The sequence below is a fragment of the Nocardiopsis sp. CC223A genome, assembly GCF_030766825.1.
Taxonomy (GTDB): Bacteria; Actinomycetota; Actinomycetes; order Streptosporangiales; family Streptosporangiaceae; genus Nocardiopsis.
On the sequence record NZ_JASFDV010000047.1, the window covers coordinates 1 to 51,805 of the forward strand.

Annotated in this window: 45 protein-coding genes and 1 pseudogene; 20 read left to right on the plus strand and 26 right to left on the minus strand. The window is 73.4% G+C overall.

The genetic code is table 11. From position 1 onward, the window contains the following. Positions 1-257 precede the first annotated feature (257 nt). From QJS33_RS18585 to QJS33_RS18595, 3 genes are all read right to left on the minus strand, one after another. Positions 258-887, minus strand: coding sequence for a TetR/AcrR family transcriptional regulator (locus tag QJS33_RS18585; RefSeq protein ID WP_306369279.1), 630 nt, complete (start codon positions 885-887; stop codon positions 258-260). A gap of 221 nt (positions 888-1,108) precedes the next feature. After that, positions 1,109-1,939 carry a dimethylargininase gene (ddaH, locus tag QJS33_RS18590; RefSeq protein WP_306369280.1) on the minus strand — a complete coding sequence of 277 codons (831 nt, stop codon included), beginning with the start codon at positions 1,937-1,939 and terminating at the stop codon, positions 1,109-1,111. A gap of 206 nt (positions 1,940-2,145) precedes the next feature. Then, a complete protein-coding gene (locus QJS33_RS18595) occupies positions 2,146-3,090 on the minus strand; it encodes a Ku protein (protein WP_306369281.1) in 945 nt (314 codons plus the stop codon). A gap of 158 nt (positions 3,091-3,248) precedes the next feature. Here QJS33_RS18595 and QJS33_RS18600 point away from each other — a divergent pair, with 158 nt between their 5' ends. Next, positions 3,249-4,343, plus strand: a complete 1,095-nt coding sequence (locus tag QJS33_RS18600; RefSeq protein WP_306369282.1) for a Zn-dependent alcohol dehydrogenase — start codon at positions 3,249-3,251, stop codon at positions 4,341-4,343. A gap of 34 nt (positions 4,344-4,377) precedes the next feature. Here the strand turns inward: QJS33_RS18600 and QJS33_RS18605 are convergent, their stop codons facing one another. Continuing rightward, positions 4,378-5,193, minus strand: a complete 816-nt coding sequence (locus tag QJS33_RS18605) for a hypothetical protein (protein ID WP_306369283.1) — start codon at positions 5,191-5,193, stop codon at positions 4,378-4,380. Between the two features lies 1 nt (position 5,194). After that, positions 5,195-5,998 (minus strand): hypothetical protein, encoded by an 804-nt coding sequence (locus QJS33_RS18610; RefSeq protein WP_306369284.1) that lies wholly within the window; start codon positions 5,996-5,998, stop codon positions 5,195-5,197. A gap of 237 nt (positions 5,999-6,235) precedes the next feature. On the opposite strand from QJS33_RS18610, the gene QJS33_RS18615 reads away from it, so the two are divergent. Continuing rightward, complete coding sequence (locus QJS33_RS18615) at positions 6,236-7,897, plus strand: FAD-binding dehydrogenase (protein ID WP_306369285.1); 1,662 nt, start codon at positions 6,236-6,238, stop codon at positions 7,895-7,897. A gap of 67 nt (positions 7,898-7,964) precedes the next feature. Here the strand turns inward: QJS33_RS18615 and QJS33_RS18620 are convergent, their stop codons facing one another. Together QJS33_RS18620 and QJS33_RS18625 are read right to left on the minus strand one after the other, a co-directional pair. Continuing rightward, a complete protein-coding gene (locus QJS33_RS18620) occupies positions 7,965-8,189 on the minus strand; it encodes a hypothetical protein (RefSeq protein ID WP_306369286.1) in 225 nt (74 codons plus the stop codon). A gap of 16 nt (positions 8,190-8,205) precedes the next feature. Continuing rightward, positions 8,206-9,132: an SPFH domain-containing protein gene (locus QJS33_RS18625; protein ID WP_306369287.1), complete on the minus strand. Its 927-nt coding sequence runs from the start codon at positions 9,130-9,132 to the stop codon at positions 8,206-8,208. Between the two features lie 108 nt (positions 9,133-9,240). Between QJS33_RS18625 and QJS33_RS18630 the strand changes: the two genes are divergently transcribed. Both QJS33_RS18630 and QJS33_RS18635 read left to right on the plus strand, forming a co-directional pair. After that, positions 9,241-9,738 carry a PH domain-containing protein gene (locus QJS33_RS18630; protein WP_306369288.1) on the plus strand — a complete coding sequence of 166 codons (498 nt, stop codon included), beginning with the start codon at positions 9,241-9,243 and terminating at the stop codon, positions 9,736-9,738. Beyond that, a complete protein-coding gene (locus QJS33_RS18635) occupies positions 9,735-11,438 on the plus strand; it encodes a PH domain-containing protein (protein WP_306369289.1) in 1,704 nt (567 codons plus the stop codon). Before QJS33_RS18630 ends, QJS33_RS18635 begins: the two co-directional genes overlap by 4 nt. A 45-nt stretch (positions 11,439-11,483) precedes the next feature. Here the strand turns inward: QJS33_RS18635 and QJS33_RS18640 are convergent, their stop codons facing one another. Beyond that, positions 11,484-12,485 (minus strand): GlxA family transcriptional regulator, encoded by a 1,002-nt coding sequence (locus tag QJS33_RS18640; RefSeq protein ID WP_306369290.1) that lies wholly within the window; start codon positions 12,483-12,485, stop codon positions 11,484-11,486. 154 nt (positions 12,486-12,639) lie between these two features. Between QJS33_RS18640 and QJS33_RS18645 the strand changes: the two genes are divergently transcribed. Then, positions 12,640-13,095: a nuclear transport factor 2 family protein gene (locus QJS33_RS18645; protein WP_306369291.1), complete on the plus strand. Its 456-nt coding sequence runs from the start codon at positions 12,640-12,642 to the stop codon at positions 13,093-13,095. A 217-nt stretch (positions 13,096-13,312) separates the two neighbouring features. On the opposite strand, the gene QJS33_RS18650 is transcribed toward QJS33_RS18645, so the two are convergent. Further along, positions 13,313-13,606, minus strand: coding sequence for an STAS domain-containing protein (locus QJS33_RS18650; protein ID WP_306369292.1), 294 nt, complete (start codon positions 13,604-13,606; stop codon positions 13,313-13,315). Between the two features lie 406 nt (positions 13,607-14,012). On the opposite strand from QJS33_RS18650, the gene QJS33_RS18655 reads away from it, so the two are divergent. Together QJS33_RS18655 and QJS33_RS18660 are read left to right on the plus strand one after the other, a co-directional pair. Next, on the plus strand, positions 14,013-14,549 hold the full coding sequence (locus QJS33_RS18655; RefSeq protein WP_306369293.1) for an NUDIX hydrolase family protein: 537 nt from the start codon (positions 14,013-14,015) through the stop codon (positions 14,547-14,549). An 83-nt stretch (positions 14,550-14,632) separates the two neighbouring features. Continuing rightward, positions 14,633-15,322 carry a nucleoside/nucleotide kinase family protein gene (locus QJS33_RS18660; protein ID WP_306369294.1) on the plus strand — a complete coding sequence of 230 codons (690 nt, stop codon included), beginning with the start codon at positions 14,633-14,635 and terminating at the stop codon, positions 15,320-15,322. 155 nt (positions 15,323-15,477) lie between these two features. On the opposite strand, the gene QJS33_RS18665 is transcribed toward QJS33_RS18660, so the two are convergent. Continuing rightward, complete coding sequence (locus tag QJS33_RS18665; protein ID WP_306369295.1) at positions 15,478-16,671, minus strand: NAD(P)/FAD-dependent oxidoreductase; 1,194 nt, start codon at positions 16,669-16,671, stop codon at positions 15,478-15,480. A 280-nt stretch (positions 16,672-16,951) separates the two neighbouring features. Here QJS33_RS18665 and QJS33_RS18670 point away from each other — a divergent pair, with 280 nt between their 5' ends. Then, positions 16,952-18,313: an MFS transporter gene (locus QJS33_RS18670; protein ID WP_306369296.1), complete on the plus strand. Its 1,362-nt coding sequence runs from the start codon at positions 16,952-16,954 to the stop codon at positions 18,311-18,313. A gap of 53 nt (positions 18,314-18,366) precedes the next feature. Here QJS33_RS18670 and QJS33_RS18675 read toward each other — a convergent pair whose 3' ends face one another. After that, positions 18,367-18,972: an HAD family phosphatase gene (locus QJS33_RS18675; protein ID WP_306369297.1), complete on the minus strand. Its 606-nt coding sequence runs from the start codon at positions 18,970-18,972 to the stop codon at positions 18,367-18,369. 413 nt (positions 18,973-19,385) lie between these two features. Here QJS33_RS18675 and QJS33_RS18680 point away from each other — a divergent pair, with 413 nt between their 5' ends. Next, positions 19,386-21,164: a GAF domain-containing sensor histidine kinase gene (locus QJS33_RS18680; protein ID WP_306369298.1), complete on the plus strand. Its 1,779-nt coding sequence runs from the start codon at positions 19,386-19,388 to the stop codon at positions 21,162-21,164. Positions 21,165-21,204: 40 nt separating this feature from the next. Here QJS33_RS18680 and QJS33_RS18685 read toward each other — a convergent pair whose 3' ends face one another. Then, the gene (locus QJS33_RS18685) at positions 21,205-21,858 is read right to left on the minus strand and encodes a response regulator transcription factor (RefSeq protein WP_306369299.1); all 654 of its coding nucleotides are present in this window, start codon (positions 21,856-21,858) and stop codon (positions 21,205-21,207) included. 323 nt (positions 21,859-22,181) lie between these two features. On the opposite strand from QJS33_RS18685, the gene QJS33_RS18690 reads away from it, so the two are divergent. The 3 genes from QJS33_RS18690 to QJS33_RS18700 all read left to right on the plus strand — a co-directional run bounded on the left by QJS33_RS18690 (position 22,182) and on the right by QJS33_RS18700 (position 25,177). Next, the gene (locus QJS33_RS18690) at positions 22,182-22,736 is read left to right on the plus strand and encodes a pyridoxamine 5'-phosphate oxidase family protein (protein WP_306369300.1); all 555 of its coding nucleotides are present in this window, start codon (positions 22,182-22,184) and stop codon (positions 22,734-22,736) included. Positions 22,737-22,885: 149 nt separating this feature from the next. After that, a complete protein-coding gene (locus tag QJS33_RS18695; protein ID WP_306369301.1) occupies positions 22,886-24,028 on the plus strand; it encodes an SPFH domain-containing protein in 1,143 nt (380 codons plus the stop codon). Positions 24,029-24,076: 48 nt separating this feature from the next. After that, the gene (locus QJS33_RS18700; protein WP_306369302.1) at positions 24,077-25,177 is read left to right on the plus strand and encodes a hypothetical protein; all 1,101 of its coding nucleotides are present in this window, start codon (positions 24,077-24,079) and stop codon (positions 25,175-25,177) included. Positions 25,178-25,193: 16 nt separating this feature from the next. Here QJS33_RS18700 and QJS33_RS18705 read toward each other — a convergent pair whose 3' ends face one another. Then, the gene (locus QJS33_RS18705; protein WP_306369303.1) at positions 25,194-25,808 is read right to left on the minus strand and encodes a helix-turn-helix domain-containing protein; all 615 of its coding nucleotides are present in this window, start codon (positions 25,806-25,808) and stop codon (positions 25,194-25,196) included. Positions 25,809-25,881: 73 nt separating this feature from the next. On the opposite strand from QJS33_RS18705, the gene QJS33_RS18710 reads away from it, so the two are divergent. Together QJS33_RS18710 and QJS33_RS18715 are read left to right on the plus strand one after the other, a co-directional pair. Next, on the plus strand, positions 25,882-27,120 hold the full coding sequence (locus QJS33_RS18710; RefSeq protein WP_306369304.1) for an MFS transporter: 1,239 nt from the start codon (positions 25,882-25,884) through the stop codon (positions 27,118-27,120). Between the two features lie 44 nt (positions 27,121-27,164). Beyond that, positions 27,165-27,953 (plus strand): phosphotransferase, encoded by a 789-nt coding sequence (locus tag QJS33_RS18715; RefSeq protein WP_306369305.1) that lies wholly within the window; start codon positions 27,165-27,167, stop codon positions 27,951-27,953. Positions 27,954-28,090: 137 nt separating this feature from the next. On the opposite strand, the gene QJS33_RS18720 is transcribed toward QJS33_RS18715, so the two are convergent. Continuing rightward, positions 28,091-28,792, minus strand: a complete 702-nt coding sequence (locus QJS33_RS18720; RefSeq protein WP_306369306.1) for a class I SAM-dependent methyltransferase — start codon at positions 28,790-28,792, stop codon at positions 28,091-28,093. Positions 28,793-29,210: 418 nt separating this feature from the next. Here QJS33_RS18720 and erm point away from each other — a divergent pair, with 418 nt between their 5' ends. Further along, positions 29,211-29,990, plus strand: a complete 780-nt coding sequence (gene erm / locus QJS33_RS18725; protein ID WP_306369307.1) for an ErmE/ErmH/ErmO/ErmR family 23S rRNA (adenine(2058)-N(6))-methyltransferase — start codon at positions 29,211-29,213, stop codon at positions 29,988-29,990. Between the two features lie 182 nt (positions 29,991-30,172). Here erm and QJS33_RS18730 read toward each other — a convergent pair whose 3' ends face one another. From QJS33_RS18730 to QJS33_RS18750, 5 genes and pseudogenes are all read right to left on the minus strand, one after another. Further along, positions 30,173-31,309: a 2Fe-2S iron-sulfur cluster-binding protein gene (locus QJS33_RS18730; protein WP_306369308.1), complete on the minus strand. Its 1,137-nt coding sequence runs from the start codon at positions 31,307-31,309 to the stop codon at positions 30,173-30,175. Positions 31,310-31,329: 20 nt separating this feature from the next. After that, positions 31,330-32,817 (minus strand): NAD(P)/FAD-dependent oxidoreductase, encoded by a 1,488-nt coding sequence (locus QJS33_RS18735; RefSeq protein WP_306369309.1) that lies wholly within the window; start codon positions 32,815-32,817, stop codon positions 31,330-31,332. Beyond that, positions 32,814-33,035 (minus strand): annotated as a pseudogene (locus QJS33_RS18740) (nuclear transport factor 2 family protein); the annotation flags it as partial. The gene QJS33_RS18735 and the pseudogene QJS33_RS18740, both read right to left, overlap by 4 nt. Positions 33,036-33,089: 54 nt before the next feature. After that, the gene (locus QJS33_RS18745) at positions 33,090-33,662 is read right to left on the minus strand and encodes a PadR family transcriptional regulator (protein WP_306369310.1); all 573 of its coding nucleotides are present in this window, start codon (positions 33,660-33,662) and stop codon (positions 33,090-33,092) included. Positions 33,663-34,247: 585 nt separating this feature from the next. Next, the gene (locus tag QJS33_RS18750) at positions 34,248-34,943 is read right to left on the minus strand and encodes a type 1 glutamine amidotransferase domain-containing protein (RefSeq protein WP_306369323.1); all 696 of its coding nucleotides are present in this window, start codon (positions 34,941-34,943) and stop codon (positions 34,248-34,250) included. A 731-nt stretch (positions 34,944-35,674) separates the two neighbouring features. Between QJS33_RS18750 and QJS33_RS18755 the strand changes: the two genes are divergently transcribed. Then, the gene (locus QJS33_RS18755; protein ID WP_306369311.1) at positions 35,675-36,259 is read left to right on the plus strand and encodes a hypothetical protein; all 585 of its coding nucleotides are present in this window, start codon (positions 35,675-35,677) and stop codon (positions 36,257-36,259) included. Positions 36,260-36,265: 6 nt separating this feature from the next. Here QJS33_RS18755 and treZ read toward each other — a convergent pair whose 3' ends face one another. From treZ to treY, 3 genes are all read right to left on the minus strand, one after another. Then, on the minus strand, positions 36,266-38,065 hold the full coding sequence (gene treZ, locus QJS33_RS18760; protein WP_306369312.1) for a malto-oligosyltrehalose trehalohydrolase: 1,800 nt from the start codon (positions 38,063-38,065) through the stop codon (positions 36,266-36,268). Positions 38,066-38,075: 10 nt separating this feature from the next. Then, positions 38,076-38,954 (minus strand): putative RNA methyltransferase, encoded by an 879-nt coding sequence (locus QJS33_RS18765; protein ID WP_372339681.1) that lies wholly within the window; start codon positions 38,952-38,954, stop codon positions 38,076-38,078. Between the two features lie 79 nt (positions 38,955-39,033). Further along, the gene (treY, locus tag QJS33_RS18770; RefSeq protein ID WP_306369314.1) at positions 39,034-41,421 is read right to left on the minus strand and encodes a malto-oligosyltrehalose synthase; all 2,388 of its coding nucleotides are present in this window, start codon (positions 41,419-41,421) and stop codon (positions 39,034-39,036) included. A 211-nt stretch (positions 41,422-41,632) separates the two neighbouring features. On the opposite strand from treY, the gene pstS reads away from it, so the two are divergent. Beyond that, entirely contained in the window at positions 41,633-42,751 is a 1,119-nt protein-coding gene (pstS, locus tag QJS33_RS18775; RefSeq protein ID WP_306369315.1) for a phosphate ABC transporter substrate-binding protein PstS, read from the plus strand. 204 nt (positions 42,752-42,955) lie between these two features. Here pstS and QJS33_RS18780 read toward each other — a convergent pair whose 3' ends face one another. The 4 genes from QJS33_RS18780 to QJS33_RS18795 form a co-directional block, all read right to left on the minus strand. Beyond that, a complete protein-coding gene (locus QJS33_RS18780; RefSeq protein ID WP_306369316.1) occupies positions 42,956-44,608 on the minus strand; it encodes a glycosyltransferase family 2 protein in 1,653 nt (550 codons plus the stop codon). A gap of 361 nt (positions 44,609-44,969) precedes the next feature. Further along, positions 44,970-45,971, minus strand: coding sequence for a C40 family peptidase (locus tag QJS33_RS18785; RefSeq protein WP_306369317.1), 1,002 nt, complete (start codon positions 45,969-45,971; stop codon positions 44,970-44,972). A 474-nt stretch (positions 45,972-46,445) separates the two neighbouring features. Continuing rightward, positions 46,446-48,344, minus strand: coding sequence for a S9 family peptidase (locus QJS33_RS18790; protein ID WP_306369318.1), 1,899 nt, complete (start codon positions 48,342-48,344; stop codon positions 46,446-46,448). A 185-nt stretch (positions 48,345-48,529) separates the two neighbouring features. After that, positions 48,530-49,051, minus strand: a complete 522-nt coding sequence (locus QJS33_RS18795; RefSeq protein WP_306369319.1) for an Rv3235 family protein — start codon at positions 49,049-49,051, stop codon at positions 48,530-48,532. 143 nt (positions 49,052-49,194) lie between these two features. Between QJS33_RS18795 and QJS33_RS18800 the strand changes: the two genes are divergently transcribed. The 3 genes from QJS33_RS18800 to QJS33_RS18810 form a co-directional block, all read left to right on the plus strand. Then, positions 49,195-50,007, plus strand: a complete 813-nt coding sequence (locus QJS33_RS18800) for a glycerophosphodiester phosphodiesterase (RefSeq protein ID WP_306369320.1) — start codon at positions 49,195-49,197, stop codon at positions 50,005-50,007. A 13-nt stretch (positions 50,008-50,020) separates the two neighbouring features. Next, the gene (locus tag QJS33_RS18805) at positions 50,021-51,409 is read left to right on the plus strand and encodes an MFS transporter (RefSeq protein ID WP_306369321.1); all 1,389 of its coding nucleotides are present in this window, start codon (positions 50,021-50,023) and stop codon (positions 51,407-51,409) included. Positions 51,410-51,514: 105 nt separating this feature from the next. Then, on the plus strand, positions 51,515-51,805 hold a 291-nt coding region (locus tag QJS33_RS18810; protein WP_306369322.1), incomplete at its 3' end, for a hypothetical protein.

A 51,805-nucleotide genomic window follows, 5' to 3' on the forward strand; every position in this document is an offset into this window, starting at 1 on the left:
GCGTCGTCGGTGTGGGCCGCGAACCGCGCTCGGGCGCCGCGGGTGGGCGGTGGACCGGACTTCGGCGCGGTGTGGATCGACGCCCGCGGTGCGCCGGTGTCGGAGATGCCGCACGGCGGGTTCGGGCACTCGGGCGCACGGCAGGGACCCGTCGGCGTACAGCCTCGCGGAACCGCACGCGGGTCGGGCACGTGATGAGTGCGATCGGCTGAGCCGGAGCGGCGGGGCGCTCCGGCACACGCGGGGTGCCCCCGCCGCTACGCCCCGGCCCCCGCCGGGGCGCTGTGCGCGTCCAGGTGCGCCCAGGTCAGGGCGGTGACGTGGTCGGCCATCACCTCGGGACTCTCCTCGGGGTGGTCCAGCAGCCAGTCGGCGAACGCGTCGGCGGTGCCCACCGCGATCCGGGCCAGCAGCGCGGCCTCGCGCTCGCGGGCGCCGGAGGGCAGGCCGCCACAGGTGGTGATGAGGTCGGTGACCTCGGCCAGGACGCGTTCGCGGGCCCGGGTCACCTCGGTGGCGAAGGGGCCGCCGCTGGCGGCGGCGCGCCGGTACAGGACCGTCCAGCTCTCGCGGTTGTCGACCACGAATCCGAAGAAGGCACGGATTCCGCGGCGCAGAGGGTCTTCCCCGCGTGCGGCGCGGGGGTCGTGGACGGCGGTGCGCAGGGCGATCATGAGGCGTTCGGATTCGCGGCGCACACAGGCGTTGAATATGCCTTCTTTGGAGCCCAGATATTGGTACATCGTCGGTTTGGAGGTACCCGCGGCCGCGGCGATCTGCTCGACGCGCACCGTGTGGTAGTCGCTTCGAGAGAACGCCGTGACGGCGGCGTCGATCATCAGTTGTTCACGGATTCGACGCGGCAGTCTGCGCTGTTTGCTCTTCACTCTGCTGAACTTTATTGATTCACGCGGTTTTGACCAGGGTCTCTCGGCACTCGATTCCGGGCGCCGGCGGCCTTCGGATTCCGTGGCGGACGCATGACCTGTGACTACGGGTGAGTCCACCCTCACCCGGGGTGGCGTATCCCACATTCCCGGAGGTTTGGACGGCCGGATACCGCACAGGGGTGCGCGGGATCCGGCCGTTTCTTGTCAGTTCGGCACGGTCAGGTGCGCGTCGTGCGCAGCTCCAGCGTGCAGCACTTGGCGCCGCCGCCGGCCTTGCGCAGCTCGTCCATCTCCACCGGGTGGACGGTCAGGCCCTCGGCGCGCAACCGGTCGGCCAGGGCCCCCGCCTCGGCGGCGATGACCACGTTGCGGCCGTCGCAGACGGCGTTCAGGCCCAGGACGCGGGCATCGTCCTCGGTGGCGATGAGGGCGTCCGGGAACAGTGCCTCCAGAACCCTGCGGCTGCCCGCGGAGAACGCGCCCGGGTAGTAGGCGACGCGCTCGCCCGACAGCGCGAACAGGGCCGTGTCCAGGTGGTAGAAGCGCGGGTCCACCAGTTGCAGGGTCACCACCGGGCGTCCCAGGAAGCGCTCGGCCTCTTGGTGCGCGGCCGCCTCGGTGCGGAATCCGGTGCCCGCCAGGACCACGTCGTCGAGGGTGATGAAGTCGCCCTCCCCCTCGTTGACGTGCTTGGGCTCGCGGGTCTCGGTGTATCCCGCGGCCCGGAACCACTCCAGGTAGGCGGGCCCCTCGGGGGTGCGCTCGGCGCTGGCGAAACGGGCGCCGTAGACCCGGCCGTCCACCACCAGGGCGCCGTTGGCGGCGAACACCATGTCCGGCAGCCCCTCGATGGGCGTGATCTCGTGGACCTCGTGGCCCAGCTCCAGGTAGAGGTCGCGCAGCGCCTCCCATTGGCGGATCGCCCGATCCCTGTCCACCCGGACCGCCGGGTCCATCCAGGGATTGATCGCGTATTCGACCGCGAAGTAGGTGGGGCGGCACATCAGGTAGTGCCGTCGAACCGCCACCGGACCGGTCGGGTTCTTCATCGAACCTCCCAGTGAGACCATTGGAATTCACGGACCCCCGCGGTGGTACAGGTTTTTACCACCGTGTGCCACCTCGGAGTTCGTCCGTTCGATGAGGGGATACCCGCACCGGGGCCGGGCCAAGGGGCACGGTTCGGTGAACACGGCTCCCGACACGGACGAGGCCCCCGCGCCCGGGAGGGCACGGGGGCGGATACGGGGCGCGGTCAGCGGCCGCCCGCACGGGCCACCGCCTCCTCCAGTTCCTCGCGGTTCATCTTCGAGCGGCCCGGCACGTCCAGCTCCGAGGCGCGCCGGAGCAGTTCGCGCTTGGTGCGCCGGCCCTCGCCGCGGGCGGGCGGGCGCGGGCCGGGTGCGCGCCCGTGCGGGAGACTGCGGCGCAGCGCCTCCTGGAGCGCGTCGTCCCTGGACCCCTCGGTCCGGCGCGGCCGGTCGTCCCCGCCGGGCCGGTGGGTGATGGTGCCCCCCTTGGCCTTGGCGCGCACCAGTTCGGTGAGGCGGTGGCCGTGGCTGTCGTCGTAGCGGGCCGGGTCCCAGTCGATCGACAGCGAGTCGACCAGTTCGGCGGCCAGCGCGAGTTCCTCCTTGCCCAGCGCCGGATAGGGCACCGGCGGCATGACGTCGTCGGGGGTGCGCACCTCGTCGGGCCACCACAGGGTGGAGGCCGACAGCACGCCCCGGGTCGGCTCGATGAGCACGGGCGACTCGCGGTCGCGCAGGACGACCGTGGCGGTGCCCGCCCGGCGGGTGCGGTCCAGGGCCGAGTAGAGCAGTTGGTAGGGCTGGGCGTCGGCGGGGTCGCGCGGGGCCATGTAGTAGGTGTTGGCGTACCACAGGGGCCCGACCGAGCCCTCGGGGACGAACCCGTCCAGGCACATGGTGCGCGACCCGTGCGGGAGGATCTCCTCCAGTTCCTCCGGTTCCAGGACGACGTACTCGTCCTCGACGGCGGTGCGCGCGCCGCGCACGATGTTCTCGGCGGGGACCTCCTCGCCGGTGCGCTCGTTGACACGGATGTAGCGGATGCGGTCGGCGGTGCCGCGTTCGAACTGGTGCAGGACCGGTCCGCGGCGCTCGCGGGCGCTGTAGAGGCGCACCCCGATCGGCACTTCGCCGAACATGAGGGTGCCCACCCAGACAGGATTGACCATGGTGCCTCCCTGCCCCCATGATCACCGGGGGCGGGCAAAATACCGGTCGAGAAGAACAAAGAACCGGTCAGGGGACATTTCCGACAACCGAACCCCGTTCTTCTACCGACCGGTCGGTATCGCTAGGATCGCGGCAGTCCGCGATTGGAGTTCCTCCCATGAGTACGACCGTCAAGGCCGCCGTCTTCGCCTCCCGGGGAGCGCCCCCGGAGATCCTGGATCTGGTACTGCCCGACCCCGGACCCGGCCAGGTGCGGGTGCGCATCGCCGCCGCCGGGGTCTGCCATTCCGACCTGTCCCTGTCCAACGGGACCCTGGCCCAGAAGTGGCCCGCCGTCCTGGGGCACGAGGGCACCGGGACCATCGAGGCGGTCGGTGAGGGCGTCACCTCGGTCAGCCCCGGCCAACACGTCATCCTCAACTGGGCCCCGGCCTGCCGTGCCTGCTGGTTCTGCCGCAACGGCGAACCCCACCTGTGCGAACACGCCCTGGACCGGGCCGCCGTCCCCTACGCCCACCTCACCGACGGCACCCCCGTCCACCCCGGCCTGGGCTGCGGGGCGTTCGCCGAGGCGACCGTGGTGGGGGCCGACGCCGTCGTGCCGCTGCCCGACGGCCTGGACCCGGCCGCCGGCGCCGTCCTGGGCTGCGCGGTGCTCACCGGATGGGGCGCCGTCAACAACTCCGCCGCCGTGCGCCCGGGCCAGTCGGCCGTGGTCATGGGCCTGGGCGGGGTGGGCCTGTCCGTGCTCCAGGCGGCCCGCATGGCCGGGGCCGACCCGGTGATCGCGGTGGACGTCTCCCCCGCCAAGGAGGAGCTGGCCCGGTCGCTGGGCGCCACCGAGTTCCTGCTCGCCGACGAGCACCTGTCCAAGGCGGTGCGGGCGCTCACCGACGGGCGCGGCGCCGACCACGTGTTCGAGGTGGTGGGCTCGGCCAAGGTGGTGCGCACCGCCTGGAGCATCAGCCGCCGCGGCGGCACCGTCACCGTGGTGGGGGTCGGCTCGGTGAAGGACGAGGTGTCGTTCAACGCCCTGGAGCTGTTCCACCAGGCCCGCACGCTGCGCGGGTGCGTGTTCGGGTCCAGCGACCCCGACCGCGACATCCCCGTCATCGCCGAGAGCGTGCGCTCGGGCGAACTGCGGCTGGAGGCGATGGTGACCGACGAGATCCCGCTGTCGGGCGTGCCCGACGCGTTCGAGCGGATGCGCCAGGGCAAGGGCGGCCGGTCGCTGATCCGCTTCGGGGCTTGAACGCGGTGGGGGCGCCGCGGCGCCCCCACCGCGTTCACCGCCGCCCGGGGTCCTCCGCCGTGACCTCCAGCACCTCCAGGGGCGCCTCTTCCTCGGCCCGGTCGGCGAGGGCCTCGTAAACCCTGAAATGGAGGATCGCCCGATGCCCGCCCATCCCGACCATGATCAGCAGCACCGGTAGCAGGAAGCCGGGGAACCCCAGGGCGTAGAGCAGGACGGAGAGGAACCCGAAGGTGGTGCTCGCGCCGACGCCGTTGCTCATCGGGCACCTCCAGGAGCGCCAGCCCCACATCCAGCCCGCCGCCAGGACCGCCGCCCAGGGGCTGACGAGCACCGCCACGGTCGGGTACAGCACCAGGGCGAACACGATCACCCCGGACACCGCGTCGAGCACCGGGACGAACGAGAACAGCAGCCAGCCGCCGGCGGTGCGCGGCACCATCCGCTCGATCGGCGGCACGGGCTCCGCCCGCGCGCTCCGGCGGTCCCACCACACGAGCGCGGCGAGAAGCGCGAACCCGCACAGCGCGACGGCGGAGGCCGGGCCGAACCAGTGCCCGACCCCCTCCGGCTGCCACAGGTGCTCCGGCCCGACCGACACCGGGGCCAGGCCCAGGGCGGCCGGGGTGGCCGCATGCAGGGTGTAGAGGACGACCACGGCCAGGACCGCCTCCGCGAGGACGAACCCCAGGTGGACGACGGCCAGCTGGGTCAGGGCGGCGGGCGCCCCGGGGGCGTCCGAGTACGTCCGCATGGAGAACAGCGGACGCAGCAGCATCACCAGCAGCAGGACGGCGGCGACCGCCAGTGCGGTCGGGCCGGGATCGAAGCCCGGCGGGACGAAGTACACGTCAGCCCTCCCGCCGCGGCACCGGAGCGCCGTCCGCGTCCAGCACCGTGACCTCCAGGGCCGGCGCCCCGATCTCCCGGGCGCGCTGCTCCGCCGTCCTCCGGCCGATCAGGAGCGCGAACCCCACCGACCAGAGCAGCGGCAGGATCAGACCGCCCGGCGCCACAAAGACATAGAACCCGAGGATGGACCCCTCGGACAGGCAGACCGCGAGCATCGTCGCGGCCCCCGACGCCCGGTACTGCCATCCCGCCAGCATGGCGACGGCGAGCACTCCGGTCAGCGGCCCGAAGTACACGGCCAGCAGCGGGTACAGGACCAGGTAGTACACGGCCACGCTGCTCAGCATGCCCAGGAGCAGGTTCGCCCGGTACCGCCGCATGTCCCGGTCCGACCACTGCGCCAGCTGGACCTGCGGCGCCTCGGGGACCCGGGAGCGGTTGCGCGACGCCCACACCACGAAGGTCGCGAACAGGACGGCGACCGCGCCGGTCACGAGCCACAGCGGAGGCACGTCCCCCACCAGGACCCGCCACTCGGGCCCGTGCAGCTGGATATCACCGGGTGCCAGGTCCCGGAGCGTGAGCCCGCGTACCGCCGTGGTGTGGAAGGCGACGACCGCCGCCAGCTCGACGGCGGACAGGGCCAAGGTCAGGCCCGCGAGCCCGGACGGCCGCGTGAGCACGGCCCGGGCCCGGTGCAGGCCGGACACCAGATAAGGGGTCAAGAACAAGAAGAGCAGGGTCGCGAAGCCGATGACGGTGGCGGTGGGGCCGGGCTCGAAGGTCGCAGGGGGAAAGTACACGGGGGATCCTCGGTCGACGGTCGGGGCGGGGACCTGCGCGGACGCGGTCGAACGGGGGTACGGCACACGCGGGCCGGATGATCATGCCGGATACCGTCCGGTTTGTCACCACCTGACAAAAGCTGTGGCGTACGGCACACATGACCCTTGCCCCGCGCCCGGCGAAGGAGCACAGTCGTCACCATCGCGCACACCGTGCCGCGGGCACGGCCGACCGAGTCGAGGAGACGCACCCCCATGAGCAGCGCAGCGGATCAGGCCGACGTCATCGTCGTCGGCGCGGGACTGGCGGGCCTGACGGCGGCGGCCGAGCTGGCCGACGCGGGCAAGCAGGTGATCCTGCTCGACCAGGAGCCCGAGCAGTCCCTGGGCGGGCAGGCGTTCTGGTCCTTCGGCGGCCTGTTCTTCGTGGACTCCCCCGAACAGCGCCGGATGGGCATCCGCGACTCCAGGGAACTGGCCCTCCAGGACTGGATGGGCACCGCCGGCTTCGACCGCCCCGAGGACGCGTGGCCGCGCAGGTGGGCCGAGGCGTACGTGGACTTCGCCGCCGGGGAGAAGTACTCCTGGCTGCGGCAGATGGGCCTGCGGCTCTTCCCCATCGTGGGCTGGGCCGAGCGCGGCGGCTACCTGGCCGACGGGCACGGCAACTCCGTCCCCCGCTTCCACATCACCTGGGGCACCGGCCCGGGCGTGGTCGCCCCGTTCGAGCGCCGGGTGCGCGCCGCCGCCGAGCGCGGACTGGTCTCCCTGAGGTTCCGCCACCGCGTCGACGAACTGGTGGTGACCGGCGGGGCCGTGACGGGCGTGCGCGGCACCGTGCTGGCGCCCAGCGACATCGAGCGCGGGCAGGCCAGCAACCGCGACGCCGCCGGGGAATTCGAGCTGTCCGCGCAGGCGGTCATCGTCACCTCCGGCGGCATCGGCGCCGACCACGACCTGGTGCGCAAGAACTGGCCCGAGCGGCTGGGCACCCCGCCCGCGCACATGCTGTCGGGCGTCCCCGAGCACGTGGACGGGCGCATGCTCGGCATCACCGAGCAGGCGGGCGCGCAGATCATCAACCCCGACCGGATGTGGCACTACACCGAGGGCATCCAGAACTGGGACCCGATCTGGTCCCGCCACGGCATCCGCATCCTGCCCGGGCCCTCGTCGCTGTGGCTGGACGCCACCGGCAAGAGGCTGCCCGCCCCGTACTTCCCCGGGTTCGACACCCTGGGCACGCTGGAGCACATCATGAAGAGCGGCCACGACTACACGTGGTTCGTGCTCTCCCAGAAGATCATCGAGAAGGAGTTCGCGCTGTCGGGCTCGGAGCAGAACCCCGACCTGACCGGCAAGGACGTCAGGCTCCTGCTCAAGCGGGCGCTGCCGGGGGCGCCGGGCCCGGTGGAGGCGTTCAAGGAGCACGGGGTGGACTTCGCGGTCGCCGACCGGCTGCCCGCGCTCATCGCGAAGATGAGGGAGATCGCCGGGGACGGGGTGCTGGACGCCGACACCGTCACCCGCGAGGTGGTGGCCCGCGACCGGGAGATGGTCAACACGTTCACCAAGGACCTCCAGGTGACGGCGATCCGCGGGGCCCGCAACTACCGGGGCGACAAGCTGATCCGGGTGGCGTCCCCGCACCAGATCCTCGACCCCAAGGCGGGTCCGCTGATCGCGGTGCGCCTGCGCATCCTCACCCGCAAGACGCTGGGCGGACTGCACACCGACCTGGACGCGCGTGTGCTGCGCGCCGACGGCACCCCGCTGCCGGGCGTGTACGCGGCGGGCGAGGTCGCCGGGTTCGGCGGTGGCGGCGTGCACGGCTACCGCGCCCTGGAGGGCACCTTCCTGGGCGGCTGCCTGTTCTCCGGCCGGACCGCCGGCCGGGCCGCCGCGGCCGCGCTCTGAGGGCTCTGACGGCCGCGGGGGCCGGGCACCCGTCACGGGTGCCCGGCCCCCGCGTGTACGGGGGGCGTCAGCCTTTCGAGTCCTGCGGGGGGTCGGGCTCCCCCTTGCGGGGCCGGCCGCGGCGGGGGATGTCCCCGGCCTCCTTCGGCATCCGCCCCGCGTCGTCGAGGGCGCGGCGCAGCAGGAACTCGATCTGGGCGTTGGTGCTGCGCAGCTCCTGCCCCGCCCACCGCGCCAGGGCGTCGTGGACGGCGGGGTCGAGCCTCAGCAGTACCTTCTTGCGCTCCGGCACGGCCACCTCTATCCCGTCACTGGTACAGCGTCCCCGTGTTGACGACCGGGCTGGCCGGGCGGTCCGAGCACAGCACGACCAGCAGGTTGCTGACCATGGTGGCCTTGCGCTCCTCGTCGAGCTCGACCACGTGCTCCTCGGACAGCCGGGCCAGGGCACGGTCGACCATGCCCACGGCGCCCTCGACGATCTCGGCGCGGGCGGCGATCAGGGCGCCCGCCTGCTGGCGCTGGAGCATGGCCTGGGCGATCTCGGGAGCGTACGCCAGGTGTGTGAAGCGGGACTCCACGATGCGCACGCCCGCGGCCTCGACCCGCTGGCCGACCTCCTCCGACAGGCGCTCGGTGATGGTGTCGGCGTTGTCGCGCAGCGACAGGGCGCCCTGGGCGTCGTAGGAATCGTACGGGTAGTGGCCGGCGATGTGGCGCACGGCCGCCTCGGTCTGGATGGACACGAACTCGACGAAGTCGTCGACCTCGAAGGTGGCGCGGGCGGTGTCCTCCACCTGCCACACGACGACGGCGGCGATCTCGATGGGGCTGCCGGAGGCGTCGTTGACCTTCATGACGGAGGTCTCGTGGTTGCGGATGCGCGTGGAGACGGCGTTGCGTTCGGTCAGCGGGTTGACCCAGCGCAGGCCGTCGGTGCGCACGCTGCCGACGTAGCGGCCGAAGAGCTGCACGACGCGGGCCTCGTTGGGGGCGACCATGGTCAGCCCCAGCATGAGGAACAGGCCGACGACGGCGACGAGGGCGCCGATGACGATCGCCACGAGGAACGGCACGGCCTCGACCAGGAAGGGCGATCCCGCGATGGCGGCCCCGACGAGGACGATCAGCGCCGCCAGCAGGAACACACCGATGCCGTCACGGCTCTTGGCGGTGGTCTCCCGGTACTGCGGGGCCTCCCGGTAGCGGGGGGCGGGGGCGGTGGGTTCGTTCATGTGCGTTCCTTCCCTCTCAAGTGATGACGCGAGCATAGCATTGTGATATCACTTTTTATAGGAGCCGGGCCGAAGGGGCCCACGAGACCGAGAGGAGACGTGGACGCGATGACCACCGACACACCGCGCCTGCGCCCACCGCACCACCGCGTGGACCCCCGCGCCGTCCGCTGGTGGACCACCCGTTCGCTGATCACGACGGTCGCCCTCGCCGTGGTCCCCGTCGTCCCCGCCCTGATCTGGGAGCCGGTCCGCCCCTGGTTCCTCGTCGCGGCCGCCGTCATCGCGGTCGCCGGGCTGCTGGTCACCTTCGTGATGCCGCAGTGGCGGTACCGGGTCCACCGCTGGGAGGTCACCGACACCGCCGTCTACGCCTCCAGCGGCTGGTTCTGGCAGGAGTGGCGGGTGGCCCCCATGTCGCGCATCCAGACCGTGGACACCGCGCGCGGCCCGCTCCAGCGCGCGTTCGGGCTGTCCAGCGTGACCGTCACGACCGCCTCGGCCGCCGGACCGATCGAGATCGCGGGCCTGGACCACGTCCTGGCGACCCGGGTCGCCGACCAGCTCACCGAGACCACCCAGGCCGTTCCCGGAGACGCCACATGACCACCGCACAGCGACCGCCGACCGACCACCCGCTGGGCGACTGGCAGGGCCTGAGCCCGCTCAGCGTGTGGGCCGACACCGCCGTCGGCGCCCTGTTCATCGTCCCGGCCGCCATCGTCGGCACCGTCGTCCTGATCGTCCTGGACCTGCCCTGGTGGGCGCTGGCCCCGCTGCCCGGGGCCCTGGCCCTCATCGGCGGGCTCACCGCCCTGGACATGACGGTCCTGAAGGCGGTCTCCTACCGCGTCACCGACGAGCGCATGGAGATGCGCTCGGGCGTGCTCGCCAAGACCTACCGCTCGGTGCCGCGCGAGCGGGTGCGCAGTGTGGACGTGGCCGCACCGGTCTACGCCCGCCCCTTCGGCCTGTGCATCGTCACCGTCGGCACCGGAGAACAGGTCGGGTCCGAGTCCGACCAGGTCAAGCTCCAGTTCGTCACCGCCGCCCAGGGCGAGCGGCTGCGCCGCGAGCTGCTGTACCGCGACCCGCCGACCGCCGTGGGCGCCGAAGGGGCCGACGGTGCGGAGGGCGCCGCGGACGCCGACGGCCTGGAGCTGGCCCGGCTGGACCGGCGCTGGTTCGCCTACGCCCCCGCCACCACCGCCACCCTGGGCATCGGCATCGGTGCCGTAGCGGCCCTGATCGGCGCCAACGCCCAGTCCGAGGGCTGGATCCACCGGTGGATCTCCGAGCGGACCGGGCTGCCCGGCAGTGCGGAGATCGGCGCGTTCGTCATGGCCCGGCTGCTGTTCGTCGTCCCGGCGGCCCTGTTCGGGCTGCTGCTGTCGGGCACGGTCGTCCTGGTGGCCGTCGCGGTGGAGACCTGGTGGGACTACCGGCTGACCCGGGAGTCCAACGGGACGGTGGTCATGCGCCGGGGCCTGCTCAACAGCCAGTCGCTGACGATCGAGGGGCGGCGTCTCAACGGCGTCACTCTGCACGAGCCCCTGGTGCTGCGCGCCGTCGGCGGCGCGGACGTGCGCGCGGTCGCCACCGGTCTGGGGGCCGCGGACGCGGAGAAGACCCAGGCCAAGAGCCGCCTCTGTCCGCCGATGCCCCGAGCCCGTGCCCGGGAGCTGGCCGCCGACCTGATGCGGACCCCCGAATCGCCGCTGGACCTGCCGCTGACCGCGCACCCGCGGGCGGCACTGCGCCGCCGGCTGGTGCGCGCCGGGTGGGCCTCGCTGGCGGGCTTCGCCGTCGCCGCGGGGCTGGCGTGGCTGCACACGCTGGCCGCGGCCGCGTGGTGGGACGCCGCCCACGAGATCGAGGAACGGCTCAACCCGCTGCCGGTCGCCACCCACCTGGTGGAGGCCGCCCCGCCCTGGGGCTGGTGGCTGCTGGGGGCCGCGTTCGCGGCGGTGGCGTTCTGGTACGCGGTCGGCTCCCACCGGGCGCTGGGGCACGGCCTGCACCCGCGCTACCTGGTGGTGCGCCAGGGCATGGCGGTGCGCGACACCGTGACCCTGGAGCGGTCGGCGGTGATCGGCTGGCGGATCACCCGCACACCGTTCCAGCGCCGGGCCGGGCTGGCGCACGTGTCGGCCACCACCGCCTCGGGCAAGGGCATGTACACCGCCGCCGACGTGGGGCTGGGCCAGGGGCTGGCCTGGGCCGGGCTGGCCGTCCCGGACCTGCTGTCCCAGTTCCTGGAACGGGACGGCGGCGAACGGCCCGAGGACCCCCGGGCCCGCGGCTGAGACCCTCCCCGGTGCCCGCACGGGGGCGGACACCGGGGCCGCACCCTACCGGGGGGCGCGTTCCCGGGCCGGGGGCTCCGCGGGCCGGGGCCCGCGCCGGGCGGTGCGGAAGCGGTCCCGGTAGGCCGACGGGGTCAGACCCAGGTGCCGCCAGAACACACGGCGCAGCGACTCGCCGCTGCCCAGTCCCGAGCGTTCGGCCGCCCCCGCGACGCTCTCCCCGGCCTCCAGCAGTGCGCGCGCCGCCTCCAGCCGAACCGACTCCACGTGGGCGGCCGGTGTGCTGTCCAGGCGCTCGCGGAAGAGCCTGCTCAGGTGGCGGGTGCTCATACCCGCCCGGGCGGCCATGGCCGGCGCCGAATGGTCACCCGCAGGATCGGCCGCGACCGCGTCCAGGACCGGGCGCAGGACGTCGTGGGGCGGTCGGGGGGTGCGGGCGGCCACCGAGAACTGCGACTGCCCGCCCGGCCGCTGGAGGAAGACCACCAGGTCGCGGGCGACCTCCCGGGCCAGATCGGAGCCCTCGTCCTCCTCCACCAGCGCCAGTGACAGGTCCAGGCCCGCGCTGACCCCCGCCGAGGTCAGCACCCGGCCGTCGCGGACGTAGATGGCGTCCGGTTCGACCCGGGTCCCGGGGAAGGCGCGCGCGAGCAGCGCGGCGTGACGCCAGTGCGTGGTCGCCCGGCGGCCCTCCAACAGCCCCGCACCGGCCAGCACGAAGGCGCCCGTGCACACCGAGGCCACGCGCTCGCTGCGCCCCGCCAGCGCGTCGACCGCCTCCAGCAGCCCCTCGGGCCACGGGCGGCGGGGCAGGTCCGGGGAGCCGGGCACGACCAGGGTGTGCGCCCCCCGCACCTCGTGCGCGGCGGCGTCCACGCGCAGTCGGGTGCCCGCGGAGGTCCGCACGTCCAGGCCGGCGGGCGAGCACAGGGTCACCGTGTACGCCCCGCCCTGGCCGGCGGCCGTGGTGAACACCTCCAGGGGGGCGGTCACGTCCAGCAGCCGGACACCGTCATAGGCCATCACCACGATGGCGCGTCCGCTCATGGTGCGAGCCTAGCGGCCGGGCGTGTCCGAATGTGTGGGAAGCCTGTCCGTGTGGACATCGCCACGGGGCCGCCCCCGACGGCAGTCTCGATCCCGGAGCCCGCGGGCTCCGGGGCCGTCCCGGAGCCCGGCCACCGCTGCCGAGGAGACCGCGATGACCCGCCCGCCCCTGCCGCCCTTCACCGAGGCCGACGCCCGCGCCAAGGTGCAGGCCGCCGAAGACGCCTGGAACACCCGCGACCCCCACAGGGTGTCCCTGGCCTACACGCCCGACTCCGTCTGGCGCAACCGCGACCGCTTCCTCACCGGGCGCGAGCAGATCCGGGCCTTCCTCGCCGACAAGTGGGAGCGCGAACTCGACTACGCCCTGCGCAAGGAGCTGTGGGCCTTCGGGGAGGACCGCATCGCCGTCCGCTTCCAGTACGAGTGGCACGACGCCCGGGGGAACTGGTGGCGCAGCTACGGCAACGAGCTGTGGGAGTTCGACCCCCAGGGGCTGATGCGGCGCCGAGAGGCCTCCATCAACGACGTGGCCATCACCACCGGGGAACGCCGCATCACGGGACCGCGCCCCCCGCAGGAGCACGGGGTCCCCTTCCCCCTGGCCTGAACCCCGGCCCCGGTGCGGATCCAGGCGCCCGCACCGGGGCCGGGGCGCGCTCAGCGCGCGGCCGGGGCGGGCACGATCTCGAAGACCCGGTCCATACCCAGGATCTCCAGAACCCGGGAGACGGCCGGACGCGGCCGGGCCAACACGAGACGACCGCCCCGAGCTCTCGCCGTCCGATGCGCCGCCACCAGGCGCCCGCACCGGGGCCGGGGCGCGCTCAGCGCGCGGCCGGGGCGGGCACGATCTCGAAGACCCGGTCCATACCCAGGATCTCCAGAACCCGGGAGACGGCCGGACGCGGCCGGGCCAACACGAGACGGCCACCCCGGGCCCTCATCGTCCGGTGCGCCGCCACCAGGGCGCCCACCCCGCTCGCGTCCAGGAAGCCCACGCCCGCCAGGTCCACGACCAGGCACTCGCAGCCCTCCTCGCGGGCCGCCGCCGCCAACCGGGCGCGCAGGCCCGGGACGGTGGCCAGGTCGATCTCGCCCTCCACCGGCACCACCGTCACACCGGTGTGCGGGAGACATGCCTGAAACCGGACATCCCGTGCCACTAGAGGCCACCTCTCACCGGATGTAATCTTTTCACTACGCAACCGCGTACGAGATCGTAACCTCTCCAGAGAGGTTCCGGCAGGCTTTTGCGAAGAAAACCCCCGAAAACTCGACGATGTGGCTGCGGGGACAGCTCCACCTGACCCCCCGGGCCGGCGCGCCTGGCCCCTGGGACAGTCATGCGCTTCTCTCTCGGACACACCCGGATGGACCCCCGCGACGCGCACCGCGGCCCCGGGTGCGGTAAAAGCGGTAGGGACACATGGTGTCCTTGAGGCCCCGGGCCGACGCACAGCGCACAGAAGGGAGGGAGCGGCGCACCCCTTCCGCCCTCCCGGGCGGGACCGCGCCGCGCACCCCATGACCGAAACCGCCGAGACCCGACCCGGCTGGTTCTCAGCCCAGGAGTTGGAGGGCATCCGCGGCCGTATGCCCCTGGTGTACGTGCAGGCCGTCCCGGTCCGGGTCGACGAGGTCGGCCAGGTCACCCACGTCGGCCTGCTGATGCGGGCCACCCCCGACGGCCGGTTCCACCGGTCGGTGGTCTCGGGCCGGGTCCTGTACCACGAGCGGGTCCGCGACGCGCTGCTGCGCCACCTGGAGAAGGACCTGGGCCCGGTGGCCCTGCCCCGCATCCCCGCCTCCCCGCAGCCGTTCACGGTCGCCGAGTACTTCCCCACCCCCGGGGTGACCCCGTTCCACGACCCGCGCCAGCACGCGGTGGCGCTGGCCTACATCGTGCCGGTGTCGGGCGACTGCCAGCCCCGCCAGGACGCCCTGGACCTGGTGTGGCTCACCCCGGACGAAGCCGCCGACCCGGTGGTCCACGCGGAGATGAACGACGGCCAGGACGTGCTGCTGCGCCAGGCGCTGGCCAACGTGGGGCACGCGCCCTGACCGGCACGGCCCCGCGGCGCCGCCGCGGGGCCCGCCCGGTGCCCGCGGGCGCGGGGGCACCGCGAGGGCATACGCTCTGACCCATGTCCGAAGCCCCGGCATCCCTCACCGACGACGCCCTGGCCCTGCTCCCCGCCCGGGGCCGCGCCCTGCTCGGCCTGACCGGCGCCCCCGGAGCGGGCAAGTCCACCCTGGCCCGGCACCTGGTCGCCGAGGTCGACGCCCGGACCGGCCCGGGCACCGCCGGCTACCTGCCCATGGACGGCTTCCACCTGTCCAACGCCCAACTGGAGCGGCTGGGGCGGCTGGACCGCAAGGGCGCCCCCGACACCTTCGACGCGCACGGGTACGCGGCGCTGGTGCGGCGGCTCCTCACCGAGACCGACCACCCCGTCTACGTGCCCGACTACGACCGGCGGCTGCACGAGCCCGTCGCCGCCCGCCACGTGATCGAACCCGGCACCCGGCTCATCGTCACCGAGGGGAACTACCTGGCCTGGGACGCCGAGCCCTGGGGGTCCCTGCGCCCGCTGTTCGCCGAGCTCTGGTACGTGGAGGCCGATGACGCGCTGCGCGAGGAGCGCCTGCTGCGCCGCCAGCTGGCGGGCGGCCGCGACGAGGCCGCCGCTCGCGAGTGGGTGCGGCGCAGCGACCGCGCCAACGGGGAGCTGGTCAAACGGTCCAGGGGCAACAGCACCCGCGTCGTCCCCACCGGTGCGGTGCCCCGGCGCCCCGGGGGCGCCGGGGGGACGGCCGGGGCCGCGGGCGGCTGAGCGACTGTCGGGCATGCGCCCGGTCGCGTGAGGTGACCGCCCGGGGGCGCCGGTGGGGAAACAGAACGTCCCCGCCGGAATTGCGCTGTGCGTGCGACCGCAGACCCGGCGGGGACGCCCGCCCGTGCCACCCTCCGGCCTCCGCGCCCCGCCGTTCAGGCGGCGCGGCGCAGGAACCGGCGGGCCACCGCGCGCGCCAGCCACACGTACCCCGCCGCCTGGGCCTGCCCGGACCCCGTGAGCCCGCCGTAGGCGGACGCCACGATCATCTCCTTGTACCGGGCGGCCGGGCGCCCGGTCAGGACGACCCGGCCCGGGGAGTCGTCGGCGCGCACGAACTGGATGAGCCCGTCGCGCCGCCCCAGGCTGACGCACTGGTTCATGTAACCGAACGGGGTGGCGTCCGGTTCGCGCCCGGCCAGCCGGGCCGCGACGGCGTCGGCGGCGGCGGTCCCCATGGGCAGGCCCATCGCGCAGGACATGCGCAGCTCCCGGCCGTCCACCGCGTCGGCGTGGGCGGCGTCGCCCACCGCGTACACGTCCGGGTGGGAGACCGACCGCAGGGTCCCGTCGACCAGGACCCGCCCGGAGCCGTCCACGGTCAGTCCGGCGTCGGCGGCCAGCGGGGGGACGCCGAACCCGGCGTTCCACACGGTGAGGTCGCTCTCCAGCAGGTCCCCGTCCTCCAGCTTGACGTGGTCCGCCTCCACCGCGGCGACCCGTGTGTGCTCGTGGACGGACACGTTCAGGCGCTCCAGCACCTTCAGGACGTGGGCGCGGCCCCCGGCGCCGACGCCGGCCGCCACCGGGCCCGAGGTCACCAGCCGCACGTCCATGCCCGCGTGGGCCTCGGCGATCTCGGTGACGGCCTCCAGCCCGGTGAGCCCGCCGCCGACGACGGTGAGGGTGCGGGGGCGCTCCTGCGCGATGCGGCGGGCCGCCTCGCGGGCGCCCTCCAGCCCGGCCAGGGTGGCCGCGTGCTCGGCGGCCCCGGGCACCGCGTCGGCCGCGGCGGTGCTGCCCAGGGCGTACACGAGGGTGTCGTAGCGCAGGGTGCGGACCCGGTCCCCGACGCGGACCTCGGCGGTGCGCGCCTCGGCGTCGAAGGCCTCCACCCACCCGACGACGAGGTCGACGGCGGGGTCCAGGGAGTCGGACAGGGGGTGGACGACGCCGTCCGCGCGCCCGGCCGCCACCTCGTGCAGGCGGACCCGTTCGACGAACGTGTCGGTGGCGTTGACGAGGGTGACGCGCAGCCCCGCCCCGCTCTTGCGGGCGTGGTGGGCGGCGCGGCGGGCGGCGGAGAGTCCGGCGTAGCCGGCGCCGAGGACGAGGAGTTCGTGGGCCATGGGTGCCTCCCTGTGGAGTGTTCCGTTCACCCCATGGACGAGACGGCCCCTCCCGCGCGTGACATGTCCGCGCACGCGGCCCCCGGATATGGCCGATGCCACAGGCCGCCCGGAAGCCCTGGCACGCAGGGCATTGTGCGAGCCCCGGGCACCGGACAGCGGACACGAAACCTCCCCGATGTCCACATATTAAGACAAATGTCCCACATAGTGCCCATCGGGTCTACGATCCGCTCATCCTCCCTCCGCAGACCATTGCTCTGACCTGGAAAGAAGTCCCATGACGGACGTCGCCGAACAGCACCCGGCACCGGAGCGCGGCCATCCCGCGCCGGTGGACCCGCCGACCAACCCGCGACGCAAGGTGCTCACCGCCAGCCTCGTGGGCACGTCCGTCGAGTTCTATGACTTCTATATCTACGCGACCGCGGCCGTCCTGGTCTTCCCGGCGCTGTTCTTCCCTGAGGGCGACATGATGGCCGCCCGCCTACAGTCGCTGGCCACCTTCGCCATCGCGTTCGTGGCCCGCCCCATCGGCTCCTGGGTGTTCGGCCACTTCGGCGACCGCGTCGGCCGCAAGGCCACCCTGGTGGCGTCCCTGCTCACCATGGGCGTCGCCACCGTCGGCATCGGCGTACTGCCCACCTACGCCCAGGTCGGTGTCATCGCCCCGCTGCTGCTGGCGCTGTGCCGGTTCGGCCAGGGCCTGGGGCTGGGTGGGGAGTGGGGCGGGGCCGCCCTGCTGGCCACCGAGAACGCCCCCGCGGGCAAACGCGGCTTCTACGGGACGTTCCCGCAGTTGGGAGCGCCCATCGGGTTCTTCCTGGCCAACGGCGTGTTCCTCATCCTGAGCCAGGCCATGAGCGAGGAGACGTTCCTGGCGTGGGGCTGGCGGGTGCCGTTCCTGATGTCGACGGTCCTCATCGTGGTCGGCCTGTGGGTGCGCCTGAGCCTGCACGAGACCCCCACGTTCGCCAAGGTCCTGGCCGCGGGCGAGCAGGTGCGCACGCCCATCGTCGAGGTGTTCCGCTGCAACTGGGCCGCCCTGATCCTGGGGACCCTGGTCATGGTCGCCACCTACGTGCTCTTCTACCTCATGACGGTCTTCTCGCTGGGCTTCGGCACCGACCCGGAGACCGGCCTGGGCTACGACCGATCCCAGTTCCTGGTGTTCCTGCTGGTCGGCGTGGTGTTCTTCGGGATCTTCACACCGATCTCCGGGCTGCTGTCGGACCGGTTCGGCCGCAAGCCCGTCCTGGTGACGGTGACCGCCGTGATCATCGCCTTCGGATTCGCCATGGGCCCGCTGCTGGGCTCGGGGACCGTCGGAGTGCTGGCCTTCCTGATCATCGGCCTGTCGCTGATGGGCCTGACCTTCGGTCCGATGGCGGCGGTGCTGCCGGAGCTGTTCCCGACCAACGTGCGCTACACCGGCGCCTCGGCCGCCTACAACCTGGCCGGGCTGCTGGGCGCGTCCTTCGCCCCCTACATCGCGACCTGGCTGGCGAGCACCTTCGGGATCGCCTGGGTGGGCGGGTACCTGATGCTGGCCGGCGTGATCACGCTGGTCGCGCTGCTGCTGACGCGTGAGACCCGGAACGACTCGCTGGACGACACCCCGGTCAGGGCGACCTCGCGCTGACGTCTGGCGTCGGGCCCGGGGAGCGGAGTGCTCCCCGGGCCCGTCGTGCGTTCTTACAGACGTGCCTCCAGGGCGGCGCGGTCGGTGAACACGTGCCCGGCCATGCCCAGCGCTTCTGCGGCCGCGACGTTCTCGCCGCGGTCGTCCACGAACAGGGTGTCCCCCGGGGCGACCGCCATCCGCTCCAGGCACCACAGGTAGACCTCGGGCTCGGGCTTGGCCACCCCCAGGCGGCCGGAGAAGGCGCGCACCGAGAACGCCGCCAGCCACGGGTTGTCCTTCTCGAAGCGGTCGGCCAGCTCGGCCGGGACGTTGGACAGCAGGCCGACGGTCCGGCCCTCCGCGGCCAGCCGCTCCACCAGGGACACCATGTCGGGGTCCACCGCGCGCCAGCTGTCGATGTCGGCCTCGATGAGCGCGGCGGCCAGCCGCGGGTCCACCTCGCGGCCCAGCCGCTCCCCCACCGCCCGCCAGTAGGCGGGGCCGTCCAGATCGCCGCGGTCGTAGGGCAGGCGCAGGTCCCAGTAGGCGGCCCAGAACGCGGCGGGGTCGGCCGCGCCCATGGCGGCGGCCAGGCGCTCCTTGCCGTCGGCGGACTGGTGGCGGGCGATCACGCCGAACAGGTCGAACAGGACGGCTCCGGATTCGATCTCGGGCAAGGAGGTCTCCTCGGGGTCGGTGGGGCGGCTCACCCAAGCCGTACCCGATCGCGGCTCCCCGCGCACCCGGAACCGGACGGACGGGTCCCGGAACGAGCCTTCCCGGGTTCGCGCGGTCGCGGCCGGGCCGGTCGACGGCCGGGCACCGACCGCATCACCCGGCCGGGTCGCACCTTCTCCCAGCGCGTTCCGCGGCCTTTCCGGGCGGGCGCCGGAAGGACGAGGGGAGGGACCCGCGTTCCCTCCCCGAAAAGGGTCCGGCCTTTCGGCCCCCGAAGGTCCGGACATCGCGGAAGCCCTGTGGCCCGGGGGATGTGACCGCGGGCACCGAAGGTTCGGCACTCCGGACACGGGTGGCGGAAAGGCGCCCCTAGACTCGGGTCAGACCCTCGGAGGAACGGTGGAGAGCGCCCATGAGCAACGGTGAGAACCCCGCCCCCGGCCAGGAGCGGCTGTCCCTCCCCGAGGTGAGACTGGACGACCTGCTCCACGAGGTGCGCTCCCGGCTCAGCGATATCTCCACGACCCAGGAGCGCATCCGCACCCTGCTGGAGGCGGTCGTCTCCATCGGGGAGGGCCTCGAACTCGACCCCCTGCTGCTGCGCATCACCGAGACCGCGAGCAGTCTGGTCAACGCCCGCTACGGGGCGCTGGGCGTGATCGGGCCCGACGGGGAGATGAGCCGGTTCATCCCGGTGGGGCTGCGCCCGGACGAGATCTCCTCCATCGAGCACTGGCCCCGCGGCGAGGGCATCCTGGGGCTGCTCATCAAGGAGCCCGAACCCCTGCGGCTGGGCGACGTCTCCGACCACCCCGAGTCGGTGGGCTTCCCCAGGGGGCACCCCGTGATGCGCACCTTCCTGGGAGTGCCCATCCGCATCCGCGACCGGGTGTTCGGCAATCTGTACATGACCGACAAGCGCGACGGCGGGCAGTTCACCGGGGACGACGAGCTGCTGCTGCGCGCCCTGGCCACGGCGGCGGGCACCGCCATCGAGAACGCCCAGCTGTTCTCCCAGACCCAGAGCCGGGAGACCTGGCTGGACGCCTCGGGCCAGATCACCACCCGGCTGCTGTCGGGCGCCCCGCCCGAGGAGGTGCTGCGGCTGGTGGCCCGGCGGGCGCGGCTGATGGCGCACGCCGACGTCTGCGTCCTGGCCATGCCGGGCGAGGAGGCGGACACCCTCACCGTGCGGGTGTGGGACGCCCCCGGGGACGGCGACGCCCCGGAGGGGGCGGTGCCCGGCGGCCGCGCCGTCCCGCCGGCGGCAGGGATGCAGGGCGCCACGGTCACCTGCGCCCCGGGCACCCTGTTGGGCCGGGTGTACCTCAGCGGCCACCCCGTCCGTACCGACGTCTCCGAGCACTGCGACCCGAGCGTCGAGTTCCTGGCCGAACCGGGGCTGGGGCCGATCCTGGTGCTGCCGTTCGGGCCGCCGGGCGGCGCCAGGGGCGTGCTGCTGCTGGCGGGCGCCGCGGGCCGGGAGGAGTTCCCGGACGCGTGGATGGGCATGCTGGCCTCCTTCGCCGACCAGGCGGCGGTGGCCCTGGAGCTGGCCGAGGCCCGGCTGGACTCCGAGCGGCTCAGCGTCCTGGAGGACCGTGACCGCATCGCCCGCGACCTGCACGACACCGTCATCCAGCGGCTGTACGCCACCGCGATCACCCTGATGGGCACGGTGCGGCGGATCGACGACGACACCTCGTCCCAGCGGGTGCAGAAGGCGGTGACCGACCTGGACGACACCATCCGGCAGATCCGTTCGACGATCTTCGCCCTACAGAGTTCGGGCGAGGACTCCGCCCGGCTGCGCTCCCGGGTGCTGGACCTGGTCAACGGGGCCACCGAGTCGTTGGGGTTCGCACCCCGGCTGCTCACCCAGGGGCCGGTGGACACCGCCGTGGACGAGACCACCGGCGGGCACCTGGTGGCGGTGCTGCGCGAGCTGCTGTCCAACGCCGCCCGGCACGCTCACGCCACGGCGGTGGACGTGGAGGTGTCGGTGGCCGACGGCCGGGTGGTGCTGCGGGTCTCCGACGACGGCGCGGGCGTCCCCGAGGGCGCGCACCGCAGCGGCCTGCGCAACGTCGCCTCCCGCGCCGAGGAGCTGGGCGGGTCGGTGGAGGTCGATTCCGCCCCGGGGGAGGGCACCGCGGTGCGCTGGTCGGTGCCCGCCCGCACCCGCGTCTGAGCGGCGGGCCCGCGACCGGCCGGTCGGCCCGTCGGCCCGGTCAGGAGCCGCCCAGGGACAGGCGGACCGAGTAGGCGGCGGCCTGGGTGCGGCGGGCCATGCCGAGTTTGGCGAGCACCCGCGAGACGTAGTTCTTGACGGTCTTCTCCGCCAGGTACATGCGGGCGCCGATCTCGCGGTTGGTCAGGCCCTCGCCGATGAGCTCCAGCACCCGGCGTTCCTGCTCGGTGAGCTCGCCCAGCGGGTCCTTGCGGCCCGCCTCCTCGCGCAGCCGCTCCAGCATGCGCGTGGTGGACTCCGGGTCCAGCAGCGAGCGGCCCTGGGCGACCGTGCGCACGGCGCCGACCAGGTCCGTGCCGTGGATCTGCTTGAGGATGTACCCCGACGCCCCGGCCATGACGGCGCCGTACAGGGCCTCGTCGTCGGAGTAGGAGGTGAGCATGAGGATGCGCGTGTCCGGGAGCAGGGAGCGGATCTCCCGGCAGACGGTGACCCCGTCGCCGTCGGGCAGGCGCACGTCGAGCACCACCACGTCGGGGGCCAGGGCGGGCACCCGGGCCAGGGCCTGGGCGGCGGTGCCGGCCTCGCCCACCACCTCGATGCCGTCCTCGTCGTCCAGCAGGGATCCCACGCCCCGGCGGACGATCTCGTGGTCGTCGACCAGGAACACCCGGATCGTGTCGTCGCCGTCCATCAGGTGCGCACCCCTTCTGCTCGCCGGTGGCCCCGTTCCCGGGCCGCCGATACCCATTGTGGGGCGGCGCACCGCGGGTACGCGCCGGCCGAACGGCGGTGTCATCGGTGACGCGGGTCCCGTTTCTCCAGCTTAGACAGCGATCATTGTCAGCTTATGAGTACAAGGTCCCTTTTTGTTTGAGGCCTAGGACCTCCGGGGTAAGCGCTCAAAAGGGGACCTCCGCCATCGGCCCGGGGACCGTAGGACACCCGCACCGACCCGCTGAGCGGCGACAATGGTGGAGATCGAGAAAAACGGGGAACCGATCTCGGGGGGTCGCAATGGTTCGTGAAAGCGGTATCGGAACCGCGCGGGGACAGGCGGCGGTGCCGCCCGGCCGGGCCCCCGACGACGAGCTGCTGTCCGGCACCCGCCGACTCGACGAGGACTCGGCGATGCTCATGGGCACCGATCTCGCGGAAGGGGACGCCGAGGCGACCTTCACCGTGCTGGAGCGCCAGACCTGCTTCAACCTGGCGGCCACCCGCGACATCGGCCGCATCGCCTTCACCATCGACGGTGACGCCGCACCGACCGTGCTGCCGGTCAACTACGCCCTGCTCAACGACACCGTCGTGCTGCGCACGAGCCTGGCGGGCACCGTCATGCGCTACGCCCGCGGCTACGCCTCCTTCCAGGTGGACCACTTCGACGACGAACGCCGCGAGGGCTGGAGCGCCCTGTTCACCGGGCGGTGCCGGTGGGTGCGCGACGAGGGGGAGCTCTCCCGCATCCCGCAGGGGCGCCTGCCCGTGCCCTGGGCGGAGGGGCCGCGGGACCAGGTCCTGCGGATCGTCCCCAACCGCGTCACGGGGCGCCGGATCCAGCGGCCCTGAGCGCGCGCGGACGGTGACGTGCCGCCACTTTCCATGACCGTCTCCGCCGGCTCCCGGGAACGGTGCGGCCGATCTGCCTAAGCTGGGAACCTCTCGGCGTACCGGGGCGTCTGACCCCGGTGACAAGGGAAGTCTCAGGGAGGGCACACGTGGGCCTGTTCGACGCCATCCGTGGCGAATTCATCGACATCATCGAGTGGACCGACGACAGTCGCGACACCATCGTCTGGCGCTTCCCGCGGCACGACAACGAGATCAAGATGGGCGCGCAGCTCACCGTGCGCGCGTCCCAGATCGCGGTGTTCGTCAACGAGGGCCGGGTCGCCGACGTGTTCGCGCCCGGCATGTACACGCTGGAGACCCGCAACATCCCGATCCTCAGCACCCTCAAGGGCTGGAAGCACGGGTTCGACTCGCCGTTCAAGGCCGAGGTGTACTTCGTCAACACCCGCCGGTTCAGCGACTTCAAGTGGGGCACCCAGAACCCGGTCATGGTGCGCGACCCCGAGTTCGGCCCGGTGCGGCTGCGCGCCTTCGGCGGCTACTCGGTGCGGGTGATCGACCCGCCGCTGTTCATCGGTGAGCTGGTGGGCACCGACCCGCAGTTCCGCACCGAGGAGGTGGAGGGCTACCTGAGGCAGATGATCGTCGGCCGCCTGGGCAGTGCCCTGGCCACCGCGGCCCGCGACGTCCCGGTGCTGGACCTGGCGATCCACCAGCACGACCTGGGACAGCGCATGTCCCAGGCGCTGACCCAGGACATGGCGTCGGTGGGCCTGGAGATCCCGGACTTCAACGTCGAGAGCATCACCCTGCCGCCGGAGGTCGAGAAGGCCCTGGACAAGCGCACCCAGATGGGTGTGCTGGGCGATCTCGACCAGTACACGAAGTTCCAGACGGCGAGCGCGATCGGCGACGCCGCCGAGACCCCGGGCAGCGGTATGGGCGAGGCCATGGGCATGGGCATGGGGCTGGCCGCCGCGCAGCAGATGGCCCAGAACATGAACCCGCAGGCGCAGCCGCAGCAGGCGCCGCCCCAGCCGGCGCAGGCCCCCGCGCAGCCCGCCGCGGCCCCGCCGCCGCTGCCGCAGGCCGAGTGGTTCGTGGGCGTGAACGGACAGCAGGCCGGCCCCTTCGACGTCAACGCGCTGTCGCAGCAGGTCGGCGGCGGCAGCCTGACCCGCGACACCCTGGTCTGGAAGGCCGGCATGGCGCAGTGGACCGCGGCCGGCCAGGTCCCGGAGCTGTCGGAGCTGTTCGCGGCCACCCCGCCGCCCATGCCGCCCGCCTGACCGCGCCGCGCGCTCCCGCCCCCTGACCCCCGACCCCAGAAGGCCGACATGTCCGATACCTCCGTTCCCCCGCCGACCGCACCCCGCGAGTTCCCCTGCGGATCGTGCGGAGGCCGGTTGGAGTACTCCGCCGGTGCGCGTCAGATGCGCTGCCCGTACTGCGGTAGCGAGGAGAAGATCCCCGAGGCCACCCGCGAGGTGCGCGAGCACGCCGTGGAGACCCTCTTCGACCGCAGGCCGGCGGCGCAGGTGGCCGGGCACCGGTTCATCTGTGAGGGGTGCGGGGCCCACATCCAGGGCGATCACCTCGCCCAGACCTGCCAGTTCTGCACCGCGCCGCTGGTCACCGACGACTCGGCGGACGTCCAGGTGCCGCCGGAGGCGGTGCTGCCGTTCACCGTGGAACGGCGGGCGGCCCACGACTCGCTGGCCCGGTGGACCAACAGTCGCTGGTTCGCGCCCAACAGCCTGAAGAAGGTCAACGAGGCCGAGCGGTTCAAGAGCACCTACCTGCCGCACTGGACCTTCGACGCCGCAACGGTGTCGGACTACCAGGGCAAGCGCGGCGAGTACTACTGGGTGACCGAGACCTACACGGCCCAGGAGAACGGCAAGTCGGTCACCAAGACCCGGCAGGTCCGCAAGACCCGCTGGTACCCGGCCCGGGGCCGGGTCTCGCGGTCCTTCGACGACGTGCTCGTCAACGCCACCACCCAGGTGGCGCCGGAGAAGGTGGACGCGCTCAAGCCGTGGCCGCTGGAGAAGGTGCAGCCCTACGCCCACGAGTACCTGGCCGGGCACGAGGCGCTGCGCTACGACGTGGAGCCCGAGCAGGGCCTGGACGAGGCCAAGAAGGTCATGGCCCGCACCATCGAACAGGACTGCAAGCGGGACATCGGCGGCGACGAGCAGCGGGTGACGTCGGTGGACACGGCCTATTCCGAGGTCACCGGCAAGCTGCTGCTGGTGCCGGTGTGGGCGGGCGCCTACCTGCACGGCGGGAAGACCTGGCAGATCGTGATCAACGGGTGCACCGGCGAGGTGCAGGGCGAACGCCCCTACTCGGCGGCCAAGATCACGGCGGCGGTGCTGACGGCGGTGCTCCTCATCGCCCTGGCGGTGTTCCTGTACGTGCAGTACGGGGGCTGACGGGGTCCGTTCCCGGTCACGGGGTGTCGGCGCGACGGGCGTCGGCGCCCCGTTCGGTGTCCGCGGCCGTGCCGCTCGCCCCGGGGGGCCGGTGCACCAGGAAGATGCCGCTGTACCGGGGGTGTTCCCGCCGCCGGTCGTCGGTGGCGACGAACTCGTCCAGGACGGCGACGATGCGCCGGTCGAGTTCTTCGACGTCCTCGTCGGACAGGTGCAGGGTGAACCTGGAGAAGGTGCGCACCGACTCCGGTCCGGCCTCGTCGAGTTCGCGGCGGAAGGCCTGCACGGGGGCGTGGGCGGCGGCGGGCTCGGCGTCCTGGAGCGGGCTGTCCAGCCACCAGGTCTCGCCGGTGGCCCGGTAGGGCTTCTCCAGGGCGCCGCTCGCGCCGGTGCGGGGGGTGCCGGGGACGAGGAAGCCCACGTCGACGAGGCGGCGCACGTGGTACAGGACGGTGCCGGGGGAGACGCCCAGGCGCTCGGCGAGTTCTTTGTTGGTGAGCTCGTCCAAGCACAGGCGCAGGATGCGGACCCGCAACGGGTGCCCCAGCGCCTTGCTCTCCTCCGGGGTGGCGGGCCGCCGCTTGCGCACGGGGGTCGCGGGGTCCGGCGCGGTCTGGTCTGCGTGTGCCATGGTCAGATGCTAACAACGGTCGATTTTCGTAGAATCGATTGAGTTTTATCGATCAGACTGCCAGGATCAGGCCATGACCTCTATCACCACCCCCCGGGGCCTGGGCCGCCCCTTCTGGAGCCTGTGGACCTCGTCGTCCCTGTCCAACCTGGCCGACGGCGTGCTCAAGATCGCGCTCCCCCTGGCCGCACTGCGCTTCACCGACTCGCCCCTGCTCATCGCCGGGGTGTCCCTGGCCCTGTCCCTGCCCTGGCTGCTGTTCTCCCTGCCCGCCGGGGCCCTGGCCGACCGGCTGGACCGGCGCCGGATCATGCTGGCCGCCAACACCGGCCGCGCCCTGCTCGCCGCCCTGCTGGCGCTGTCCGTGGCCACCGGTACCGGCGGGATCTGGGTGCTGTACGCCGTCGCCCTGGGCGTGGGCGTCACCGAGACCCTCTACGACACCTCGGCCCAGTCGATCCTGCCCCAGCTGGTCCCGCGGGACCGGCTCGACCGCGCCAACGGCCGCCTGCACGCCACCGAGATGGCCATGAACCAGTTCGTCGGCCCACCCCTGGGCGGCCTCCTGGTGGCGACCGGGCTCGCCCTGTCCCTGGCCGCCCCGGCGGCGCTGTGGCTGGTCGCCATAGGAGCGCTGCTCCTGGTCCGCGGCCGGTTCCGGGTCGAACGCGAACGGTCCACCACCATGGGCTCCGACATCGCCGAGGGGCTGCGCTACCTGTGGCGCCACCGGATGCTGCGCGCGTTCGCCGCGATGGTCGGCATCAGCAACTTCGCGAGCAACGCCGCCTTCGCCGTGTTCGTGCTCTACGCGGTCGGCCCGGACTCCCCCATGGGGCTGACCGAGCCCGCCTACGGTGTCCTGCTCACCGCCTCCGCCCTGGGCGTCATCCTGGGCTCCCTGAGCGCCTCCCGCGTCGTGGGACTGCTGGGCCGGTCCCTGTCGATGCGCGTCTGCGCGGTGACCTTCGTCGTCCTGGTCGGGGTGCCCGCCCTCACCGCGAACCCGTACCTCGTCGGCGCCGGGTTCTTCGTCGGCGGGCTCGGCATCGCCGTGTGGAACGTGACCACGGTGTCCCTGCGCCAGCGCATCACCCCCGACCGCCTGCTCGGCCGGCTCAACAGCGGCTACCGGCTGCTGGCCTGGGGCACCATGCCCCTGGGCGCCGCCGCGGGCGGCATCATCGCCCAGTTCGCCGGGCTGACCTGGGTGTTCGCCTCCATGGGGGCGTTGAGCGCGGTGGTCCTGGTGTGGCTGCTGTTCATCAGCGACGCCGACATGGACCGGGCCGAGGCCGCGGCCGCCGGGTGAAAAACCCTGGACACCCGCTCGCCCCGCCCCGGACGATGAGCCCCATGACACCCACCACTCCCCCGCCGCACCACGGCCCCGGCACCGAGGTCCTGCACGGCGGCAACACCTCCGGCCCGGTGCTGCGGGTCGGCGGCACCGTCCGCAAGCAGTGGCACCGGGCGGCGCCCTCGGTCGTCCACCTGCTGCGGCACCTGGAGAAGCACGGCTACGAGGCGGCGCCCCGCTCCTACGGGCGTTCCCTGACCGGGGACCAGCTGCTGGAGTACGTGCCCGGGACCCTGGCCGACCGGGACCCGCCGCTGACCGCCGCCGAGCTGCACCGGCTGGGCGGGCTGATCCGCCGCCTGCACGACCTGACCTCGCTGTACCGCCCGCGCCACCCGCAGCAGGCGGTGTGGGAGGTGGCCGTCCCGGACGCCCGCGAGGAGATCGTCTGCCACAACGACCTGGCCCCGTGGAACCTGGTGCGCGACGGCGACCGGTGGGTGTTCATCGACTGGGACGGGGCCGGGCCGGGCACCCGGATGGGCGACCTGGGCTACGCCGCCCACGGGTTCGTGCCCCTGCACCCGGGCGGCGACCCGCACGCCCAGGCCGCCCGGCTGCGGGCCCTGGCCGACGGCTACGGCTGCGACCGCGCCCAGCGCGAGGAGCTGCCCGACGCCGCCCACCACCGGGTGCGCGGCATGTACGACCTGCTGGTGGAGGGCGGCCGCACCGGCCGCGCCCCCTGGGCCGACCTGTACGCGCAGGGCCACGCCGACCACTGGGGCCCGGCGGCCGACCACATCGCCCGCCACCGCACCCTGTGGCTGGAGGCGCTGCTGTGAGAGCGCCCGGTGGGGTTCTGGAGGCTCCGTAGGAGACATCCGAGGAACGAGGATGTCGACGCAGGAGGCGAAGGTTCCCGCCCCCCGGGGGGGCGCTCGAACCGCGGCCCGAAGCGAAGCGGAGGGCCCCAAGGGGTTCAGACCGCGCGCCAGGCGTAGGCGGCCGAGACCGGGTGGCCCCGGTACTTCTCCCACTTGGGCTTGGCCGCCACCCAGGTGTCGTCCACCACCCCTTCGACCATGTCCACCGGGGTCCACCCGGCGGCCAGGGCGGCGCGCAGTTGCCCGCTGATGAGGTGGACGTGGGTGGTGATCGCCACCGACTCCCCCGTGGCGTCGGTGTAGTGGGTCGGCATCCCCGACACCATCGCGAACTGCGGGTGGTAGGACGCCAGCAGGAACAGGCCGCCGGGGCGGACCAGGCGGCGCGCCTCGGCGTAGAAGGGCGCCAGGTCGGGCAGGTGCTCGTCGATGAGCGAGGACACCACCAGGTCGTAGGCCCCGCCCGCCAGCCCGGTGTCGCGCACGTCCCCCTCGGCCAGGGTGGTGTGGGCGCCGCGCTTTCGGGCCGACTCCAGCATGCCCGGGCTCAGGTCCACCCCGTCGATGCCGCCCGCCACGCCCTTGCCGCGCAGCCAGGCGGCGGTGCGCCCGGTGCCGCAGCCCAGGTCGGCGACGCGGCCGACCTCCGGCCAGCGGGGGTGGGGCAGGCGATCCAGCAGTGCCAGGTCCATGGCGTCCAGGACCGAGTCCTCGTAGGTGGCCGACCATCCGTCGTAGCCGGTGGCGACGTCGACGGTGCGGTAGTTGCGGGTGTCGTAGGCGGAGAAGTCGAGCATGGCCCCGAGTCTGCCCGCTCCGGGACGCCGCCCGCGAACCAATAAAAAAATGCGTTGCCCGCTCCGCGGCCGGGCCTCTACGGTGAAGCCATGTCGGCCTTCTTCGGCGTGACCGACCGTGCCCCGGCCCGGTCCGCGCGCGCCCACGACCTCGACCTCCGGCCCCGCCCCTGCGGCCCGGGCCGGTGACCGGACCCCTCCGAGAGCACCGCCGTTCCCGTACCTTCCCCGGTGCGATGTCGGCGGTGCCAGGGGGTCCGTCCTTCCTCTGACAGCGCCCCGGTCCGGGCCCGATCGTGTCCCTGAATCCCTCGGGACGGGTCGGCCGACCTGCCTTTCCGCGTGCCCTCGGGCCGCTCTCCCGGCGTGCCGCCCGTCCCCCGACGCCGCCCTCCCGGGCGGCCGACAAGGACCTTTCGTGGTACGCACCGCACGCCCGCGCCCGGGCGACGACCGCCGACGCCTGTCCCAGAACTTCCTCACCGACCCCTCCGCCGCCCGACGCGTGGTGCGCCTGGCCGGAGTGGACCCCGACGGCCTGGTCCTGGAGGTGGGCCCCGGCGACGGGGCGCTCACCCGCTTCCTGGCCCCGGCCGCGGGGCGGCTGACCGCCTACGAGATCGACCCCCGCCTCGCCGACCGCCTCGCCCGCCGCCACCCGGAGGTGCGGGTGGTGTGCGCCGACTTCACCCGGGTGCGGCCCCCGCGCGAACCGTTCTCCGTGGTCGGCAACATCCCCTACTCCCGCACCTCCGACATCGTGCGCTGGTGCCTGGCGGCGCCCGCCCTGACCGGCGCCACCCTCATCACCCAGTGGGAGTACGCGGCCAAGCGCACCGGCGGCCACGGCCGCTGGAGCAGGCTCACCGTGCTGACCTGGCCGACCTGGTCGTGGGAGCGGGCGGGCCGCATCCCCCGCCACCGGTTCCACCCGGTGCCGCGGGTGGACGCCGGGGTGCTGCTGCTGCGCCGCCGCCCCGTCCCGCTGCTCGACCCGGCCGACGCCGGGGACCACCGGGCCCTGGTCGAGCTCGGGTTCTCCGGCCTGGGCGGATCGCTGCGGGCGTCGCTGCGCCGCGCCCACCCGGCCCGCCGGGTGGACCGGGCACTGGCGGCCGCGCGGGTGCCCGGCGACACCGCCGTGGGATTCGTGTCCCCCGACCAGTGGATGACGGTGTTCCACCACCTGCACCGATGAACGCCGCGGCCCGGCCCGCGTCCACTCTGTGGCGGAGTGCGGGGCGGTCCCGATGGGCGGCCGCGGCGCGGCCTGCGAGGTGGGCGACGGCGGATGGGATCTCGACGTGCACGGCGGGCCTTCTGCTCCCCTGGGCCGGGGGGTGACGCCGCCGCCCGCCCTGCGGGCGGCGGCACGGGGGCCTAGAGGTCGAGTTCCACGTCGGTGACGGGGTAGGCGACGCAGGAGTGGACGTAGCCGGAACGTTCGTCGGAGAGGCGGAGCCTGGCCTCTTCCGCACTGTGGACCCGGCCCTTGAGGACGCGGACGCGGCACAGGCTGCATTCGCCGGACCGGCACGCGGCCTCGGGCCGGATCCCCTGGTCTTCGAGCGCGTCCAACAGGGGCCGGTTGCGCGGGGTGCGGAAACTCGTGCCGCCGACGGTGACGCCGACCTCCTCCGCCGGGTCGGCGTCCTCGGGCCAGTGGGGCTGGGCCGCCGGGTCGGCGGGGGCGCCGTTGGCCTCGAAGCGGATGCGGTGGCGCGGGTGGCCGAGCCCGGTGAGCTGCCGGAGGGCGTAGGGGTAGAGCGCCTGGGGGCCGCACACGTACACCATGCGGCCGTCGAGCGGACCGGCGAGGGCGGCGATGGTGTCCGAGGTGAGCAGACCGCGGGGGCCCTCCCAACCGTCGGAGGGTTCGAGGATGACGTGGTCGACCCGCAGGCGGGGGTCGGCGGCGGCGAGCGCGGTGAGCTCGTCGCGGAAGATGACGTCCTCCACGACACGGGACCCGTAGATGAGGTGGAAGCGGCGGTCCAGGCCGTGGCCGATGATGTCGCGGACCATGCTCATCGCGGGAGCGATACCGGACCCGCCCGCGAGGAAGACGACGCTGTCACCGTGGAAGAGCGGGTTGTGGTGGAACGTCCCCATCGGCCCGGTCGTGGTCAGTGTGTCGCCGACGGCGAGGGTGTCGATGAGGAGGTTGCTGACCCTGCCGCCGGGCACGCGGCGCACGGTGAGGTCGTAGTGATCGAGCCGGGCGGGACCGGAGGAGATCGCGAACGGGCGGCTGGTGCCGTCGGCGAAGACGTTCACGTACTGGCCCGCCAGGAACGGCGGCAGATCACCGCCTTCGGGGCGGCGCAGCCGGAAGGTCTTCGTGGACGCGGTCTCCACGATCACCTCGGTGACGTCCAGTGTCAGCCTGCGCGGGTGGTAGGTGTCGATCACCCGGCGGGCCTGGGCCGGGTGATCGGTGGAGTCGGCGGGGCGGGCGTCGATCTCGGCCTGGATCTGCTCGGCTCCGTCGAAGAGGTCGGCGAGAGGATGCTTCATGGTGGGGGTCCTTGGGTGTCTCAGGCGGCCTTGGACCGCAGCAGGCGACGGGCCACGCGGGCCCCGGCTTCGAGAGTGGGCTGGAAACCGCCGATCCCGGCCCAGGAACCGGCCAGGTGGAGTCCGTCGACCATGGGGGCGCGCTCGCTGTTGCGGAACAGCCAGCCCTCGGTGGCGTCCTGGTCGTAGCCGTAGATCGCACCGCCGGGATGGCCGAGGTAGCGCGTCATCGTCAGCGGGGTGGCGACGTCGACCTCCTCGATCGCGTCGCGGATCCCCGGAAGCATGTGCTCGGCCACGTCCAGCAGCGTCTCGGCGTAGGCGAACTTGGTCCGGGCGTAGTCGGCCGGGGCGACCTTGTCCCACACGTCGCCGTACTGGAGGGTCATCAGGCCGACGTGGGTCGCACCCGAAGGAGCGAAACCGATCGGGGCGACATCGTAGGAGGACACGCACACGCCGCGCGCCGGTTCGGACAGCGACCGCCACCCGTTGTAGGTGCGGTCGTCGTCGGTGTCGAGGTTGATGAAACTCGTACTGGTGGTGAAACCGAGCTCGGCCGGAGTCGCGTTCAGGCCCATGTGCAGAACGAACCCCGAAACCCCCAGCTTCCGGGTCGCCAGGTCGTTGCGAACCGCGGCGGGGACCTCGCCGGGGTCGAGCATCCCGTAGGTCACCGGCAGGGAGGCGTTGGAGACCACGTCCTCGGCCGTCACCTCCTCGCCGTCGTCCAGCCGGACGCCGATCACCTTCCCACCGCGGGTCGGGATCTTCTCCACCGCGGTGTTGAAGCGGACCGTTCCCCCCGCCTCCAGGAACGAGTCCAGGATCGCGCTCGACATGGCCTGGGAGCCGCCCCGCACGTGCCACGGCTTGAACTCGAAGTAGGCGAACAGGGTCAGCGCCAAATCCTGGAAGCGCAGCGCGGACGGCGGCTGGCCGAGGTAGGTCCAGTACAGGCCCAGCACGTTCTTGAGCCCGTCGTCGTCGAAGTGCTCGTCCAGGACCTCCTTGAGCGAGCGCAGGCCGTACCGGAACAGCACGGGGTCGATCTCCTCGCGCGGCATCCCGCGCATCGCGGCGACCTGCCAGAACGTGACGTCCTTCAGCAGCTGGAAGAACCGGGCGATCCGGTCGCGGTTCCCGGGGAAGGCCGACTCCAGGGCGTCGGTCGCACCGTCCCAGTCCGCGGGCAGGACCACGTCGTGGCGGCCCGGGACCACGGCCCGGTACAGGTCGTGCTCCTGGACGAACTCCAGGCGGTCGGCCACACCCAGCTTCTCGAACAGGCCGCGCAGCGAGAAGGCCTGCCCCTCCACCCCGACCCCGGACAGCTGGTGCAGAGCCACCTCGAACTCGAACCGGCCGCGCCGGAACGAGGTCCCGCACCCGCCGGGGACGTTGTGGCGCTCCACCAGCAGGGTCCGCGCCCCGGCGCGCTGGAGGGTGGCCGCGGCCGTGAGGCCCGCGTTGCCCGCGCCGATGACGATCGCGTCGAAGTCGCTCATCCGCCCATCGCCTCCTGCCGGATGCGATCGAACTGCGCGCCCATGGCCTGGGCCAGGGCCTGGGCCGCCGACAGCGGGCGGACCATCACCGTGAAGTCGTCGATCCGGCCGTCCTCGTCGAAGTGCAGGAAGTCGCAGCCGTTGACCTCCTTGTCGCCGACCTTCGCCGTGAAGACGAAAGCGTGGTCGCGGCCGTCGTGGCTCACGATCTCCCGCACGCCCTCGGGGCGGCTGTCGCCGACCGCCACGTATCTCGGGTACCCCACCCCGGCTCAGCCCCGGTCCGCCTCGGCTGTGGCGCGGCGGGCGAGCACGGCCAGCACCCGCTCGCCCCAGCGCACGTTCTCCCGCTCGAACTCCAGCCCTCGCAGAAGAGTGAGGTAGGGGCCGACCCGCTCGGCGCGGGCGAGGTACTCCTCCTCCGTCTGCCCCCGGAGGAGCCGGTCGCGTAGCCGCTCGTAGCGGGCGACCTTGGCCCGGGACCATTCCACGCGCTCGGCGACCGAGGCACGAACCGCCTCAGTGTCACCGACGTCCAGGGCCTGCACCTGGACCATCAGCTCCTCGCGGATCGCGCCGGGGCGCGGCGGGGCGGCGGTGAACGCGTGCAGGGCGCGGTACCCGGCGTCGGTGAGGGAGAACAGCCGCTTGTTCGGACGCTTTTCCTGGTGCACGACATGAGCGCGGACCAGGCCCTCCGCCTCCATCCTCTCCAGCTCCCGGTAGAGCTGCTGGGGGGTGGCCATCCAGAAGTTGGCCACCGAGGCGTCGAAGCCCTTGGCCAGGTCGTATCCGGAGGCCTCGCCTTCGAGGAGCGCGGCCATCACCGCGTTGCGCAGAGCCATGGCCCCACCATAGATCATGTTGATTAGTCGCATCCATGACTAGTCCAGGATGTAACGATTGACGCATCTCACTCGACCGGTTCCAGGAGATCCGTCGGCAGGAGGTACCACGGGATCGGCCCCGGTGCCGCTCCTACGGGCGCGGTACCGGGGCCGGGCACATGCGGACCGCCCCTGCGGGGTGGTCCCCGCAGAGGTCCCCGCTCCGGCGACCAGACCGTGCGGGGACTCGGTGAACGAGCCGCGGATCCGCCCGAAGAGGCGGTCCTCGTCGTCCAGGAGTCCGGAGGTGTGCGGCGCAGCACCACCGGCACCGAGCACAGGATCGAGCCCGGCGGCCGGAACGCCCCGCACGCGCTCGACGCCGGTGGCGCCCGGCCGAGCCGGGTCGAGCGCCTCCTGGTGCAGGCGTTCGGCCGGGAGGCGGAATGCGTCGTCCTCGCTGCGTACGTACCGGTGGACCGGCGACCGGGAGGTACCCGTGGTCGAGGCGATGCCGTCCGTCGTGGTACGCCGCGCACCGTACCCGGTCGGGCAGGTCCAGGCGGCGTCGGGGACCTGGGAGGGCCGGTGCGGCCCCACGGCTCAGACCAGCTGCTTGAGCAGTTCGTCGGCGACCGGGGCGGAGGAGGCCGGGTTCTGCCCGGTGACCAGGTTGCGGTCGGTGACCACGTTGGGCGCCCAGGCCGGGCCCTCCTGCACCAGCACGCCCTCGGCGTTCAGGCGGTCCTGGAGCAGCCACTCGGCCTTGTCGGCGAGCCCGCCCCGGGTCTCCTCCTCGTTGGTGAACGCGGCCACCCGGTATCCGGCGAACGTGTTGGTGCCGTCGGCTCCGGTGGCGGCCAGCAGGGCGGCCGGGCCGTGGCAGACCACACCGAGCGGCATCCCGCTCTCCAGCGCCCGGGTCAGCAGTGCCCCGGATTCGGTGTTGACGGCGAGGTCCTCCATGGGGCCGTGGCCGCCGGGGTAGTAGACCGCGTCGTAGTCGGACAGGTCCACCTCCTCCAGCTCGACCGGGTGCCGGAGCTCGGCCATGGCCTCCAGAGCGGCGCTCATCCGGTCGGCGCCCTCCTGTCCGCCGTTGGCCTCAGGCGTCAGGCTGGCGCGGTCCACGGCGGGGACGACCCCACCGGGGGTGGCGACGATGATCCGGTGCCCGGCGGCCGTGAACGCCTCATAGGGGATGACGGCCTCCTCGGCCCAGAAGCCGGTGGGGTGCCGGGTACCGTCGGCCAGCGTCCAGTGGTCAACGCCGGTCATCACAAAGAGGATCTTGGACATGGTGTGCCTCTCCCAGGTCGTCGTCGTGGTCATGCCGGTGCCGTCGCACCCTGACGACCTGCGAACCCTGACACGGTGCGCACGGATCGCCGGTGCGGCGACGGACCGAAGCTACTTCCCAGGTGCATGTGATTACTAATAGTTAATTTGATGACGATATTGGGATTTCTATGGATCTCCGGGGAACAGTGGCAGATCAGGCCACCTGTGCGCTGCTTCGGCCGAGCTCACCGGTTCAGGGGCCGCCGGCGGCGGCCGCTCCACCGTCCGGGCGCCCCGCCGGATGGTGTCCCACCGAGTGGTGTGACTTTTCCGGCCCTGTTCCCACGGATGCGCGTCAGCGGTGCCGGGCGGATCGGCGCACCGCCGCCTCCGGCGGCTTCTTCATCCCGGCCGGCGGGCCGCCGGTACGCGCTGGCCTGCCCGGCTTCGGCCGACCATCGCGATGACCCGCAAGGACGCACCCGCGCGAAAATCACACCACTCCCGGGGACGTGACCCCCCGCCGTGGCGCGCCACCCCTCGGCCGGGGTTTCCGATGCACACCGGGACACCGCCCCGGCCTCGCGCGAACGCAGCCGGTCGAGCAGCGCGACGCCCCGGTCGGCGCAACGTCTTCAGGTATGAATATGAACAGGTCGATGAGTCGTCGGGGCTGGTGGCGGCGGGAGCGGCCGCAGGTGGGAGCGGCCCGCCCCGCCGGTCCCGGGGCGGGCACTACAGTGCCATTCATGCGAAGCCTCCCCCTGCGCGCCGCCCTGCTGGCGCCGATCGCCACCCTGGCCGCCTGTTCCGCGCCCGAACCGGGGGTCGAGATCGTCCCCGCGGAACCCGGTTCCGGCACCGCGACGGCCTCTCCCTCCACGCATGAGCCCTCCCCCTCCCCCTCCGCGGCGGAGCCCTCCTCACCCCCGGCCACGGACCCCTCCTCCGCGCCGGAGCCGACGGGCACTCCCTTCGGTGAATCCGTCGCCGTGCCCTTCCCGGTCGGCGCCTACGAGCACGAGTTCGACGGCACCGCCGACGTGCTGTACACCGTCGGCGACGTCGCCGCCACCGCGCCGGGCACCGTGGGCTTCACCCTCACCGTGGAGATCCCCGAACTGGGCAGGGTCTTCGGCATGGGGAACATGACCGTCACCTGCGACGCCGGTGGGGGCCGGGTGGCGGCCGCCACCGGCGACGGGCTCGGTGAGGCGGAGGCGGGCACCCACACCTTCGCCATGGAGTGCCCGGTCCCCGGGGACACCGGGGAACTGCTCGTGGCGATCGAGCACCACGACGAACGCCTGGAGTTCACCGGCATCCCCGACTGAAGCCCCTCACAGGCGCAGGACCGCGAAGGACTCACCCGGCACCCGCACCCGCGTCCCGTCGACCTCCGGCATCCCGTTGGCCAGCAGCAGCTCGTGCGGGACGGCGTCCAGCCCCACCTCGACAGGCCCGGCGTCCAGGTTGCACACCACCCGCAGCGTTCCGCGCACCAGCACCAGGCACCGCCCGTCCCCGGCGGCCACCACCTCGAACCGGTCCAGCCGCGGGTCGGACAGCTCCGGCTCGGCCCGGCGCAGCGCGATGAGCGCGCGGTAGGTCTCCAGGACCGGGGCGTGCGGTTCCCGGCCGGGCTGGGACCAGTCCAGCACCGCCCCGTCCCGGGTGGCCGGGTCCATCGGGTCGGGGATCTGCGCGGTGTCCCACCCCAGGGCGGCGAACTCCCGCCGCCGCCCGTTGCGCACCCCCGCCACCAGGTCGGGGTCGGTGAAGGACGCGAAGAACGGCCAGGGGGTGGTGGCCGCCCACTCCTCCCCCATGAAGATCATCGGCGTGTACGGCGAGCACAGCAGCAGCGCCGCCCCGCACACCAGCAGCCCCGGGGACACGTGCTCGCCCATGCGGTCGCCGCGGGCCCGGTTGCCGACCTGGTCGTGCGTGGACAGGTACCCCAGGAACCGGTACCCGGGCACGCGCGCGGTGTCCACCGGCCGCCCGTGGGTGCGGCCGCGGAACGACGAGTACGTCCCGGCGTGCCGGAACACGCCGGTCAGCACGGCGGGCAGCACCTCGGGCCCGGCGAAATCGGCGTAGTAGCCGTGGGTCTCGCCGGTGAGCGCCACGTGCAGCGCGTGGTGCAGGTCGTCGGACCACTGGGCGGTCATCCCGGTCCCGCCCGCCTCCCGCGGCAGCACCGTGCGCGGGTCGTTGCGGTCGGACTCGGCGATCAGTGACAGCGGCCGCCCCAGGCCGGTGGCCAGCGCGTCCACCTCGGCGGACAGCTCCTCCAGGATCGGCACCGCCCGGTCGTCGCGCAGGGCGTGCACGGCGTCCAGCCGCAACCCGTCCAGGCGGTAGTGGCGCAGCCACCCCAGGGCGTTGTCGACGACGTGGCGGCGCACCGGGTCGGAGTCGGGGCCGTCGAGGTTGAGGGAGGGGCCCCAGGCGTTCTCGCCGGAGAAGTAGGGGCCGAACCGGGGCAGGTAGGCGCCCGAGGGCCCGAGGTGGTTGTGGACCACGTCCAGCAGCACGGCCAGCCCCCGGCCGTGGCAGGCGTCCACGAACTCCTTGAGCGCGTCGGGGCCGCCGTAGGGTTCGTGCACGGCGTACCAGAGCACCCCGTCGTAGCCCCAGCCGTGGGTGCCGTCGAAGGCGTTGACCGGCATCACCTCCACGTGGGTGACCCCGAGGCCGACCAGGTGGTCCAGCCGGCCGATCGCCGACTTCAGGGTGCCCTCGGGCGTGAAGGTGCCGACGTGCATCTCGTAGACCACCGCGCCCGCCAGGGGCCGCCCGGTCCATTCGGACTCCCAGGCGAACGCCTCGTGGTCGTACACCCGGCTGGGGGCGTGCACCCCGTCGGGCTGGTGCAGGGAGCGCGGGTCCGGCAGCGGGAGGGGGTCCTCGTCCAGCAGGTAGGCGTAGTCGGTGCCGGGCCCGGCCGTGTCGACCCGGGCGCGCCACCACCCGTCGGGGCCGCGCTCCATGTCCACCACCCGGGGTGCGGGGTCCCCGGCCGCGCCCAGGCGCAGCCGCACCCGGTCGCGGTGCGGCGCCCACACCGCGAAGTCGCCGTCCACGCCCAGTCCCGGTGTGGGGGACCCGAAGGTCGAGATCTCCGATTCGTTCACGGACAACTGCCTACCCGAAGGCGGGGCGGGCCACCCGCGCGACACACGGACTTCGGTTCGGCCGGTACAGGTGCAGGCGTACCGAGGCGGTCACCGCGACCGGTTCGGGCAGGGCGGCGATCCGGTCGGCGAGTTCGGCGGGGTCGAGGTGGCGGGCGCTGGGGCCCATGCCCACGACGGTGGCCGCGTCCTCGTGCGTGAGCGCCATGGTGAACCGGAGCGGTTCGACGCCGACGGGCTCGAAGTGCCCGTGCAGGCCCTTCTCCAGGCGCTCGTCCTTGCGCGGGTCCACCGACAGCAGCCCCAGCGGGGCGCGCAGTTCGGCCAGGTGGTCGCCCTCGGGCACGACCACCACCAGGAGCCCGCCCGGGGCCAGCACGCGGGCGAACTCCGCGGCGTTGCGCGGGGCGAACACGTTGAGCAGGACGTCGGCGGTGCCGTCGCGCAGCGGCAGGCCGCGCCAGGCGTCGGCGGTGACCGCGCCGGCCCGCGGGTGGGCCCTGGCGGCGCGGCGGGCGGCGAACTTGGACACGTCCACGGTCAGCCCGACCGCGCCGGGGACCTCCTCCAGCACGTGCGCCAGGTAGTGGCCGGTGCCGCCGCCCACGTCCACGACGAACGGGGCGTCGGCGGCCTCGCGGGCCACGGTCCGGGCCAGGGCGTCGCCGATGGGCGCGTAGTGCCCGGCCTGCTGGAACCGCGTCCGGTCGGCGACCATCGCCTTGTCGTCGCCGGTCCCGGGCGGGGTGGCGCCGGTGAGCAGGCTGACGTACCCCTCGCGGGCCACGTTGAACACGTGCCCGGCCCCGCACTCCACCCCCCGCCCGGTGGCGGTCAGCCCCAGCGCGCAGGCCGGGCAGGCCAGGGCTGTGAACGCGGTCTCGGGCATGCGCGGCCGCGGGCCGCCGGCGGTGTTCGTGCTCGTCATGATCGTCCGCAAGCCTACCGGCGCCCCGCCCCGGGCCCGGTCACGAGCGGTGCAGCACCGCGACCGGGTAGCGGTCCAGCAGGTCGGCCTGGAGCGGCGCGGTGAGCCCGTCGGGGCCGGTCGGTGCGAACTCGCGCCCGGTGAGCAGGTCGCGCCACACCCCCGGGCCCGAGGGCAGCGGCAGCACCGTGTCCGCCCAGCCCCCGGCGTCGGCCAGGGTGAGCGGCAGCCGGGTCGCCACCGCGGCCAGGTCCGGGCGGGTCGCGCCGCGCGAGGTGCGGGCGAAGGCCAGCACGTGCCGGGCGGCCGGGCCGGAGGCCTCCAGCGGCAGGTATCCGCGCGGGTCCAGGTCGCGGCGGGCGCGCAGGCAGGTGCGCACCAGGTGGAGTTTGGCCGCGCCGGACCCGTCCACCGGCGGCAGCCAGCCCTCCTCCAGGCGGGCCAGCAGCTCCTCGCGCAGTGTGTGGTCGACCGGGCGGCGGTTGTCGGGGTCCACCAGGGACAGGTCCCACAGTTCGGTGCCCTGGTAGACGTCGGGCACGCCGGGGCCGAGCAGTTGCACGGCCTTCTGGCCCAGGGCGTTGGACCACCCGGCCCCGCGGACCGACTCCACCACCGACAGCACCTCGCCCCGCAGGGACCGGTCGTCCAGGACCCGGCCGGGCCAGGCGCGGACGCGGTCCTCGAAGTCGGGGTCGGGCGCGGTCCAGGAGGTGCCCAGGCGGGCCTCGCGGGCCGCCTTGAGCAGGTATTCGGTGAGCCGGTCGGCGTCGATGGGCCAGGCGCCCACCAGCGTCTGCCAGCCCAGCAGGTTCAGGGACGGCTCGGGCAGGGCGCACCGGTCCGTCCAGCGGCGCACCGCTTCGGTGAACCCCTCCGACACCTCGGCCAGCGCCGCCAGACGGGCGCGAACGTCCTCGGAGCGCTTCGTGTCGTGGGTGGACAGGGCCGTCATCGTGTGCGGGGCGGCGGCCTCGCGGCGGGCGGCGTCGGCGTGGAACTCCCGCGGGTCGATCGCGAAGTCGGCCGGGTCGCCGCCCACCTCGTTCAGGGCGGTGAACCGGGTGGCCCGGTAGAACGCGGTGTTCTCGGTGCCCATGGCCACGACCATGCCGCTGGTCTGCTGGATGCGCCGGGCGGGTTCGCCGCGCGGGTCGGCGCGCACCCGTCCGTCGATCGCCTCCAGGTGCAGTTCCAGGTCGGGCCGGCGGCGGGTGGCGGTCTCCACCGCCCGCGCCCAGGCGCCCTCCCCCTCGGGCAGGTAGGAGCGGTACACGTCGAACGCGCACAGCAGCTCGACGACCGCGTCGGTGCGCCGTTCCCAGGCCACGGCGTCCAGGGCGCGGCCGTCGCACGGCGGCCGGGGCGGCACCAGGGCGGTGATGCGGCGCACCTCGGCGGCGAGCAGGTCGGCGGCGGCGGCACGGCGGGCGTGGGCGTCCACCGCGGCCGTGTCCGTCTCCACCCCCTGGTCGGCGGCCAGGGTGGTGAAGTCGGCCTCCCCGGACGGGGAGACGAACACGCCGCCGGTCACCCGCAGCGCGTCGTAGCCGGTGGTGCCGGCCACCGGCCAGGACCGGGGCGGGTCCTCGCCGGGGGCGAGGATCTTCTCCACCACGATCCAGCCGGGGAAGCGGGCGGCCAGGGTGCGCAGGTACCCGCCGGGGTCGGTGAGCCCGTCGACGTGGTCGATGCGCAGCCCGTCGACGCGGCCCAGGTCGGCCTGGCGCAGGATCTCGGCGTGCACGGCGTCGAACACGCCGGGGTCCTCCACCCGCACCGCGGCCAGTTCGCTGACGTCGAAGAACCGCCGGTAGGTGAGCTCGGCGTCGCCGCGCCGCCAGGACACCAGGCGGTAGTGCTGGCGCTCGTGGACGGTCCCGGGGTCGTCCCCGGGTGTGTACGTGCCCTCGGCCAGGGGGTGGCGCCTGTCGTGGTAGGCCAGGCAGCCGTCGACGATGCGCAGGTCGGCCAGGGCGGCTCGGCCGCCGTCGCCGTCGTCGGCCAGTACGGGGAGGAGGATCGGGCCGGCGGCGAAGTCGATGTCGAAGCACCGCGCGTACGCCGACCCGCGGCCCTTCTCCAGCACGTCCCACCACCAGGGGTTGGCGTCGGGGCGTGCCACCGACATGTGGTTGGGGACGATGTCCACCACCACGGCCATGCCGGCCTCGTGCGCCTTGGCGGTCAGCGCGGCGAACGCCTCCTCTCCGCCCAGTTCGGCGGAGATCCGTGTGGGATCGACCACGTCGTAGCCGTGCGTCGATCCCGGGGCGGCCTGGAGGACCGGCGACAGGTACAGGGCGCCCACCCCGGTTCGCGCCAGCCGGTCCACCACTCCGGCGGCGTCGACCAGGGTGAACTCCGGACGCAGTTGCAGACGGTAGGTTGACGTCACGGGGACGGTCGGGGTGCGGTGCGTGCTCATCACGCCACTACCCTTGCCCGGCTCCCCCGCGTGTCATGCACGTCCGTGCCGCGGTGTCCGGCGCCGCCGGGGGCGGTCCCGGACACCGCGGACACAATGGTTAAATTCTTCGGCGGTGTTCCGTACACCTGCCACAACACGCCCACGGCGGGCGACGCGTCGGTGCACACCATGGGGTCACCGACACCGATGAAAGGGTGAGAAGCAAGTCGTGCTCCCGTCCAACAAGCGCTCCCGGACCCACGCCGCGGCCGGCATCGCCCTCGCCGGGCTGCTGCTGGCGGCCACCGCCTGCGGCAGCGACGACGCCGTGCGCGACGCCGCGCCCCCGGCCGTCCCCGACGACCTGGAGTGCTTCTCCGGCAGCCTGTCCGGGGCGGGGTCCAGCGCCCAGGAGAACGCGATGACGACCTGGATCGCCGGCTACCAGTCGGCTTGCGAGGGCGCCCGCGTCTACTACGACTCCATCGGCTCGGGCGGCGGCCGCAACCAGTTCATCGACGGCGCGGTCACCTTCGCGGGCACCGACGCGGCGATCGACCAGGAGGAGAACGCCGACGCCCTGGAGCGCTGCGGCGGTTCCGACACCGTCAACCTGCCCACCTACACGGTGGCCATCGCGGTGGTGTTCAACCTGGAGGGCGTGGACTCGCTCAACCTGCGCCCGGACACCCTGGCGAAGATCTTCGACCAGCGGATCACCCGCTGGGACGACCCGGAGATCGCCGCGGACAACCCCGACGCGGACCTGCCCGACCTGGAGATCACCCCGGTCAACCGCGCCGACGACTCGGGCACCACCGAGAACTTCACCCGGTACCTGGAAACGGCCGCCCCCGACGGCTGGCCGCACGAGGCCGGCGGGCAGTGGCCGATCACCCCGCGCGAGTCGGCGCAGGGCAACAGCGGCGTCGCCGACACCGTCAAGCGCGCCGAGGGCTCCATCGGGTACGTGGAGATGTCACACGTGCACGGCATGTCCACCGTGTCGGTGGGCGTGGGCGACTCCTTCGTGGACATCTCCCCCGAGGCCGCCGCGCAGGTCGTGTCCGACTCCCCGCACAGCGAGAACGCCACCAACGAGTACGACCTGGCCCTGGACCTGGACTACGGCACCACCGCCGAGGGCGCCTACCCGCTGGTCCTGGTCAGCTACGAGGCCGTGTGCCTGGACTACGCCGACGGCGACGAGGCCGAGCGGGTCAAGGCGTTCCTGCGCTACGTCGTCAGCGAGGAGGGGCAGGAGGCCGTCTCCGCGGAGACCGGGTCCACCCCGATCAACGACGCCCTGCGCGAGCAGCTGCTGACGTCCATCGACGCCGTGTCCTGACCCGTGGGTCCGCCCGGGGGCGCCGCCCGGCCCGCCGTGCCGCGGCGCGCCCGTTCCGCACACCGCATCGGATACCTTACGTACTCACGCTGTCGCGTCCGGTGGTGACACCGGGGTCGGCGTGCGTTTTCGGAGGGGTCCGACCGCCTTCGGGCCGGTGTCTTCCCCCATCTGCCCGGCCGCGGTCGGCCCCGACGGAGAACCTCACCCGTGCCCGCGGCGCCGGGCCGGGCCGGTCAGGCGTTCGCGCCAGCGGGCGAGCCACCCGGACCGCCGCTCCCGCGGCCGGCCCCCGTCCTCCCCGGTGTCCTCCGGTGTTCCGGTGTCCCGGACCGCGGCGGCCCCGGTGCGCTCGGCCCGCGGAACCGGGCGCGGGGGAGGCGGCACCGACCGGTACAACGACAGGTCGGTGAGCGTGTCCTGCCCGGCGTGGATGCGGTAGCGGCCGTGCAGCTCGGCCACCACGTCCCCCAGGTCCTCGTCCTGCTCCTGCACCCGCAGCGCCCGGGCCAGGGCACGGGTCCGCCACAGCCGCACCCCGGCGTCCCGGGTCGGTGAGGCCGCCGGGTACAGCTCGGTGAGCCCGGCGCGGGAGCGCTCGGCCCCGGCGAGCAGGCGCGACAGGGCCACCTGGCCCAGCCCCCAGGACACCGGGACCTGGAGCAGGAACGGCGAGGGGAAGCCGGTGCGCGGCGCCCGGGACGCGAACGAGACGCGGGGGTCGCGCAGGTAGTTGGCCTGGATCAGGCGCAGGTCCAGGTGCGGTCCGACCGGGGACCCGGGGGCGGCGTCCGCGCCCTCCCAGTCGGCGACCAGGGTCAGGGCCAGGTCGGTCTCGGCGCTGTCGAGCAGCCGCTCCACACAGCCGCGGACCAGGTCGTAGGGCGCCCCGGACACGTCGACCACGGCGTGCACCAGCGGGACGCGCCGCCGGTGGGCGGGTACGCGTTCGCGGTAGGCGTGCGGGTGCGGCATCAGCTCGGCCAGGACCTCGGTGCGGAACCGCTGGGAGGGCAACCGGGTGCGGGCGGTGCCCGCCGGACCCACGTGCCAGGCGGTGGCGGCGGGTTCGGGGATCAGGACCGCACCGGCCTGCCACAGCCGGTAGCCGAACTCGGTGTCCTGGCCCAGGTCGAGGTCGGGGTCCACGCCCCCGGCGGCCTCGTAGAGGCTGCGCCGGACGGCCGCCGCCGACCCCAGGTAGGCGTGGAAGCCCAGGTGGTCGGCGTCGCGCAGGTCGTCGCTGTCGGCCAGGACGCGTTCGATCCACTCGTGGCGGCGCCCGGGGGCCAGCTCCTCGCCCAGGGTGTCGGCGCGCACCTGGGCCAGCAGTTCGGCGGGGCTGTCGGGGGCGGAGTCCGCGAAGGCCACCCGTCCCAGGGTGACGGCCTCGGCGTGCACGTGGTGCCAGCGGGCCTGGGCCTCGATGAACTCCCGGCCCACGACCGTGTCGGCGTCCAGCCACACCAGGATGTCGCCGGTCCCGGCGTGGGCGCCGTACGCGCGGGCGTACCCGGCCCCCCAGGTGCCGTCGGGCACGGTGAGGACGCGGCACCGGCGGGGGCGCAGCTCGGGCAGGCGCAGGGGTGGGCGGGAGTGGTCGTCGACGACCAGGACCTCCACCAGGTGCTCGGGGTAGGTCTGTCCGGCCAGGGCGGCCAGGGTCAGGTCGAGCCGGTCCTGGCCGCCACGCGCCGGGATGACGACGCTGACGCTCAGGTCGGGGGTCCACGCGCCGATGTCGGGGGGCGTCAGTGCGCTCCAGTCGTTGCGGAAGACACGGGTGAGGACCCGCTCGACCCGTCCGCGGTGCGAGACCCCGTCAACATGAGACCCTACGTGTTTATTCAGTGACACAGAGTCACTATAGCCCTGTTTCGCGTCACCGTGAGGAGCCTTGCCCCGGTGTCCTCCGTCCAATCCGACCTCCCCGGATCGACACGGAAAGGCCCGTGAACACACGAGGCGCCCCGCGGTCACCGATGACCGCGGGGCGCCCGCGCGCGTTCCCGGGGTCCGGAGAGGGGTCCCGGTGGCGCCGCCGCCCCCGGAGCATCGCCGCGCCCGGCGCCGCCGGACCGACCACCGGCGAGATCGTCGGCGGCCGCCCCGGCGGGCCCGCCGGCAGCGCCGGCACCCACGAGGGCACCGGCGCGACCGTGGCGCCGGCGGCGGCCTTGAGCAGAAGACGCCTTGGCGCGAAAGGATACGCGCCCGGTCAGCCGACCCGGACCGCGCCCGTGAACACACCGTCCCAGTACGCGGCCAGGGACACCTCTTCCAGCGGCTTGGAGGGGTTGGAGCCGTGGATCATCTTCCCGTTGCCGGAGTAGATCCCCACGTGACTGGGGGCCGACTCGCTGTAGAAGAACAGCAGGTCGCCCGGCTGCACCTGGTCGCGGGAGATCCGCGTCCCGGCGTTCACCTGGTCGTAGGTGGTGCGCGGCAGGCTCACCCCCGCCTGGGCCCAGGCGGCCTGCACCAGGCCGGAGCAGTCGTACCCGTCGGGACCGGTACCGCCCCACACGTAGGGCTTGCCGATCTGGGCGCGGGCGAAGTCCAGGACCGCCTGCACGTCGCCGGAGGCGGCCACCTCGGCACCGCCGCCCGAGTCGGCGACCTCCACCGACGTGGGGTCCACCCCGCCCAGGCCCTCCAGCACCTCGGCCTGCTCCTCCAGGGCCTCCTCGCCGCCCTCCTGGGCGGTCTCGGCCTCCTTGAGGGCCTCGGCGGCCTTCTCCTCGGTCTCGGCGGCCTCCGCGTGCAGCCGCTCGCTGTGCTCGACCTCCTCGATGTACCCGGACAGCACGTCCCGCTGGCCCTCGGAGAGGTAGTCCAGGTCGGCGACGTTCTGTAGCGCGGCGTCGGGGACGCCACCGAACAGCACGGTGAACATGCTGTAGGGCGAACCGGTGTAGGCGACCTGGGCGATCCCGGCGACCTCGCCGGACATCTCCTCCAGCTCGTCCTCGGCCTCGGCCAAGCGCTCCTGGAGTTCCTGGAGCTCGGCCTGGGCCGCCTCGTGGTCCTCCTCGGCCCGGTTGAAGGTCTCGTTGAGCCCCGACAGCTCCTCCTGGAGCTGCTCGTACCGTTCCTGGGCCTCCTCCTCGGTCGGCTCGGCGGCGGCGACGCCGGACGAGAGCACGACCGCGCCCAGCGCGGCGAAGCCGACCGTCGTGAAACGGCGGCGGGCACCACCGGTGACAGGGTTGCGAGTCAAGGGACCGACTGCCTTCCTCCCACACCCGCCTACCGGCGCAGGACATCCCGAGGGCACGCCGAAGGGACGCGCAGGGGATGCGGGAGCGAGGGGGTCCCGGCGGCGGGGGCGCGAGGGATCGCGCGGGCGCCGGGCGTTCTGCGGCGGCCTCCGCTCCTGGGAAAAGGACTCGGAGCGAGCGGAGTGCGGCGGCACCGGGCGCCGTCGCCCTGGTGGCGACTCACGGGGGCGACCCGGTCTGAGGGAACAGTAATCCACCCCCTGGACCGAACGCGACCCTTTCGTTACTTTTCCTTGGGCAACCTTCCGACCTGCGGGGTTGCTCCACGGATGCGGCAAGGCCCACCGATACGCGAGAACGGCACAGGTTTCTGCCCGACCGAAGAGCACCAAAACAAGGTCAAAGCCACCGAAAATGTGATGTGCATCATGCGAACCGCGGGCGGGGGAGGTGCCCCTCCCCCGCCCCACCCGTCACAGGTGACGCGACCACCACTCCAGGATCGCCTCGAACCGCGCCACCCGGTGGCTGGGCAGCCCCGACCGCGACAGCTCGTGCCCCTCACCCGGGAACAGCAGCATCTCCGTCTCGGCCCCGCGCGCCTTCAACGCCACGAACAGGCGCTGGGCCTGCTCCACCGGGCACCGCCAGTCCTCCTCCGAGTGGATGATCAGCACCGGGATGTCGATCCGGTCCGCGTACGTGAGCGGGCTCTGCTTCGCCCAGCTCTCCGGCGGCCCGTACAGCGGCTCGGGGAACAGCGACCCGATGTCGGAGGAGCCGCTGAAGCTGTCGATGGCGTTGACCGCCCGCTCGCTGATCGCCGCCCGGAACCGGTCGCCGTGGTGGCCCGCCATCCACGTGGTCATGAACCCGCCGTGCGAACCGCCCAGCACCCCCACCCGGGAGGCGTCCAGCCGCTCGTCCTTCAGCGCCTCGTCCAGGAACGCCAGCAGGTCGGTGGCGCTCACCTCGCCCACCGCGCCGATGATCGCCCGGCCGTGCTCCTGCCCGTACCCGGAGGAACCGCGCGGGTTGCACAGCACCACCGCGTACCCGGCGGCCGCGTACACCTGCGTCTCGTCGAAGACCTGGTGGCCGTAGAGCGAGAAGGGCCCGCCGTGGATCATCAGCAGCACCGGGTGCGGGCCCTCGCCCTCGGGGACCGCCACCCACCCGTGCACCGGGTGGCCGTCGGCGGTGTGCGCCACCAGCTCCGTCATCGGCAGCGGGTCCGCACCGGAGGCCAGTGACGTCAGCGCACGCGCGCCCGCCGGCTCCACCGCCACCAGTTCACCGCTGCTGCGCCCGTCGGCCACCGCGGCCACGGTCACCCCGGCCGCCGTGTCGAACGCCTGCACCTGCACCTTGTCGGCGAGCACCGCCACGGGCTCCCCGCCCCCGAACGGCACCAGCAGCAGGTCGACCGCACCGCGCCGTTCGGCGGTGGCCAGCACGCCCTCCTCCGTCACCGCCAGGGACCCGGTGAAACGCGGGTCCTCCTCCGGGGTGAGCCGGGTCGGGGCGGCCGAGCCGTCCGCCGGCACCGACCACACCGCCGTGGTCCGGCCGACGAAGTCCCTCAGGTCCTCGCCCAGCCGGTCGCCGAGGAAGAACACCGTCGCCCCGTCCGCGGAGTACACCGGCGCCCCGGCGCCCAGGGTCCCGTCCGTGACCCGCCGCGGCTCGGCCCCGGCCTCCGGGGCCACCGCCCACAGGTCCTCCACCAGGTCGGTGTCGCGGGTCTCGTGGCGGGCCGCGGAGAACACCAGCTCGCCGCCGTCCGGACGCCAGGCCACCCCGGAGTGGTCGAAACCGCCCTCGGTGACCTGCACCGGCTCCCCCGCCTCCGCGGCCGGGTCGATCGGTGCCGACACGAACACGTGCGCGGGCCGGTCGGTGAGGTAGCCCAGCCCGTCCAACCTGTACTTGAGGCCGGTGATCCGGCGCGGCGGCTCCTTGCCCGGCTCACCGTCCACGTAGCGCTTCTCCTCGGGGATCCGCGCCGTGTACGCCACCCGGGTCGAGTCCGGGCTCCACACCGGGGCCCCCGCGCCCAGCGGGTGCGCGGAGACCTTCCAGGCCTCGCCGCCGTCGGCGGGCAGGACGTGGATCTGCGGCCGCTTGTCCTCGTCCGGGCGCAGGAACGCGATCCAGCGGCCGTCGGGGGAGAACACCGGCGACCGGTCCCGGTCGCCGCGGGTCAGCCTGGTCGGCGCGGCCGACCCGTCGGTGGGCACCGACCACAGCGACCCGAGGTAGGCGTCCTCCTCCAGGTCGGGGCGGACCACGCAGAACACCGCGCGCGAACCGTCGGGGGACAGGGTCGGCGCGCCGACGGTGTGCAGGTGAACGATGTCAGTGGGTTTCATACAGGTGTCGGCGCCACCGGCGCGGGGCCCGGGGGCGCCCCTCCTCGCTCGTCGGGCGACGGGATCGCCGTTCGGGTCCGTCGCGTTCCTGGCGCGACCGTGGGGTGCGGTCGGCCGTGTCCGTCAGGGGCGGGTCCCGCCCCTGACGGACCCTATCCGCGCATTCCAGGGAATATCCAGGGCGTTCACGACATCGGTCGGCGGAGCGAACCGTCGGTCTCCAGCTCCGTGCAGACCCACACCCCGCCCCGGCGCTGGGCCCGGAACGCGAACACCCGGGCCCGCAGGTCACAGGCGATCACCGCGCTGGCCTCCAGGACCTCGCCCGCCCTCTGGTGGAACACCCGCTCCAGCCGGGGCGCCGACCGGCAGGGCAGCGCGCCCCGCAGCCGCCGCAGCTCCTCGCGCACCGCCACCCCCACCCGGTCCCGCATGGCCTCGGGGGTGCGCCGCCCCGCCAGGACCTCTGCCACCTGCTGGGCCAGCAGGTGGACCTCCCCCGGGGTGCGGTGCCCCTCCAGCGGGGCGTGGCAGCGGCCCGGCGGCACCCGTCGCAGCGGGGTGCGCGCCGGGGTCCGCACCGGGCGGTACGGGTTCGCCGGGGACGGCGCGGCGGTGCGCCGGGCGTGCGGGGCCTGCGCACCGGAACAGATCGGTCGGGGGCAGGTCCGGCGGGACTCATGGTGACGATCGGGCGAGTGGGACATGAACGTTTCCCTTCCCAGGGGACGACATCCGGTCACAACCCCCCATAGAGCCCCTTCGTGCGGCCCTGCTCCACCTGGCGTACCAGGTTTCGGTTCGGCCACCGCCCGACCCGCCGCCCGCGACCAGAGGGCATACTGCCTGGGTGACTCACGCGTACCTTTCCTCCCCCGTCCCGCTGGCCCTCGCCCACCGGGGCGGGTGGATCACCGACGACCAGGGCGTGCGCCGCACCGAGCTGGAGAACACGGCCGTCGCCTTCCAGCACGCCGTGGACCTGGGCTACACGTACCTGGAGACGGACGTGCACGCCACCGCCGACGGCGTCCTCATGGCGTTCCACGACGACACCCTGGACCGCACCACCGACATGGGCGGCGCCATCGCCGACCTCCCCTACCGCGAGGTCGCCCGCGCCCGGGTCGGCGGACGCGAACCCGTGCCCCTGTTGGAGGACCTGCTCGGGAGCTGGCCGCACGCGAGGTTCAACATCGACCTGAAGGCGGACGGCGCCGTCCCGCCCCTGATCGACGTGCTGCGCCGCACCGGCGCCTGGGACCGGGTCTGCGTGGGCTCCTTCGACCAGCGGCGCCTGGACCGGGCGCGCGCCCTCTTCCCCGAGCCGGTCGCCACCTCCTGCGGCCCGGTCGACGTGGCCCGGCTGCGCGCGGCGTCCCTGTCCCCGGTGCTGCGCCCGCTGGCCCCCCGGGCCCCGCTGTGCGCGCAGATCCCGATGTGGCAGGGCTCGTTCCCGGTGCTGAGCCGCGACCTGATCCGCACCGCCCACCGGCTCGGGATCCAGGTCCACGTGTGGACCGTCAACGAACCCGAGGTGATGGAACGCCTGCTCGACGCGGGCGTCGACGGGATCGTCACCGACAACACCACCGCGCTGCGGGAGGTGCTGATCCGCCGCGGCCGCTGGAGCGGCGGCGTCGCCAGAGCGCACAACGGATAGGAAAACCCCCACCATGACCGACCCTTCCCCGGAGGCGGCCGAGCACTCCGGCCCCTCCCCCGACCCGGCCCAGCGCAGACGCGAACAGCGCGGCTGGTACCTGTACGACTGGGCGAACTCGGTGTTCATCACCTCGGTGGTGACCGTGCTCATCGGCCCCTACCTGAGCGGCCTGGCCTGCTCCTCGGTGGGCGCCGACACCGCCGAGGCCTGCCTGGACCCGAACCTGTCCCTGGGGCTGTTCGGACTGCACCCCAACGCGCTCTACCCGGCGCTGACCACCGCCGCGATCCTCATCCAGATCCTGCTGCTGCCGATGTTCGGGGCGCTGCTCGACCACTCGCAGTACAAGAAGCGGTGGCTGTTCTGGACGGCGTCCGGCGGGTCGGTCGCCACCCTCGGCCTGTACTTCGCCACAGACGGCCACCTGGCCGCCTCGGTGCTGTTCCTGCTGGCCAACCTGCTGTACGGCTTCTCGATCGTGGCCTACAACGCGTTCCTGCCCGAGATCTCCACCCCCGACGAACGCGACCGGGTGTCGGTGGCCGGGTGGGGCATCGGCTACCTGGGCGGGGCGCTGCTGCTGGTGGCGCACCTGGTGCTGGTGATCAACGCCGAAGCGCTGGGCATCGGCGCCGGGGACGCCGCCCGGATCGCGTTCGCCTCCTGCGGCATCTGGTGGCTGGGCTTCACGATCCTGTCGCTGCGGCCGCTGCGCAACCGGTACGGGGCGCTGGCCACCGGCGGGCCGCCCCGGCTGGGCGCGTCGCTGAAGCAGTTCGGGCGCACGCTCAAGGACATGCGCAAGTACCCGAACACCATCCTGTTCCTGCTCGCGTTCATCTTCTTCAACGACGGGGTGCAGGCGGCCATCCGCTACGCCGCCCCGTTCGCCAGCCAGGACCTGGGCCTGGAGCAGGACGTCCTGATCATGACGATCCTCATCATCCAGTTCGTGGCCTTCGCCGGCGCCTTCGCCACCGGTTGGGCGGCCCGGTACCTGGGGTCCAAGAACACGGTCCTGGCGACCCTGGTGATCTGGGGCGGGCTGGTGTCGGCCGCGTACTTCCTGCCCGCGGGCAACGTGCCGCTGTTCATCACGCTGGGCGTGGGCATCGGCCTGGTGCTGGGCGGCACCCAGTCGCTGGCGCGGTCGCTGTTCTCGCAGCTCATCCCCAAGGGGCGGGAGGCCGAGTACTTCAGCCTCTACCAGATCTCCGACAAGGGGTCCACGTTCCTGGGGTCGCTGGCGGTGACCGTGGCGGTGTCGGTGACCGGCGGCTACCGGGTGGCGGTGGTGTCGCTGATCCTGTTCTTCATCATCGGCGGCGTGCTGCTGTGGCGCACCCGCATGCGCGAGGGCATCCTCGCCGTCGGCAACGAGGTCCCCGAGCGCCTCTGACCCGCTCCCGTACCGCGCGCAGGGCCCCGGCACCCGCCGGGGCCCTGCGCGCGCTCCGGCGGCCCGAGGCGGGGTGTCGGTGGGGGTGGGGATACTGGGGGCGCGATGCGAACGGGGGGACGGATGCGGGTGCTGCACGGGGTGTGGGATCGGGACGCGCTGGTGGTGTGGGGCGAGGGCGAGGCCCCCGGCACCGGGCGGGCCGGGGGGCGGCCGCACCCGTTCGCACTCGGGCACCGGGAGCTGCGCTCCCTGGCGGACGGCGAGCCGACCGTGCTGGAGCTGCGGCTGCCCGGGACGACGGCCGCGCCGGACCGGTCCACGGAGGCCTCCGGGGAGCCCGCCGCGTTCCACACCTGGACCGTGCCCGGCCTGCGGCTGCCGCCCGCGGCCGCC

Bases quoted from the DNA above. Each gene is read 5' to 3' on its own strand.
- ddaH (WP_306369280.1), bottom strand. From the start codon at position 1,939: ATGAAGAACCCGACCGGTCCGGTGGCGGTTCGACGGCACTACCTGATG.
- QJS33_RS18595 (WP_306369281.1), bottom strand. From the start codon at position 3,090: ATGGTCAATCCTGTCTGGGTGGGCACCCTCATGTTCGGCGAAGTGCCG.
- QJS33_RS18600 (WP_306369282.1), top strand. From the start codon at position 3,249: ATGAGTACGACCGTCAAGGCCGCCGTCTTCGCCTCCCGGGGAGCGCCC.
- QJS33_RS18615 (WP_306369285.1), top strand. From the start codon at position 6,236: ATGAGCAGCGCAGCGGATCAGGCCGACGTCATCGTCGTCGGCGCGGGA.
- QJS33_RS18625 (WP_306369287.1), bottom strand. From the start codon at position 9,132: ATGAACGAACCCACCGCCCCCGCCCCCCGCTACCGGGAGGCCCCGCAG.
- QJS33_RS18630 (WP_306369288.1), top strand. From the start codon at position 9,241: ATGACCACCGACACACCGCGCCTGCGCCCACCGCACCACCGCGTGGAC.
- QJS33_RS18635 (WP_306369289.1), top strand. From the start codon at position 9,735: ATGACCACCGCACAGCGACCGCCGACCGACCACCCGCTGGGCGACTGG.
- QJS33_RS18640 (WP_306369290.1), bottom strand. From the start codon at position 12,485: ATGAGCGGACGCGCCATCGTGGTGATGGCCTATGACGGTGTCCGGCTG.
- QJS33_RS18645 (WP_306369291.1), top strand. From the start codon at position 12,640: ATGACCCGCCCGCCCCTGCCGCCCTTCACCGAGGCCGACGCCCGCGCC.
- QJS33_RS18655 (WP_306369293.1), top strand. From the start codon at position 14,013: ATGACCGAAACCGCCGAGACCCGACCCGGCTGGTTCTCAGCCCAGGAG.
- QJS33_RS18660 (WP_306369294.1), top strand. From the start codon at position 14,633: ATGTCCGAAGCCCCGGCATCCCTCACCGACGACGCCCTGGCCCTGCTC.
- QJS33_RS18665 (WP_306369295.1), bottom strand. From the start codon at position 16,671: ATGGCCCACGAACTCCTCGTCCTCGGCGCCGGCTACGCCGGACTCTCC.
- QJS33_RS18670 (WP_306369296.1), top strand. From the start codon at position 16,952: ATGACGGACGTCGCCGAACAGCACCCGGCACCGGAGCGCGGCCATCCC.
- QJS33_RS18680 (WP_306369298.1), top strand. From the start codon at position 19,386: ATGAGCAACGGTGAGAACCCCGCCCCCGGCCAGGAGCGGCTGTCCCTC.
- QJS33_RS18685 (WP_306369299.1), bottom strand. From the start codon at position 21,858: ATGGACGGCGACGACACGATCCGGGTGTTCCTGGTCGACGACCACGAG.
- QJS33_RS18690 (WP_306369300.1), top strand. From the start codon at position 22,182: ATGGTTCGTGAAAGCGGTATCGGAACCGCGCGGGGACAGGCGGCGGTG.
- QJS33_RS18700 (WP_306369302.1), top strand. From the start codon at position 24,077: ATGTCCGATACCTCCGTTCCCCCGCCGACCGCACCCCGCGAGTTCCCC.
- QJS33_RS18705 (WP_306369303.1), bottom strand. From the start codon at position 25,808: ATGGCACACGCAGACCAGACCGCGCCGGACCCCGCGACCCCCGTGCGC.
- QJS33_RS18710 (WP_306369304.1), top strand. From the start codon at position 25,882: ATGACCTCTATCACCACCCCCCGGGGCCTGGGCCGCCCCTTCTGGAGC.
- QJS33_RS18715 (WP_306369305.1), top strand. From the start codon at position 27,165: ATGACACCCACCACTCCCCCGCCGCACCACGGCCCCGGCACCGAGGTC.
- QJS33_RS18720 (WP_306369306.1), bottom strand. From the start codon at position 28,792: ATGCTCGACTTCTCCGCCTACGACACCCGCAACTACCGCACCGTCGAC.
- QJS33_RS18730 (WP_306369308.1), bottom strand. From the start codon at position 31,309: ATGAAGCATCCTCTCGCCGACCTCTTCGACGGAGCCGAGCAGATCCAG.
- QJS33_RS18735 (WP_306369309.1), bottom strand. From the start codon at position 32,817: ATGAGCGACTTCGACGCGATCGTCATCGGCGCGGGCAACGCGGGCCTC.
- QJS33_RS18745 (WP_306369310.1), bottom strand. From the start codon at position 33,662: ATGGCTCTGCGCAACGCGGTGATGGCCGCGCTCCTCGAAGGCGAGGCC.
- QJS33_RS18750 (WP_306369323.1), bottom strand. From the start codon at position 34,943: ATGTCCAAGATCCTCTTTGTGATGACCGGCGTTGACCACTGGACGCTG.
- QJS33_RS18755 (WP_306369311.1), top strand. From the start codon at position 35,675: ATGCGAAGCCTCCCCCTGCGCGCCGCCCTGCTGGCGCCGATCGCCACC.
- QJS33_RS18765 (WP_372339681.1), bottom strand. From the start codon at position 38,954: ATGCCCGAGACCGCGTTCACAGCCCTGGCCTGCCCGGCCTGCGCGCTG.
- treY (WP_306369314.1), bottom strand. From the start codon at position 41,421: ATGAGCACGCACCGCACCCCGACCGTCCCCGTGACGTCAACCTACCGT.
- QJS33_RS18790 (WP_306369318.1), bottom strand. From the start codon at position 48,344: ATGAAACCCACTGACATCGTTCACCTGCACACCGTCGGCGCGCCGACC.
- QJS33_RS18795 (WP_306369319.1), bottom strand. From the start codon at position 49,051: ATGTCCCACTCGCCCGATCGTCACCATGAGTCCCGCCGGACCTGCCCC.
- QJS33_RS18805 (WP_306369321.1), top strand. From the start codon at position 50,021: ATGACCGACCCTTCCCCGGAGGCGGCCGAGCACTCCGGCCCCTCCCCC.